Consider the following 53,647-nt stretch of genomic DNA (forward strand, 5'->3'; position numbering starts at 1 on the left):
TCTTCCCAGCGGCCTTCTTCGATCACGCTGCGGCGGATGGCGGAGATGGAGGGAAGGCCAAGGCCGGCGGCGGTTGCGGCAGCCTTCAGCTCGTCAAGCCGGCTGCTGGAGAGGTCACCGGGGCGGACCCAGCTGTCGGTGAGGTCGGCATTGGTGAAACCGGCGTCAGCCACCTCCTCGAAGACCTGCTGCCAGTCGCTGGCGGGGGCCTGCTGGGCGGTTGTCCCATCGGCCCGGGTCCCCGGGAACTGCAGCAGGGCAGCGGCGATGGGCCAGTTTTCGGCGGTGTACGGCATTGTCACTCCAGATCTAGAATCGCATTTCCTATAGGATCTACGTTGCTTGCGGCCCATGTCAAGGGGTTGAGGGTAATTCCTGCCCTGATAAATGGGCGAACGGAAGGGTTGCGCCAGGGCCGGCAGTGCCCTGGCGTGCTGGTGCTAGCTGCGCACTTCGCTGTCGTGCTGCGAGCGCTGCTTGACGCCCTCAATGTGGTCGATCATCTTCTGTCGCGCCAGCTCGGCGTCGCCGGACTCGAAGGCCCTGAGGATCTCGGTGTGCTCGGCGATGGCGTAGTCGGCATCAGTGACGCCCAGCCCGCCGAAGAAACGGAAACGCTGGACCTGTCCGCCCAGGGCGTTGTAGGCGGACAGCAGGAACTGGTTATCGGCTGATTCGGCGATGAGCCGGTGAAACCGTTCGTCGGCTTCCCAATAGGCGCGGAACTCGGCAAAGGACGGACCCCGTGGGGCGGCCTTCAGGTCCTCGATGGCCTGCTCCAGCTGACCGGTCAGTTGCTGGTCCGCGTGCTTGCAGGCCATGAATGCGTTGGCGGGCTCGATGACCAGCCGCGCGTCCATCAGGTCGGCCAGCTCGTCAGGGGTGAACAGCGGTGCCACCCGGTAACCGCGCAGGGCCATCCTCCGGACCATCCCGGTGGCTTCCAGCCGGGCGAGGGCCTCGCGGACGGGCGTCGGGGAGACGTCCAGTTCCCTGGCCATCCCGTCAATGCTGACGGGAGTGCCGGCCTCCAGCCTGCCGTCCATCAGGGCAACAAGCAGCGCCTCATAGACGTGGTCGGCGAGGACCTGCCTGCTCACGCCGCCGGAGGCCTGGTTCTTGGTTGCCATGTAGAAATCCTATAGCCGGTATACGCGCCGGAACGCGAGTGTGAAGCCCCTCCCGGGTGCCGTGCGGCCGGTGAGCCGCACGGCACCTTGGGCGTGGCGTCCGTCAGGAAACCTGCAGGCCGCCGTTGATGTCGTAGGTAGCGGCAGTGATGTAGCCGGCATCCTCGCCCAGCAGGAACGCGATCAGCGCCGCCACTTCCTCCCGGGTACCCACCCGGCCCATCATGATTCCCTCGGACATTTGGGCTTTGCGCTCGTCGGTCAGAGTTCCGCCCATAATGTCGGTGTCGATGGGGCCCGGGGCGATGGCGTTCACGGTGATGTTGTGTTCACCCACTTCGCGGGCCAGGGCACGGGTGAAGCCGAGGATGCCGGCCTTGGAGGCGCTGTAGGCCACCTTGGAGTAGGTGCCACCGCCACGCTGGGCCGAGATGGAGGAGATGCTGACGATCCTCCCGAGTTCATGCTCGATCATCCCCTTGAGGACACGCTGCGATACAACGAACGTGCCGCGCATGTTGATGGCGAAGACCTTGTCCCATTCCGCCACGGTGGTTTCCATGAAGGGTGTGGGCGAACTGATCCCCGCAAGGTTCACCAGTCCGACGATCGGCGGAAGCGACTGCTCGATCTCCGTGATGGCGCGGTCTACGGATGCCTCGTCCGAGACGTCCGCACCCACGCCAATTGCCTTAACCGCCCGGTTGGCGCCGATTTCTGCGGCAGCGGCTTTGGCGTCTTCCGCGTTGATATCGAGGATGGCGATGGACCAGCCTTCGCTGGCCAGGCGGTCGGCGGTGGCGCGGCCGATGCCGCGGGCCGAGGCCGCCCCGGTCAGGACCGCGGTGCGCTCTGCGGGGAAGGTGTGCTGTGTAGTCATTGCTTTGTCCTAGTGGGTTTCGGCGGCAGGAACGGTGGCTCCGGGTGCGGAGACGCCTTCGGGCCGCTTGCGTGCATAAAGGTAGGTTGCGGCTGCGGTGACCGCCAGGCAGGCGGCCAGGAAGACCAGGCCGGTCTGGCTGTTCCCCGTGGCGTCCTTGAGAATGCCCACAATGTAGGGCGCCACGAAGCCGCCCAGGTTGCCGAGGGAGTTGACCATGGCAAGGCCGGCTGCAGCTGCGGCACCGGTCAGGGCCGCGGAGGGCATGGCCAGGAAGGGCGCGATCGCGGAGTAGATTCCCATGGCCGCCAGGGTCAGGAAGACCATGGCGAGCACTGCGTTGACCGGGAGCAGGAAGCCGGCGCCCAGGAGGCCGACGGCGGCCAGCACCATGCTCATGCTGGCGTGCCAGACGCGGTTGCCGGTACGGTCGGAGCGCTTGCTCCAGAAGTAGACGAACACCGCAGCGATTGCGTATGGGATGAAGACGATGAACCCCACCTGGGTTGAGTCGAACTTTCCAAGCGCCTTGACGATGGTGGGCAGCCAGAGGCCGAGGCCGTAGATGCCGCACACGAGGCCGAAGTACAGCGCCGAGTAGGCGATCGTGCGGGGGTCCTTCAGGCCTGCGAGGAAGTTGTGGTTCCCGGCCTTCTGCTTGTGGGCCAACTCCTCGCTCATTGTGGTGGACAGCCATTCGCGCTCTTCCGGCGTGAGCCACTTGGCGTGCTCGGGCCGGTCCGTCATGACAAACGGGGTAATGATGCCCAGCACGATCGCCGGGATGCCCTCAAGGATGTACAGCCACTGCCATCCGTGCAGGCCGGCCACCCCCTCAAGATTCAGGAGCATGCCGGAGACGGGAGCACCCAGGGCGTTGGAGATGGGCTGGGCAAGGATGAAGATGCCCAGTACGGTGACGCGCTGCGCTGCCGGGAACCACAGGGTCAGGTAGAAGAGGATCGCAGGGAAGAAGCCGGCTTCTGCGGCGCCAAGGAGGAAGCGGATGACGTAGAAGGTGGCCTCGCCGTTCACCAGGAACATGGCCGTGGCAAAGATGCCCCAGCTGATCAGGATGCGGGCGATCCACTTGCGGGCACCAAAGCGGTACATGCCGCCGTTGCTGGGGATTTCCAGCAGTGCATAGCCCAGGAAGAAGATGCCTGCGCCCAGTCCGTAGGCGGCTTCTGTGATGCCGATGTCGCCCTGCATGCCGAGCTTGGCGAAACCGACATTGTTCCGGTCAAGGTAGGCGACGAAGTACAGCAGGACGATCAGGGGCATGAGCCTCCGGCGGACCTTGCGGAGGGTTGCCTCGCCGAGCTCGCTGAGGACGGGCGCGGCGGCACGGGAACTCATCGCGGGCCTCCGGCAGTGATGTGGGGACCCTCAAAAAGGGAATGCGCGCGCATGAAGACTCCTTTGGCTGGCGGCATTAGATGGGGATTCTGATATCAGATGTCTGATGTCTGACTGAGATTTTAGTCACAGCGCAGCGCGAGCGTCAACACAGGGGGTGGGGCGTCCCTCAGGAGGTCTGCCCTCGGAGCGCCGTGAGCCGACAGGGACGCGGCTCAGGCCGTTCAGCGGGCAGTGGTACCGGTACGGCTGGACATGGCAAGGAACTGCTCGTAGTCCTCGAAGGTCTGGGTGATATGGGCGTCCATGGCGGAGCGGGCCGTGGCAGGATCACCCGCGGCGATGGCCGCCAGGACCATTTTGTGGTGGTGGATGGCATGGCGCTGCACGTCCGGGAACGCGGAGGTCTCGCGCCGCATGGCATAAAGCAGGGTTGAGAGCTGGCCGAGCAGTGCGGGCACAAACGGGTTGCCGGAGGCGCGCAGCACCGTGTCGTGGAAGGCGATGTCGGCCACGGTCAGCGCATCGACGTCCCCGGCGTGGTGTGCCGCCTCCATTTGCTCGACACTCTCCTGCAGGGCGGTCAGGTCCGCCGGGCGATGACGCGAGGCGGCCAGTTCAGCTGCCCCGGTCTCCACCATGCGGCGGACCTCCAGCAACCGAAGGGCCACTTGGTCGGAAGCCACTCCCCTGGAGGCGGCGCGCATGATGGCATCCAGCCCGGTCCAGCGTTCAGGCGGATTGACGAACGTGCCCAGGCCGCGCTTCACGTACACAACGTCCTGGGCTTTCAGTACATTCATCGCCTCCCGGGCCGTCAGCCTGCTGACACCGGATTCCTTTGCGATGTCAGCCTCGGGCGGCAGGGCGTCGTCGGCCTTAATCTCGCCGCTCAGGATGTGCTCCAGCACCTTGTCCACGACGGCGTCGACCAGGGTGGGTCGCTTTGCTGCCATCGTCATTCCCCTGCCTGCGCGCCCACGGCGCCGTGATTTTCCTTCCCCAACATTACTCGACATGGTTGGGCCCACGCCGCCGGGCCGCCGTCGTGCTTTCAACGGTGGGTTAAACAACGAACGCGGGGCCACCCCGGCCCGTCCCATCGAATGGGCCGGAGGGGGTAACCCCGCGTTGCGCGGTCTCTCTCATAGCGCCGTTGCCAAAGGCGCGGTGTTGCTACAGGGCTGAGTAAACCTCACGGAGCAGCTTGGCGGTTTCAGACGGCGTCTTGCCAACCTTCACGCCGGCAGCCTCGAGGGCTTCCTTCTTGGCCTGGGCAGTACCGGCAGAGCCGGACACGATGGCGCCGGCGTGGCCCATGGTCTTGCCCTCGGGGGCGGTGAAGCCGGCCACGTAGCCGACGACCGGCTTGGTGACGTTGGCCTTGATGAAGTCGGCTGCGCGCTCTTCGGCGTCGCCGCCGATCTCGCCGATCATGACGATGGCCTTGGTCTCGGGGTCAGCCTCAAACGCGGCCAGGGCGTCAATGTGCGTGGTGCCGATGATGGGGTCGCCGCCGATGCCGATGGCGGTGGAGAACCCCAGGTCGCGCAGTTCGTACATCATCTGGTAGGTCAACGTGCCGGACTTGGAAACCAGACCAATGGGGCCCTTGCCGGTGATGTTGGCCGGCGTGATGCCGACCAGTGCCTCGCCTGGGGTGATGATGCCGGGGCAGTTCGGGCCGATGATGCGGGTGACCTGGTTGCCGTCGGCGTCCACCTTGGACTGGGCCAGGGCCCAGAATTCGGCGGAGTCCTGGACGGGAACGCCCTCGGTGATGACCACGACCAGGCCGATGCCGGCCTCGATGGCTTCGACAACGGCGTTCTTGGTGAATGCCGGCGGCACGAAAACGATGGAGACGTCGGCGCCGGTTTCAGCCATGGCTTCCTTGACGGTGCCGTAGACGTTGATTTCCTTATCGCCGTGCAGGACCGTGGTGCCGGCCTTGCGGGCGTTGACGCCGCCAACGATGTTGGTGCCAGCCTTGAGCATCAGGGCGGTGTGCTTGGTGCCTTCGCCGCCGGTGATGCCCTGGACGATGACCTTGGAGTCTTTGTTCAGATAAATAGACATGGTGCGTCCCTTTACTTCGCTGCGTTGGCGAGCTCGGCGGCCTTGTCGGCGCCCTCGTCCATGGTGGCGGCCAAGGTAACCAGCGGGTGGTTGGCCTCGTTGAGGATGCGGCGGCCTTCCTCGACGTTGTTGCCGTCGAGGCGGACTACCAGCGGCTTGTTGGCGGTGTGGCCCAGTTCGGCCAATGCGCCGACGATGCCCTTGGCGACGGCGTCGCACGCGGTGATGCCGCCGAAGACGTTGACGAACACGGACTTGACCTGCTCGTCGCCCAGGATGACGTCCAGGCCGGCGGCCATGACCTCGGCAGAGGCACCGCCGCCGATGTCCAGGAAGTTGGCGGGCTTGACGTTGCCGTGGTTTTCCCCAGCGTAGGCAACGACGTCCAGGGTGGACATGACCAGGCCTGCACCGTTGCCGATGATGCCCACTTCGCCGTCGAGCTTGACGTAGTTGAGGTCCTGCGCCTTTGCCTTGGCCTCAAGCGGGTCTGCAGCGTCCTTGTCCTCGAGCTGCGCGTGCTTGGCGTGGCGGAAGTCGGCGTTCTCGTCCAGGGAGACCTTGCCGTCCAGTGCCACGATGTCACCGGCGCCGGTCTTGACCAGCGGGTTGACCTCTACCAGGGTGGCGTCTTCCTTCTTGAAGACGTCCCAGAGCTTGAGGATCACGGCGGCGACCTTGCCGCGCAGTTCCTCGGCGAAGCCGGCAGCTGCGACGATTTCGTCGGCCTTGGCCTGGTCGATGCCCACGGCGGGGTCGATGGCGATCTTGGCCAGCGCTTCGGGGCGTTCGACGGCGAGCTGTTCGATTTCCATGCCGCCCTCAACCGAGCACATGGCCAGGTAGTTGCGGTTGGCCCGGTCCAGCAGGACGGAGAAGTAGTATTCCTCGGCGATGTCCGCACCCTGGGCAATCATCACCTTTTTGACGGTGTGGCCCTTGATGTCCATGCCCAGGATGTTGGAGGCGTGCTCAAACGCCTCATCGGCGGACTTTGCGACCTTGACGCCGCCGGCCTTGCCGCGGCCGCCTACCTTGACCTGCGCCTTGACAACGGTAACGCCGCCGATCTTCTCGGCAGCTGCCTTTGCTTCTTCTGGGGTGTACGCCACGATGCCGGCAAGCACGGGTACACCGTGCGCCTCGAACATATCGCGCGCCTGGTATTCAAACAGGTCCACGGTTTAGTGTCCTTCTACGTCGAAGTAGTTTCTGTACAGTCGGACACCATCTGGAAGACGATGACCGGGCTGCGGATTGCACGCACCGGCGGCCTGTTGGAAACGAGCCACGCGGCGTAATGCTCCATGGGGAACTCTAGTCCTTTGGAGGGACCGGCCCGTCCCAGAGTACCGCTTATGTGAGTAAGCACACTATTCTATGGATCGTAGAAAAACCGCGGATTTACGGGGTTTTTGGGGCCTCCGGCCGTGTATTCCGGCTGCTCCCTGCGGGGCCCTGGATCAGTTCGTAACGTTCGGGGGAAACAAAGAACCCCACGCCGGCGGAGACATTTCCGCACGCCACACCGCCGTTGTAGGCAGAACAGCGAAGGCCGTTGCGTTCCAGGTTCTGGCCGTCCTCGAGGACCGGCAACTGGGCCAGCGGGCCAGCATTGCCCCCCTTCGGTCCGTAGGCTGCCTCCATGCTTGTGACGCCCGAGCGGCATTCGCCGTAACGTGCAGCGTCCGGGGACAGCAGGGCCACGCCGCCCAGGTAGCCAAGGTGGGTTCCTGCGCAGTCGTCCTTGACGTCGCCGGGCTGGGGGGCCGGGTAGGTGGCCAGCTCACAGTGGGCCACCGGGACGATGGGCAATTTGTTGTTGGCGGCGTCGCTGTAGCGGTTCTGTTCATACGGCAGGTTCAGGTGTTCCCCCGGGACGAGGTGAGTGAGCAGGCGATGGTCCGGTCCGGGGTGATGAAGGACAGGACGTCGGTGCCGCTGGAAAAGGCCTTCGCGTCGGCAAGGGGCGCTTGTTCCAACTGCTGCATAGGCGGAAGGGGTGGAGGGGGAACGTAGGAAGGGTCCTTGGTGGTCACGCTGCACCCCGTGGCCGAGGCAAGGAAAAGGGCGGCGAGCATCCCCCATACAGTCCGTCGCATGGCCTCCATTATGCCCGGCTCCGGTCACCAAAAACGCCGTGGGCGGCGCAACCGCCGGTGGCCCCCGCGGGGGTGGGCCACCAGCCCCGCTCAGGCGTCGAGCTTGGTCAGTGGCGCGTAGCGCAGCAGCAGGCGCTTTTCCCCGACCTCGAACTTGACCTTGGCAACCGTCTTGTCCCCTGCCCCTTCAAGGGCCAGGACGGTGCCATTGCCAAAGCTCGTGTGGTTGACCTTGTCCCCCACGCTGACGGCGATGATTTCCTTTTGCGGCTGTACCCGGTTTTTCGCGATGAAGGCAGGGACGTCGGCGTTGAAGCCTGCGGAGGAATCCGCCGCAGCACCCCGTGAGGTGCCGGCACCCCAGAAGGAGCCGCTGTAGCGGCCTGATCCAATGGAGCCGCCGCCTCCCCACGACTGCCGGCTGGTCCCTTCCCGCTTCCATTCCAGGAGCTCGGCGGGAATTTCCTCCAGGAACTGGCTCGCGGGGTTGTACTGGCTCTGTCCCCACATGCTGCGCACCTCTGACCGGGTCACGTACAGCCGCTTCCGGGCACGGGTGAGGCCGACGTACGCGAGCCGGCGTTCCTCGGCCAGTTCCTTGGGGTCGGTGGCGGAACGCTGGTGCGGGAACAGCCCGTGCTCCATGCCGGTGAGGAAAACTACCGGGAATTCCAGGCCCTTTGCCGTGTGCAGGGTCATCAGGGTCACCACGCCCAGGCGCTTGGCTTCGGCTACTGCTTCATCGATGTCCGCACCGGGGGCGTCGGGGATTTGGTCAGCATCCGCCACCAGGGACACCTGTTCCAGGAACGCGGCCAGCGACCCTTCTGGGTTTTCCTGCTCGTACTCCCGCACCACGGCCACGAGCTCGGCCAGGTTCTCCACGCGGGACTCGTCCTGGGGATCGGTGCTGGAGCGCAGGGCAGCGAGATAGCCGGTCTGTTCCAGGACCGCCTCGAGTGCCGCGGCGGCACCCGACCCGGCGGCTACCTCGGCAAGGTCGTCCAGCATCTTCACGAAGCCCAGCACGGCGTTAACGGAACGGGTGGCCATTCCGGGGGCCTGGTCGGCGCGGCGTGCCGCGGCCATGAAGGACGTCCGCTCACGCTCAGCCAGGGCAGCAACGGCCCCCTCGGCGCGGTCGCCGATGCCTCGCTTTGGCTCATTCAGCACCCGGCGAAGGTTGACGTCGTCGTCAGGATTGACCAGCACGCGCAGGTACGCAAGGGCATCCTTGATTTCCTTGCGCTCGTAGAAGCGGGTGCCGCCAACAACCTTGTAAGGCAGGCCCACGCGAACCAGGACGTCCTCGATGGAGCGGGACTGGGCGTTGGTCCGGTAGAAGATGGCGACGTCGCCCGGACGCAGGTTCTCCTCGTCCTGGAGCCGGTCGATTTCCTTGGCAATGAACTGTGCTTCGTCGTGCTCGTTCTCGCCCACGTACCCGATGATCTTGTGGCCTTCGCCTTCGGCGGTCCACAGCCGTTTTTCGGGCCGGTTGGGGTTGCGCGAGATTACTGAGTTGGCAGCGCTCAGGATGTTCTGGGTGGAACGGTAGTTCTGCTCGAGCTTGATGGTGCGGGCTTCGGGGTAATCCTTTTCGAACTCCACGATGTTGCGGATGTCCGCGCCGCGGAAGGCGTAGATGGACTGGTCCGAGTCGCCAACCACGGTGAGCTCGGAGGCTCCGGGCCCTTCGCCCACGATTTCGCGGACCAGGGCGTACTGGGCGTGGTTGGTGTCCTGGTATTCGTCCACCAGGACGTGGCGGAAGCGGCGGCGGTAGGACTCAGCCAATGCCGGGAAGGCCCGGAACATGTAGACGGTCTCGGCGATGAGGTCGTCGAAGTCCATGGCGTTGGCCTGGCGAAGGCGCTGCGTGTAGCCCTTGTACACGTCTGCCACGGCGTGTTCGAAGGGGTCGTTGTAGTTGGCCGCCGAGGCAAAGGAGTCGGCGTCAATGAGTTCGTTCTTCAACGCGGAAATCTTGTGCTGGATGGCCTTGGGCGCGAACTTCTTGGGGTCCAGGTCCAGTGCCTTGGACACCTGGGTGACAAGGCGCAGGGAGTCCGCCGAGTCATAGATGGAGAAGTTGGACTTCAGCCCGACGTTCGCGGCTTCCTGGCGCAGGATCCGCACGCAGGAAGAGTGGAATGTTGAGATCCACATGATCTTGGCCCGCCCGCCCACCAGGGCTTCAATGCGCTCCCGCATCTCGGCAGCCGCTTTGTTGGTGAAGGTGATGGCCAGGATCTCGCCATGGTGGGCCCGGCCGGTGGCGATCAGGTACGCGATCCGGTTGCTGAGTACCCGCGTTTTGCCTGAACCGGCTCCGGCAACGATCAGCAGGGCAGAGCCGGCGTGTTTAACCGCTTCCTCCTGCTGGGGGTTCAATCCCTCCAGCAACTGGGCAGCATCAGGGCGGCGGTGCCCATGGTGGCCGCCGGCGTCGTGCTGGTTGCCGCCGTTCCGGTTGGACTCCTGCCAGCCGCCGGACTGGTGCTGACCATCAACGCCCGGAACCCGCATTCCGCCCGGGCCGGCCGTGGTGGCGACGCCCTCAGGCCCCGTCCTGGTGCGGGCGGTGGCGGCCGGAGCGGCCTTGAACGGTCCGTCAGAGTACGGGTCAAACAACATATCCATGGTGCCTACAAGTCTAGGCGGTGGGACCGACAACGCCTTCCAGCCTGTGGATTACTCCCGCTGCCCGGGCAGCTGGCTCAGCCCACCGAGCCGGACTGGAGGGCTGCCCGCAACTCGCGCACCGCCGTCGTTCCGCCGGCGATGAACCACTCCAGCCCGTTGACGCGCACGGTGTCCACAGCGCCCCCGGCCGCCCGGACGATGGCCTTGCCAGGCAGCCAGTCCCATTCCGGGCAGCTGTGCTGGAACCAACACCCCAGCTGCCCCTCCGCCACGCGGCCCAGGTCGCAGGAACCGGACCCCAGCATGCGAAGGGAGGCTGCGGACGTGGCCGCCGCGTGCCAGGGCATGGCGCACATGGGGTCCATCAGCCAGGTGGGGTGGATGTAGGTTGCCGCCCCCAGCTCGGAGACATTCGTGGCGTTGCGCCTGCCACCATCGTCGCTGAAGGACGTCAGCGCTTCACCGTTGAGGGTGGCTGCCCTGTCCCGTCCGCCCAGCCACAGTTTGTTTTCCTCGGGCTGGAAGACAGCGCCCAGCAGTACGTCCCCGTGGTCCTTGAGGGCTATGGCTGAACACCAGTATGTGGAGCCGTGCAGGAAGTTGTAGGTGCCGTCCACCGGGTCAATCACCCAGGTGCGGCCGCTGGTGCCCTGGACGGAGGCGCCCTCCTCGCCCAGGATGCCGTCCTCCGGCCGGCAGCGGCGCAGCTGCTCCAGCACGTAGGCCTCGGCGGCGTGGTCGGCCGCGGTCACCACATCGGAGACGGAGGTCTTTTGTTCCGATTCCAGGCCGGCCATGCGCATGAGCAGCGCCAACTGTCCGGCTTCGCGGACCAGCGCCGCCGCCAGTTCGTAGTCGTCCAATGAGGGGTCAAGAACAGCTGCGCTGTGTCGGCCAGTGGTCATGGGTTCAGTTTATGGGGCGGGATAATGGTGCCATGGCCAAAACCCCTGCCCAGCGGATCAAGAAGCACGGCGCCAATGCGGTTGTGCCGCAGCACCATCTGCCACCGGTGGTCAACCCCACCACGGCGCGCACGCCCGAGAAGGCGCAAGCCAACAGCAACCTGATCGTGATCGCCGGCGTGGTGGCGAGCCTGTTCCTGTTCTGGTACCTGCACCTGCTGACCCTGAACCAGATGACCCAGCTCTCCCAGGATATGGCCATGCCGGATTCGCTGGTGGGCGGTTTCGACACCGGTTACATCGGCCGGCTGCAGGGCGTCATGAACGCCGATGCCCTGGGCCAGCTGGGCTACGTCCACAAGACCGCCGGGACCCTTTTCCCGCTGATCTTCGGCTTTACGTGGCTGCTGCTCATCGGCACCAACGTGGCGCGGAAGGCACTGCGGTGGGCATTGTGGGCTGCGCCCATGCTGTTCGTGGTGGTCCGCCTGTGGGGCAACGTGGCCGTTGATGCCATGATGGGCACGCCAGGTCCCGACGCCGGGCAGGTCGCTTTGGCATCCGGCCTTACCGTTGCCGGCTGGGTACTTTTGGTGCTGAGCCTCGTGGCCGGCGCCGTGGCAGTGTTCCTCAACAGAAGGAACAGGAAACAGCACTAGCCGGCGGTTGCCCGTGCGGAGGCCACTGCCTCGCGCCGTTGCTTCCGGTGCCGGTGCACCCGCTGCGCAATGACCAGCCCGGCGGCGGCCATTCCCACCGTTACCGGATAACCCATCAGCCGTTCCAGCGTCCCTGGTTCCGGCACCCTCATGTGGGTCAGGCCTCCCGTGGTGAGCGCCGCCAGCGAGACGCCGCCGCACACCAGCAGGAACCAGGCCATCCCGGTCTTCCGCAGCCAGAGGATACCCAGGACCACCAATGCCGCCCCGCCGGCAGCGAAGTACATTACGGCGCCTGCGTAGTGCCACGGGGAGCCGGCGTCTTCCGGCACCAGTCCCACCACCACGGTTCCAACCCCGGCGGCTCCGGTGAGCAGGCGGACCGCGGCGGCCGCCAGCCACGGCTTCCTGCGGCTCCAGTCCACCCGGGTGCCGGGCCGGGCGGCCACGCGCAGCAGTCCCGAGGTCAGCAGTATCGCCCCCACCAGCAGGCCCAGGCCCTGGACCACGAATGAGGCGTTCATCAGCCAGTTCAACGGCGAGCAGACGTCCCGGCCCAAGTAGATCCCGCAACGGAGTGCACCCAGGTCACTGATGTATCCGGTACGCAGGTCGTAGGGGCGGGGGCCGGCCCATGCCATAGCCACCACAGCTTCCGCCAGGAAATACTGCAGGACGCTCAAAACTGCCCACGCACCGATGTAATGCCGGGTGGACGCAACGTTCGGGATGAAGGCAACGGCAGGAGCGGCACCAGGGGCTGGACTCATGCCTTGAGCGTAGTACGGCCCGGCACCTTGTATGCTTGTAACCGTGTCCGGACGGACCGGCCCAGCCGAACCACCGGATGCCCGCCCTCGTAGCTCAGTGGATAGAGCACGGCTCTCCTAAAGCCGGTGTCGTTGGTTCGATTCCAATCGAGGGCACTTGAACTCCAGTTCCCCGGAGCCCGGCCTCCGCGCCTACCTGCTGGGCAGCTACCGGACCACCGCCCCCGGCGCAGCGGGCCGCTGGCGGGTGGAACGGGACCTGCTGGACAGGTCGGACGGCACCCGCGGCACCTTTTCCGGCGTCGTGCTTTTCACTCCAATGGACGACGACGGCCTGTTCCTTCGCGAGGAAGGCACCATGCGCTGGCCTTCCTTCACCGGCCCCGCCACGCGTGAGTATGTCCTTGGGCCCACAGCGCGGTCCGACGCGCTGGACGTGTTCTTTCCCGACGGCAGGGCATTTCACTGCATGAGCTTCACCACCGAGGCGAGCAACGACACTCACTGGTGCGACCCCGACACCTACCGCGTGACCTACACGTACCAGTCACACGACCGGTTCAGCTACAGCTGGGATGTCACCGGTCCCCGCAAGGACCTGTTGCTGGTCTCGCACCTGGAAAGGATTTCCCCGTGAAGGACCGGATCGTGGTGTCCGCCGTCTGCGTGTTCGATGACGCCGGACGCCTCCTGACCGTGAGGAAACGCGGTACGGGCATGTTCATGCATCCCGGCGGCAAACCCGAACCCGGCGAGACGGCCATCCAGGCCGCCGCACGTGAGCTCGCCGAAGAAGTGGGCATCGTGGTCCAACCGGAGGATCTTGAACTCATGGGGGTCTGGATCGCGGACGCCGCCAACGAGGCCGCCACCGACATCGAAGCCACTGTGTTCCGCGCCCCGGGCACGTGGCGGGCCAGCCCGGCGGCCGAGATCGCCGAGATCCGCTGGCTGGACATCAGGCGTCATGGCGGCGGCCAGGCCCTCCCCCGGGACCTGGCGCCGCTGCTGACGGACCACATCCTGCCCCTGCTGGCGGCCGCCCCCATGGAACTGACGGACTAGAACCCCGGAATTAGAACTCCGGGACGGCTTCCTGCGCCACGGCCGTGGCCTCGGCAAACTGCGTCTGGTACAGCTCGGCGTAGCGGCCGCCGGCGGCCAGCAGTTCGGTGTGGGTGCCGCGTTCCACGATTTGGCCGCCCTCCACCACCAGGATGGCGTCTGCCGCGCGGACGGTGGACAGCCGGTGCGCAATCACGACGGCGGTACGCCCCTCGAGTGCGGCGCCCAGGGCTGCCTGCACGGCGGCTTCGTTCGTGGAGTCAAGCGCGGCAGTGGCCTCATCGAGAATGACCACCCGCGGCTGGGCAATGAGGAGCCGGGCGATGGTCAGGCGCTGGCGTTCGCCGCCGGAAAGCCGGTAGCCGCGCTCCCCCACCACTGTCTCCAGGCCGTCCGGCAGGGACCTGATCATGGTCTCCAGCCGGGCCTGGCGCAGGACGTCCCACATGTCGTCGTCCGTGGCGTCGGGCCGGGCCAGCCGAAGGTTGGAGGCGATGGTTTCGTGGAACAGGTGGCCGTCCTGGGTGACCATGCCCAGGGTGTCCCGCAGCGAGTCGAAGGTAGTGTCCCGGACGTCCAGCCCCGTCCCCGGCACAGTGCCGCCGAGCCGCACGGCGCCCGAGTCGACGTCGTAAAGCCTCGACAGCAGCTGGGCAATCGTCGACTTACCGGCGCCGGAGGAGCCCACCAGGGCCACCGTCTGTCCTGGTTCCACCCGGAAGCTGACGCCGTGCAGCACTTCCTCGCCGCCCCTGGTGTCAAGGGTCGAAACCTCTTCCAGGGATGCCAAGGAGACCTTGTCCGCGGAGGGGTAGGCGAACCGGACGTTGTCGAACTCCACGGACACGGGCCCGGCAGGAACGGGCACGGCGTCCGGCTTCTGCTGGATCAGCGGTTTCAGGTCCAGGATCTCAAAGACCCGTTCAAAACTGACCAGCGCGCTCATGACTTCAACGCGGGCGTTGGACAGGGCAGTGAGCGGGGCATAGAGCCGTGTCAGCAGCAGCGCCAGGACCACCACGTCCCCGGGCGCGAGCTGGCCGCCCAGGGCGAGCCAGCCGCCCAGTCCGTAGACCAGCGCGAGCGCGAGCGCGGACACCAGGGTCAGGGCGGTGACGAACGTGAACTGCAGCATGGCCATGCGGACGCCGATGTCGCGGACGCGGCCCGCGCGGGCAGCGAACTCGCGGGATTCCTCATCCGGGCGGCCGAACAGCTTCACCAGCGTGGCGCCGGGCGCGGAGAACCGCTCCGTCATCTGGGTGCCCATGGCGGCGTTGTGCGCAGCGGCTTCGCGGCGCAGGTCCGCCAGTTTGGAGCCCATGCGGCGGGCCGGGATCAGGAAGATCGGCAGCAGGACCATGGCGAGCACGGTGACCAGCCAGGACTTATTGAGCATCACGACCAGGGTCAGGGCCAGCGCCACGGAGTTGCTCACCACGCCGGAGAGCGTGCCGGCAAAGGCGGACTGCGCTCCGATGACGTCGTTGTTGAGGCGGCTGACCAAGGCTCCAGTCCGGGTGCGGGTGAAGAAGGCAATGGGCATTCGCTGCACGTGGTCGAACACCCGGGTGCGCAGGTCCACGATGACGCCTTCGCCGATGGTCGAGGACAGCCAGCGGGTCAACAGCCCCACTCCCGCTTCGCCCACCGCCACGATGGCGATCAGCACCGCCAGCCAGATCACGGTACCGGCATCTGTCTTGGCGATGATGGCGTCAACCACCTGGCCGGCAAGCACCGGGGTGGCGACGGCCAGGAAGGCCGCGGCGACGGAGGAAAGCACGAAGGCGATGAGCTTTCCCCGATGCGGGGCGGCAAAGGCGAGCACCCGTTTCAGGGTTTCTTTGGAAAACGGCTTGGAAGCGCTCTTTGCGGTGCTGATGTTGTAGAGCGAGCTCCAGGCCACGCGGTCCATGCTCATGGTTACTTCTCCTGGCTTGCAGTGTGGTGGAGTTCCTGGACGTTCCCGCTATCCAGGTGCCACCGGTAGTCGAGTCGGACGTTTTCCAGCAGCCGGCGGTCGTGGGTGACCAGCAGCAGGGCTCCGTCGTAGCTTTCAAGGGCCTCTTCCAGCTGCTCGATGGCGGGCAGGTCGAGGTGGTTGGTGGGTTCGTCCAGTACCAGCAGGTTCACGCCCCGTGCCTGGAGCAGCGCAAGGGCCGCCCGCGTCCGTTCCCCCGGCGACAGCGAGTCCACAGTCCTTGAAGTGTGGTCCGCCTTGAGGCCGAACTTGGCCAGGAGTGTGCGCACGTCGGCACTGTTCCAGTCCGGCAGCACCGCTTCGACGGCGTCGCCCAGCGGCAGCCCCCCGTCCAGCAGGCCGCGGGCCTGGTCAATCTCGCCGACGGCGACAGAGGCACCCATGGAGGCATCGCCGTCGTCCGGTGCCTGGGTTCCCAGCAGCAGGCGCAGGAGGGTGGATTTGCCGGCCCCGTTCGGGCCGGTGATGCCCACCCGCTCACCGCCGTTGAGCTGCAGGTTGACCGGCCCCAGCGTGAAACCGCCCTGGCGTGCCACCGCATTGCGCAAAGTGGCGACGACGGCACTGGAGCGGGGCGCCTGGCCGATGCTGAACTGGAGCTGCCATTCCTTCCGGGGCTCCTCCACTACGTCCAGCCGGGCGATGCGGGATTCCATTTGCCGGACCTTCTGCGCCTGCTTCTCCGAGGACTCCGTGCTGGCGGCGCGCCGGATCTTGTCGTTGTCCGGGTTCTTCTTCATGGCGTTCCTGACGCCCTGCGAGCTCCACTCCCGCTGGGTCCGCGCCCGGGACACCAGGTCTGCCTTGGTGGCCGCAAACTCCTCGTACTTCTCGCGGGCGTGCCTACGCGCCACGGCGCGTTCCTCCAGGAAGGCGTCGTAGCCGCCGTCGTAGACGGCCACGCTGTTCTGCGCAAGGTCCAGCTCGACCACCCGGGTCACGCAGCGGGCAAGGAACTCGCGGTCATGGCTGACCAGCACCACTCCGCCGCGCAGCCCCGTCACGAAGTTCTCCAGAGTGGCCAGGCCGGCCAGGTCGAGGTCGTTGGTGGGCTCATCCAGCAGGACGACGTCGAAGCGGCTCAGCAGAAGGGCGGCCAGTGCCACGCGGGCCGCCTGGCCGCCGGAAAGCCCTGTCATCAGCGCATCCGGGCCAGCGTCCAGGCCCAGCTCCGCGAGCACCGCCGGGATCCGGTCGTCCAGGTCGGCGGCACCGGAGGCCATCCAGCGGTCAAAGGCACGGGCGTAGGCGTCGTCAGCGCCCGGAGCCCCGGACCCCAAAGCCTCAGCGGTGGACTCCATCTCGCGGGTTGCTTCAATGCAGCCGGTCCGGCGGGAGATGTAGGCTGCTACGGTCTCCCCCGGGACACGCTCGTGCTCCTGGGGCAGCCAGCCGACAAAAGCGTCCGAGGGGGCGAGGCTGACCGACCCCTCGTGTGGCTGGTCCACGCCGGCAAGGAGGCGCAGCAGTGTGGACTTTCCGGCACCGTTCGCGCCGACAACGCCCACCACGTCGCCCGGGGCCACCGTCAGCGAGAGCCTGGAAAAAAGCGTGCGGTGGCCGTGGCCTCCGGAGATGTCCTTGGCAACAAGGGTTGCAGTCATCGAATTCGTCCTTTCGCCGCTGCCCGGGCAGCCTTTGACGGCCGGCAGAGGCGGCAAAAACCGGACCGCGGCGCCGCTTGGGCTGCAGGACATAGAAGAACCCGCTGGTCCGGACTTGGGGGGTGTACGGACCAGCGGGCTCGACCATCAACTATAGACGACTGCGGACTGTCAGCAAAATCCGTGGCACGGCGCGCACCCCCGGCCACGGTAAAATCAGTCACACCCCTCCCGTCCCGCAGAGAGTCCTCCATGACCCTTTCCGCCAAGGCGTTCCAGCGCTGGCTGCAAAGCATCGCCCCCGATGCCAGCACCGCCGATGTCTGCCGGATCTCCGGGATCAAACGGACCACGCTGGCCCAGCAGCTGGTCCGGGGCAAGGTGTCCGTGAGCACGGTGGTGAGCATCAGCCGCGCTTACAAAATCAATCCCGTCGCCGCGCTTGCCGGGTTTGACGCCTACAGGGTCCTTGCAGGGCCGGCTCGTCCCCCCACCAGGAATGAACTGGTAAGCCAGATCTCCACGGCGGACCTCCTGCGCGCGCTGCTTGTCCGGCCAGCCATGGAGGCGGTGCACTCAGCGGAGGCACCCGCGCTCACCCCTGCCCCCCACGCCACCTCGGTGAAGAACTGGGTGGACGCGATAGACGACGGCGAGGTGCGGCACAGGGTGTCGGCCGCCACGGGGGTAGCCCCGCAAAACTATTCCGCCCAGTTAACTGCCAACAGGCTCTCCCCCGAGCTTGCGGTGGCTACCGCGCTGGCGGCCGGGGTGGGCCCGGCGGGCGGCCTGGTGGCAACCGGGGTCATAACGGAGGAGGAGGCCGGGTGGCCTCCTGGAGCGAGGCAGGCAGCCCTCGACAGCCTCTCCGACGGAGAGCTCGTGGCACTTGCCGGGGAGAGGCTTCAATCATTGGGGAAAGTGCTGCGCCGCCAGGAGCAGGACCAAGCGCAGACTGAGAAGATTTGGGAGAACCTGGGATGATCGAGATACTTCAGTGGAGCACGCTGGCGATATGCGCCCTTGTCGCAGCTGCCCGCATTCCCAGCACCCTCCGGGGGGAGAACCGCTCCCTATTCGGCATTTTCTCCTTGATGACCCTTGCGATCCTGCTGAGCATCCAGGGGCCTTACGTGGTGATCGACCAGGCGATGGGCGGGATCAACCTGGCCAACCTGCTGCTCCGCTTCGTGATCTTTGGGGCCATCTTCTTCCTGGGCGTCCGCATTTCCAGGGGCTTCGGGGCTGACAGCGCCCACCGGCTCATCACCGGGAAGGCCGGGATGGTGGTCCTGGTCGCCGTCTCGGTTGTCATGGTGGCGCTGTTCTTCATGATGGACACTGCCGGGTCCTCCGCGGGACTGGTGGCCATCTCCGGGAAGGATGCCCGCCATTTCGCGCTCGTTGAGTACTACGGCGCCGCCGGCCGTGCCTACCCGGCCTACGTTGCCCTGGCCCTGCTGCCGTCCATGGTGCGGGCAGTCCGCGACAGGCTCCCCGTGCTCGTACGCATCGCCGCTGCCCTGCTGGCCCTGGGCGGAATTGCCGTGGCCCTTACGCTGCTGTTTCCGGTCATCCCACCCTCGCTTGGCTCGATTGAGTTCATCATCAACTACACGGCCATCCTGTGCTTTGTCATTGGACTGGCCCTGATCTGGGCCGCAAGGGTGGTCAACGGACGCAGTGCGGCCCGGCGCAGGACATCTACCGAAACGTAACCTTCTCCGGCTTTCACAAAATCATTAGAATGTGAAACAATCATGAATGTGTGAAGGCGGGGCTGCCCGGCGTTTTCGAACGGGGATAAATTCTGGAATGCCGTAGCCCCGGGGGCCTTTGCACACATTGGGGGGATGAGTGGTGGCGGATCGTTGGGGAACCGCCCCCACTCAGCCTGTTTAAGCCCCTTTTCAGTCTGAGCCAGCCCACCGACCCGCCGCCCCGGTTACGTCCTGGCGAACCGCAGGGTGACCAGCTGGAACGGGCGGAGCGTAAGCTCGGCGCTGTTGGCCGCGGTCACAACTCCGGGAGTTTCGGCAGGGCGCTCCAAAAGATCTGTGGCCACAACATCCTGAACCGGGAAGTTGGCCGTGATGGTTCCGGCGGAGCGCTGCCCCAAGGACTCGTAGAGGCGGACCACCACGTCATCTGAACCGTCCTGGGCCAGTTTCACTGCCTCGACCACTATGGCGGGGTTATCGACAGAGAACAGCGGTTGCACCGCCGAGGAGCCTTGGACCAGCCGGGGTTGAAGGTTGGTCCGGTACCCTTCCTGGACGGCACCGGCAATATCGGCACCCGGCCGGACGGCCACCGTCAGCTCATGGCGGCCGCGGTCGGCGTCCGGGTCGGGGTACTTTGGCGCCCGCAACAGGGACAGGCGCACCATGGTGGTGGTCCCGCCGTCGGCGTCCCTGGTGCTCCTGGCCACGTCGTGGCCGTACGTGGACGAATTGGACACCGCCACGCCGTAGCCGGCCTCGCCCACGTGGATCCACCGGTGGGCGCAGATTTCAAACTTCGCCGCCTCCCAGGAGGTATTGGTGTGCGTGGGCCGGAAGACGTGGCCGAACTGCGTTTCGGCAGCCGACCGGTCTGCCCGGACGTCCAGGGCGAAGCCAAGCTTCAGCAGCTTCTCGCGCTCCTGCCAGTCCACGGATGTGGTGATCTCCAGGGACGGGCTGCCGGGGGCCAGGGTGATGCGCTGGGTCAGCGGCGACGTGCCGGCCATCCGCTCCACCACCACTACGGCGCTCCCGCCGTCACCGGCGCTGCGGACAGACTCCGCGTGGACCAGCGGCGTGACGTTGCGCCGATAGAACTCATCGATGTCCCAGGCATCCCATTCATTGGGGGTGTCCCTGTGCAGTTCCAGGAGGTTGCCGCGCTGTCCCGGGGCGATTGCCTCGCGGCCGCTGGCGTAATCGCGCAGGGAGGAGATGAGCCCGTCAGCGTCCACAATGGCCCGGATGATCCCGTTATCCAGGATGTAGCCGCCGTCATGCGGGAGGGCCTCCGCCGGTTCCGCGTGCGGCTGGGGCTCCCCTGCCGCCAGCGCAGGGACACCGTCCCTGGCGTGCGGGGCGGCGTTGAGCAGGAACGTCCGGTCACCGGAGCCCAGCATGGCAGCCGCTGCCCGGCTGATCAGTGCCTCCAGGGCTGCCGCGATGGCCTGGTAGTTGCGCTCGGCGTCCTGGTGGACCCAGGCGATGGAGCTGCCCGGAAGGATGTCGTGGAACTGCTGCAGCAGCACCAACTGCCAAAGACGCCTGAGCTCCGCGTAGGGGTACTCGAAGGTGCCACCGGTTCGGACGGCTGCCGTGGCGCACCACAGCTCCGCTTCGCGCAGCAGGTGCTCGCTGCGCCGGTTGCCCTTCTTGGTGCGGGCCTGGCTGGTGTAGGTTCCGCGGTGCAGCTCCAGGTACATTTCGCCCACCCAGACCGGAAGGCCCGGATAGTCTTCCTCGGCCTGCAGGAAGAAACTCTCCGCTGAACCGATGCGGACCTTCGGGGATCCTTCAAGGTCGGCGGTGCGGGCGGCTGCCGCAAGCATTTCGCGGGTGGGGCCGCCGCCGCCGTCGCCGTAGCCGAACGGCACCAGTGACACGGTGCCGCGCCCGTGGTCCCGGTAGTTTCGTTCGGCATGGGCCAGGTCCCTGCCGCTGAGGTCGGAGTTGTAGGTGTCCACCGGAGGGAAGTGGGTGAACAGCCGGGTGCCGTCGATCCCCTCCCAGTTGAAGGTGTGGTGCGGCATCCTGTTGGTCTGGTTCCAGGAGATCTTCTGCGTGAGGAACCACCGGCTGCCAGCAGCCTTGACGATTTGGGGCAGCGCCGCACTGTAGCCGAATGAGTCCGGAAGCCACGCCTCCCTGCACTCGACGCCGAACTCGGCCAGGAAGAAGCCCTTGCCTTCCACGAACTGCCTGGCCATGGCTTCACCCCCGGGCATGTTGGTGTCCGACTCCACCCACATGCCGCCCACCGGAACGAACTGGCCCGTCCGCACCTTGTCCCGGATCCGGCTGAAGAGTTCCGGGTACAGCTCCTTGATCCAGGCCAACTGCTGGGCGGAGGAACAGGAGAAGACAAAGTCCGGGTCCTCGTCCATCAGCGCCACTACGTTGGAAAAAGTCCTGGCGCATTTGCGGACGGTTTCCCGCACCGGCCACAGCCAGGCGGAGTCAATGTGCGCATGCCCGGTGGCAACCAGTTGATGCGCCGATGCATATGCGGGCCTGGCGAGGACCCCGGCGAGCGCCTGGCGTCCTGCCGCGGCGGTCCCTGCGACGTCGTCGGGATCCATGACATCCATCATGCGTTCCAGGGCCCGGAGGATCTCATGGCGGCGGGGAAGTTCCAGCGGGAGTTGTTCCATGAGGCCGGCCAGCGTCCAGATGTCCTGCTGAAGTTCCCACACGCACTGGTTCAGCTCAGCAATGGCGATGGTTCCCAGCCGGTACTGCGGCGCTCCCCCGGCGGTCGCTTTGTCACCCAACGGGGTGGCGGCAAAAGTCCAGCCCTGCGCCATGTCAGGGTTTGCTGCCGCCTCGACGTAAAAGTCCACTGCCATGCCGCTGCCCAACAGTTTCAGCGGGATGTACTGGTTGCGGGGCGAGATTGCCTTGATGATGCTGCCGTCAGGCCGCCACGCTATCCCTTCGCACTGGAATCCGGGCGCCTCGGTGGTGAACCCCAGGTCCACCACCACTTCCACCGTGGTGTCCGGGCCGCCCCAGGACTCGGGTACCTCCCCTTGCAGCCGCAGCCAGGTGGTGCCCCAAGGCCGCCCCCAGGGGGCACCGTGCTCCTGCGGCCGGAACTCCTGCCGCATCGCTTCCAGTGCAGGAACCGGTTCGTCAGGGACTTCCCAACTGCTCAGGTCAAGCGGGACCGACCTGCTGTACACGGCGGGATCGATGCGCTCGCGCACAAACCTTGCCAGCCGGACTTCCGTGATCCTGCGGTCGTCATGCAATATTTGTCCTCTTTAACCTTGAGACTGGATCATCGCGTCCATTCGATGGACAAATCTACCCGCTGGAAGCACCGCAACCAACCCCCTGCCATCGGGCACGCAGTTGGCCCTAGGCACTTGGCACCACCGGCTGGGGCCGGAGGATCCGGGAATCCCCTGCGTAAACGTTGAAGCTCGTGCCGCGGCTAAAGCCTGCGACGGTCAACCCGTTCGCTTCTGCCAGTTCCACGGCGAGGCTGGACGGGGCACTGACGGCGGACAGGACGGGAATCCCGGCAAGGGCCGCTTTTTGCACCAGCTCAAAGGACGCCCTGCCGGACACCTGGAGAACCGTTCCGGTCAGCGGCAGGAGGCCTTCGCGCAACGCCCAGCCAACCACTTTGTCCACGGCGTTGTGACGACCAACGTCCTCGCGAAGGCACAAAAGGCGCGGAACGCCGTCGTCCCCTATTTTGAACAGGCCCGCTGCGTGCACGCCCCCGGTGTCGTCGAAGACGCGCTGGGACTTCCGCAGCAGCGCCGGAAGGGAGGCGAGTACTTGTGCATCTATTTCCAGCGGGTCTGCCTCGGGAGTGAAATGGGAAGACTTCCGGACCGCTTCGATGGAGTCCGTGCCGCAGATGCCGCAGGAGCTCGATGTGTAGACCTTCCGGCCGGTATCGGGCAGCGGAACGTCCGGCCGCAACTGGGCTTCCACCACGTTGAAGGTCTGGACGCCGTTCTCGTCCTCGCCGGCGCAGAACCGCAGGGAGACCAACTGCCCGGGTGTCCAGATGACGCCCTCGGACACCAGGAACCCGGCCACCAGGTCGAAGTCGTCGCCGGGGGTGCGCATCGTTACTGAGTAGGACAGCGTGCCCAGTCGGATTTCGAGCGGTTCCTCAACGGCGAGGACGTCTTCGCGGTGACGGACCGGGTATTCAAGCGCGCCCGGCGATCCGTCCAGGACATATTTGTGCACCTTGCGGCGCTGAATTACGCGTCCCATGTTCCACCCTGCCTGATCATTACTCCATCATGGCACCATCGGAGCGCGCCCCTGCGCAGGAGCCCAAGCGCTTCAGCCCAGGAGCGCGCTCCAGTCCACGGGTTCGTTTGCGGCCGGCTTGCCTTTGGTTTGTCCGGTCCGGGCATTGCTTCGCGGTTTCGGTTTCGCCGGCTTTTCCTGCGCCCCCTGAATCGGTGGCCCCCAAGGCAGGGCAAAGGCAGGCACCGCCTCACCCAGCTGCACACCGTGCGGCGGCACCACCAGGACACCGTCGGCAGCGGCCAGCCCGCGCATCATCCCGGGCCCTGTGTGCTGTGCCGGGGCGGCCATGCCGTACAGCAGGCGGAAGGGCATGAGCCTGGTACGGCCGGGGTCGGGTTCGATCATCGTCCCGCAGGGAACTTCCTCCACCGCGGGCATTGCACGGTGGCCCAGGGCGGCGAGCAGCGGGGCGCCTACGGTGGAGAGGGCCATCATGGCTGCCAGGGGGTTGCCGGGCAGCCCCAGGACAAAGCGCCCGTCCGGAAGTTCGGCGAGGACCGCGGGATGGCCCGGCCGCATGGCCACGCCGTCGATGACCAGCCGGCCGCCAAGTTCAGCCACTGCGCGCCGGAGGTGGTCCGTTCCCGAACGGCCAGTACCCCCGGTGGTGATGACGACGTCGGCAGGCAGGCCGGGTGCGTCCGGCAGCCCCGGCACCACGTCTTCGAGCGCTGCGAGCCATTCACCATACGAGTCGCCGATCCGCTGTTGTCCCGCAGGAATGCCTCCCAGCATGGAAACGACATCAGGCAATTGCGGGCCGAACGTGTCGCGCACCTGTCCGGGGGCAGGGGTACCGCGTTCCACCACCTCGGCCCCGGTCAGCACCAGGCGCACCACGGGCTTTCCCTGGACCTGCACTTCGTCGTAGCCGGCCAGGGCTGCCAATGCCAGATGGGCGGGGTTGAGTTCTACCCCTGCCTTGACCAGGATGTCCCCTTCAAGGGCTTCCTCCCCGGCCTTCCTGATGTGTTCGCCGGCGCGGGGCTCCCCTGGCCGCGCCTTGCCCCCGGTCATCAGGACAGGCAGGCCGTCATCGTCCCGGCCAAGGACGGCGCTCTCGGTCCGGAGGACTGCCTTGCCGCCGGGAGGGATCAGCCCTCCCGTGGCTATGGGACTCGCCTGGTGCGGCGCCAACCTGGTGCCAGGCTCCACCGGAATCCACGGGCCGCTTCCATTGACCACCCAGCCGTCCATCGCCGAAGAAGCGTAATGCGGCATGTCCTGACGTGCCACGATGTCCTGGTCCAGCCTGCGGCCCAAGGCCGCCCCCAATGCCACGGGCCCAGAAGGGATGGGAGTGGCGGCGTCGTATGCCGCTCGCCTTGCCTCTTCCCACGTGTGGGCAGCGTGATGGTGGGCAGTGTGATGGGGTTCAGCTTCGCCGTGGCCGGCATCCACTGACGCTGCCCCGTCGATGCTGGCTTCTGCAGGTCCGGATTCTCCGGCCGGGACTGACGCTTCCGTCCCCGGCGGAACCTGGGGACGGCTCAGGGGTCCTGCCGTCATTCGCCGGGAGTCCCGGCGGTGGCTTCCTTGCCGTAATCAGCTGCCAGGGAACGCGCTACGGCCAGCGCCGAATCCATGGAGGCGGAGTCCATTTCCCTGCCCGGGGCAGCGGCCAAGCCCGCGGCGAAGCCGGCAATGAAGGTGGTGAGCGGAGCTGCAGGCCGGACGACGGCATGGGCGGCGACGCCTGCAAGTGACAGCACCGCATTGACGTCCACCTGGACGTCCTCAAGCTTGTAGGCCTGGAGGAGCGCCCTGCACCACTCTTCCAGCGTTTCGTCCTGGCTTTTCACGTATTGCCTCCCACGTTAGCTCCGCCTGCGCGCCGGTCCTGGCTTCCGCGCTGGTTCCCGGCGGCGATCCCCAGCGCGGCAGCATCCTCCCAGGTATCCACATCGGAGGTGGACCCGGCGGGGACTGTGACTAGCTGCACGTCCAGACTAGCAAGGAGCGCACGGACGGACGCGTTGACCAAAGCTTTGCGTGCGGCCAACTCCCTGCACGCCCTGTTTAACTCTTCCGTGCTATAAAAAGCTGCCAAGGGCTGGACCCTGCCGCCCTCATCCCTGGCCATGACGCCCCGGCCGGCGGCTCCCCCGGCCAGTGCCCGGTCAGCGCAGTCGGCAAGTGCGTCGCGCAGCGCTGACACGGCCCCGGCCGCCAGCGGCATGTCGCAGGCCAGCACCAGGGTGTGCGGTGCCGGTCCCGCATTGTCCGCCAGGGTGGCCAGGCCGGCGGCGATGGCAGCTGCGGGGCCGGCAAATGGTGGTTCCTCCCGGCAGGTCAGCAGGCCGGACGCCCAGGACGGCGGAGCGAGTGGGGCTTCGGTAGAGTCGCTGGCCCGCAGAAAATCAATTCCGCCTACCACGACAGTTCGGCGGGCGCCCGCCGACGCAGCCACGGCGCGCTCCAGCAGCGTCTGGCCCCGGAAGACCAGCGACTGCTTGGGGACGCCACCCAACCGCGAAGAACGTCCACCAGCCAGGACCAGGGCATCAAAAACCAGCCTGTTCGCTTCCATTCACCCAGCCTAGCGACCAGACGCTCCGCTGGCCGCAGGAGGGGTCAGGCAGCGCGCTCGGGAAGCAGGAAGGGATCCCATGCCGGGGTTGGCTTCTCGAGTTCCTTGATCTGCCAAATCGTTCCCCGCGGCGGCTCGGGCACAAACCGCAGGGTCCAACCCATCTCAGCAGGGGTGTGGTCACCCTTGACGTTGTTGCAGCGCAGGCAGGCGGCCACCAGATTCTCCCACGAATCGGCCCCGCCACGTGACTTTGGGTGCACGTGGTCGATCGTGTGCGCCGCCTTACCGCAGTACGCACATTTGTGTCCATCGCGCCGGAGCACGCCCCTGCGGCTGACCGCCGTGGAGTGGTTATACCGGGGCCGGATGTATCTGTTGAGGAGGATCACGGACGGGCGCCCAAGGACGTCGGTTGGCCCCACGACGGGGTCGTCCCCTTCGGCCACAACGCTCGCCTTGCCCGTGAGCACAAGCACCAGCGCCCGGCGGAAGGTGATTACCGCCAGCGGTTCATATCCAGCATTCAGAACGAGAGTGCGCATGCACTTACCTCTTCACGGCCGCACCCGTCAGGGGCACGAGGGCCGGCTGCCCTCGGCATGTCCGGGCTATGGATCGACATCACAAGAGTAAACAAAGAAGTGCAAAATCAGGTAATCGCCCACTCGGCGGCCTCTCCGGCGACCTGGCGGCCGGGGCGGGAGGTCGAGTGAACGCGACCGGCCGGGAGATTTTAACGACAAAAGGACCCCTGCCTCATTGGCAGGGGTCCCCGCGGCGATCCTTTGGCCGGCGTCCGTTCAGGCCGGCAGCGGGAATGCCTAGCTGACGCGGATGAAGACGGGGCCGGAACCGACGTTGGCGCTGAACACCACGGTCTGGTTTCCGTTGAAGCCGCCGTGGACAGCCATGCCGTTACCGGCGTACACAGCGATGTGGGCCATTCCGGAGCCGCCGTTGGCGTAGTAGATGAGGTCGCCCGGCTGCGCCTCGGCTGCACTGACCGTGCGGCCCAGGGAGAGGTAACCGGCAGGCCAGTCGTGGAAGTGGATTCCGACGGCAGCCAGGGAGTTGGTGACCAGCATGGTGCAGTCCTGCACCACGCCCAACTGGGCGTAGGCCGCGGCCAGGATGGCAGCACCCTTGCCACTGGCGGAAGGGTGGGCGGCAGGAGCGGCCGGAGCAGAGGCAAGGGTGGCCGTGACCTTCGGAGCGGCAGCCGGCTGGGCTGCGGGGGCAGCTTCCTGCACCGCAACCTGGGGCTCGGGCTCGGCGACGGGAGCCGGCGTGGTGGTCACAGCCGGCTTCTCGAAGCTGATGGCGATGGTGGAAGCCGCAGAAATCGGCGCGTCGACAGCGGATTCAACTTCCATGGCGGACGCCGGCGCGGAATCACGCTTGGCGTTGGCATCAGCGGCATTTGCGGCGATGCCGCTGGTCAGGACCAGACCGGAAGCGGCGGCAATCACAGCGGCCTGACGGCCCATTCCGCCGGCGTTGTCGGTGACAGCCTTGGCGATAACAGCGATTGAGTTGGTTTTGGTGACCTCGGCGCGGTGCCGTGCGGTAGCACGAGTCGTCATCAGTTCTCTCTTTCGTTTTTCCTCAGGCGGCTGTGGCCGGGCAGAGGGAGTTGGACCCGCCGGCATCTTGGGGGCATGCCGGCGCGTCCCGAACGGGGGTTAGCTATTAGGAAACGCGGATGAAGACGGGGCCGGAACCGACGTTGGCGCTGAACACCACGGTCTGGTTTCCGTTGAAGCCGCCGTGGACAGCCATGCCGTTACCGGCGTACACAGCGATGTGGGCCATTCCGGAGCCGCCGTTGGCGTAGTAGATGAGGTCGCCCGGCTGCGCCTCGGCTGCACTGACCGTGCGGCCCAGGGAGAGGTAACCGGCAGGCCAGTCGTGGAAGTGGATTCCGACGGCGGCCAGGGAGTTAGTGACCAGCATGGTGCAGTCCTGCATCACGCCCAGCTGGGCGTAGGCCGCGGCCAGGATGGCAGCACCCTTGCCGCTGGCGGAAGGCTGTGCGGCAGGAGCAGAGCCGGTGGCAACGGCTGCCGTGACCTTTGCACCCGCAGCCGGCTGGGCTGCGGGGGCAGCTTCCTGCACGGCGACCTGGGGCTCGGGAGCCGGAGCAGCGGTGGTCTTGACGGTGGGCCGTTCAAAGGAAACCGTGGCGGTGGGGGCGGCGGTCACGGCGAGCGACGTCTGCGCCGAACCGGACTCGGTGGAAGCGGAGACACCGGCAGTGGTGTCAGCTGCAGTGGCCGGCAGGCCCATGCTCAGAACCAGGCCCGATGCGGCGGCCACAACGGCAGCCTGGCGCCCTACGGTTCCGGCGTTTGCAGTCATGGCCCTGGATACGGCATCCAAGGGGTTGGTGCGCACCGTTTGGGCACGGTGGCGCGCAGAATGATGGCGTGAAGACACGAAGGTAGCCTCTCCCAATGCCTGCGAGGTGAGCTGTCGGATTCGGATGGGAGTCACCCGGTCACAAGCTTCCTGGGAAGCTTGTGACTTAACCCCAAGGCCTTCTGGAGAGAAGGCCAAAAATTGGTTCCCCCGCCCCTGCCAGACGATGAAATGCGAACGGACCTTGAGCGGTGGCAGAGTTAGGCAATCCACTCAAGAGCGTCAACTTCGGAAAAGTTGACGCAAGTTAGACGGTACAGGAGTTCTGCTTGAATGTCACATTCAGGTCACGGCACGTTACCCGGATCTGAGAGTTGGCAATCATACGGTTACAGCCAACCCATCGGATCGACCACTTCGCCGTTCACCTGGACCTCAAAGTGCAGATGGCATCCCGTGGAGGCGCCTGTGGTACCACTCAGGGCCACAACGTCTCCCCTGGACACGGTCTGCCCCACCTTGACGTTGAATGACGACAGGTGGTTGTAGGTGGTCTCCAGCCCGTTGCCGTGGTCTATGACCACACGGTTTCCGCCGCCGAACTGGTGCCAGCCTGCGAAAGTCACGGTGCCCGTTGCTGCAGCCATAACAGGCGTCCCGCATTGGGCCACGAAGTCCTGCCCGCGGTGGAAGTCGCCGGCGCCTCCGGTAATTGGGCTGACCCGGTAACCGAAGGGGGAGGCGGTCACAAGCGAGGCGAGCGGTGCCGAGAGCGTGCCGGCGGAAGCCGCGCGGGTCACGGAGCCGGCCGACTGGGCGCTGAGGAGCTGCTTGAGCTTCCCGTCCGGGTCCGCCTGGGTCACCACTGCAGAGCGGCTGAAATCGATTTGAGCGCCAATATCCGCGGAAATCTGGGGTTGCGGACTGACCGACGATGCCGCCAGGGGGGTGGAGCCGGCCGCATCCGTCGCCATAACCGGACTCGTGGCGGGCATGGCGACTGTCAGGGCTAGACCGGTGGCGGCAAGGGCAATCCCGGCCTTCTGGCCTATGCCGCTGGCGGCGGCAAACTCCGTCATCTGCCGGAACGGACCCCGCCTGCGCCGGGCATCGCGGTGGAGGTCGCGGGGGCGCTCCGTTGCGGCACCTTCGACAATCCGGGCTGCCGAAGGGGGGCCGGCCGCGCGGCGGCGTCCCCTGGGGGTCTGCGTGGTCAAGAAGGGTTCCTCTCTGGAGAAGCCTGCGGAGTTAGCTGTCGGATTCGGGTCAGAGAGATCAAAGACCCGGCCCGCCACCGGCAAGCTTCGGCACAGGGGTATTCCCGGAAGAATCCTTCACTGGAGAGGCTTGCTGCTGACGGACTTCACCCCAAGGCAGTCCCCCGCTGCCGGTTGTGGTTCCCCCGCCTCTGCCAGTTACGACTCGTGCACCTGATCCGCTGGCAGAGCTCGGCTCCGGATCAGGTAACGCTTAAGTATCAACGATTGCTTCCACTATAGGGGCTAAAGACCCTAGGTAACAATTCCGTTATCTTTGCGTGGAAGGGCTGTCACGGGGTATGAACTGCCCCGGTCAGGACTGGCGGACGGCGACGAAAACATGGGCTGCGACCTCCGGCGGGAGTTCCAGTGCGCCTTCAATACCCGGCACCCGGACGGAGATGTAGTCGCCTACACGCTCAAGCGCCACGGCAGCGCCGGGCCGGATGCCACCTTCGTCCAGTTGTGCCAGCAGTTCCGGCTCCACCTGGATCGGTTCGGCCAGCCGGCTGATGGTTACCCCGGAGGCAGGGCCGTAGTTCTTCATCGCTTCCACGAGGCTGATGGCGCCATCGGCAAAGCCGGGTCCCGGTTGTCCTCCGAGGGCTGCGAGCCCCGGAATGGGATTGCCGTACGGAGACTCAGTGGGCCGGTCCAGCATCTCGTAGATCCGCCGCTCCACCCGCTCGCTCATGACGTGCTCCCAGCGGCAGGCCTCGTCGTGGACGTAGGCCCAGTCCAGACCAATGACGTCGGCAAGCAGGCGTTCGGCCAACCTGTGCTTCCGCATTACCTCGGTGGCCCGCTTGCGGCCCGTGTCCGTCAGTTCCAGGTGCCTGTCGCCGGAGACCACCACGAGTCCGTCACGTTCCATCCTGCCGATGGTCTGGGAAACCGTGGGCCCGGAGTGGCGCAGACGCTCGGCGATACGGGCCCGCAGGGCAACGATGTTCTCTTCCTCAAGCTCCAGGATGGTCCTGAGGTACATCTCCGTAGTGTCGATCAGATCCGTCATCCAGCTCAGCTCCTCGAGCGCAGTACCTTGCGTTGTCCCACCGTACCGCCTGTTCCCGCGAGGTAGTCCGGGGAAAAGCTTAGCCTATTTTGACTTACTCCGAATAGCCGAGGGTGTCCTGTCTCAGTGTCTGGACTTTGAAGCAGCCGGTTCCCGCGCGCCGCGACTGTTCAGGCAGAATGGGAGGGCCAACAGCGCAGCCGCCGCCGACGGCAACCCATCACCAGACCGTCCGGACCAAAGCCCCCGTCCCTGCCGAATTGGAGCACCTGTGAGCGACACCAGCATCACGATCCCTGCCAACCTCCTGCCTAAAGACGGGCGGTTTGGGGCCGGCCCGTCAAAGGTCCGGCAGGAACAGATCGATGCCCTGGCCGCAGCATCCAAGACCATTCTGGGCACCTCCCACCGCCAGGCACCGGTGAAGAACCTGGTGGGGTCCATCCGTGAAGGATTGAGCCAGTTCTTCCGCGCCCCGGAGGGCTACGAGGTGGTCCTCGGCGTTGGCGGCTCCACCGCGTTCTGGGATGTCGCGAGCTTCGGCCTCGTGGAGAAGAAAGCCCAGCACCTGTCCTTTGGCGAGTTCGGGTCGAAGTTCGCTGCAGCCACCAACAAGGCACCCTTCCTGGACGCATCGTCCATCATCAAGTCCGAACCGGGCACGCGGCCCGCAGCCCAGGCGGAGTCCGGCGTGGACCTCTACGCCTGGCCGCAGAATGAGACCTCAACGGGCGTTGCCGCCCCGGTCCGGCGAGTATCCGGAGCCGACGAGGGCTCGCTGGTCCTGATTGATGCCACCTCGGCTGCCGGCGGCCTGGACGTGGACGTTGCCCAAAGCGATGTCTACTACTTCGCGCCCCAGAAGAACTTCGCCTCAGACGGCGGCCTGTGGCTCGGCCTCTTCTCCCCCGCCGCCCTGGATCGCGCCGCCCGCATCAAAGCCGGCGGCCGCTGGATCCCGGACTTCCTGGACCTCCAGACGGCCATCGACAATTCCCGCCTGAACCAGACCTACAACACGCCTTCGCTGTCCACCCTGGTAACCCTGGACGCCCAGGTCCAGTGGCTGAACGCAAGCGGCGGCCTGGACTTTGCGGCGGCCCGCACCGCCGATTCGGCCGGCCGGATCTACAGCTGGGCGGAAGCGTCCGAATTTGCCGCCCCGTTCGTGGCCAAGCCCGAGGAACGCTCCAACGTCATTGCCACCATCGACTTCGACGAATCGGTGGATGCTGCCACCGTGGCCAAGGTCCTGCGCACCAACGGCATCGTGGACACCGAGCCCTACCGCAAGCTGGGCCGCAACCAGCTGCGCATCGCCACCTTCGTGGCCATCGAGCCCGACGACGTATCGGCCCTGCTGGCCAGCATCGACTATGTGGTGGGCGAACTGCGCAAGTAGCAGCCGGTTAACGTACGACGGCGCCGCCCGGGTTGGTCCCGGGCGGCGCCGTTTGCGTGTGGTCAGGAAGTCCTTGCCCCGTCCGAAGGCTCCGCGCCGTCGTCGGACCGCCCTTCGTCCGCAGACCCGTCTCCCACTGCGGAGGATTCTTCCTGCTGTCCGTCCTCGGGTTCCTGCTGCTGCTCGTCCTCGGGTCGGACGCGTTCAGCCCACGGCACCCACTCCGGCGCAAGGATGGAATCCTCGGACGGGAGCAGGCCCAGCTCGTTGACCGTGACCACCTTGGAGCGCGAGTTGCGGGTCAGTACCGCGTACCACTGCCAGCCAGCGTAACCGGGCAACCGGGACTCGAACAGGTGGGTGACCAGCCGGTCCCCTTCGCTCTTGGCAGCCAGGTGCGCTCCGACCGTGGCGGCGGGCGTGATGCTTTCCACCGCGGTCCGGGCAGCATCAACCGCAGCGGCCAGGAAGGCGTCCGGTTTGCCCGTACGCCAGACCGGCACGCCTGCCTTGCGCTTGGGCGGAGTCTTGGCACCCTGCTCCTGCACTGGCGTGCCCGGCTGGTCAGATTGGGGATTCATCGGCGCTTAGACGTCCAGCTCGTCGGCAACCTTGCGCAGGGCGGCCGCGATGGCCTTGCCCTTGTTGCCATCCGGGTACTTGCCCTTGGACAAGGTCCCGGAAAGGTTGTCCAGGACGGTCACCAGGTCCTGCACCAGCGGAGCGAGGTCCTTGGCGCTGGGGCGCTTGGCCTTGGCAATGGACGGGGTCTTGTCCAGCACCCGCAGGCCCAGCGCCTGGGCCCCCTTGCGGCCATCCGCCACGCCAAACTCCACCCGGGTTCCGGCCTTCAACTCCGTTACGCCCTCGGGCAGCGACGACTTCGGCAGGAATACCTCCTGGCCGTCTTCCCCCGCCAGGAACCCAAAGCCCTTATCCTTGTCATACCACTTGACCTTGCCGGTAGGCACGTAATCAACCTTCTTCGTTCTGTCATGAGACACGGCCGCCTGCCACCGCATCCGCATTGTTGTGCGGGTTCAAGGTATGGCACGCGCAAACCGTGTTGGTCTGTATCCTTCAAGGTTATCCTGCCGCGTGCCCAGTTCATGCTTCCGAAGGCATTGTTCCGCCCCAGGCGCAAGGCACGCAGCCCCCGCCCGCAGGCCCGGCTTCGCTGGCAGCCACCTGGCCGCTGTAGCGTTACGACCATGACCTCCTTGCGTTACCGGCGGCCGCTGATGGTCCTTGCCGCTGTTATTGCCGTGCTTTCCCTTGTGGCCGTGGGAACCGTCATGGCCCTTGCATTCGCCGGGTCCGCGGCCCCCACGTGGATCACCTATGCCGCCCTCTACGGACTGCCGGTGGCCTTCATCCTGATGCTCCTGCTGGTCCTGGACGGTGTGGCAGCCCGGCGCCGGTCCGGAAGGGCCGGGCAGCGGTAACGTTGGACTGATGTCCCTTATTCGTGCGCTCGGCAAGGACCTGGAGGCACGCACCGACGATTCGCTGCGTGCCCTCTTCGCCGCGCGGCCGGACCTGATTTCCCCCTCTGTTCCGGACTTCGCCGCCCTGGCCGCACGCGCCACTTCCCGGGTCAGCGTCCAGCGGGCGCTTGAGCGGCTCAACCGGCCACAGATGCAGGTCCTGGAAACCCTGCACTTGGGCACCAACACCGACACCGGGCACAGCGCCTCCGCGGAGGGCCTGCACCACCTGATCCGCGGTTCGTCCCTGGCCGTCATCGAGGAGATCCTGCGGACCCTGCAGGAGCTTGCCCTGGTGCATCCGGCCGCTCCCCCGCACGGCACCCCTTCCACTTCCGCCGGGCAGCGCTTCTACCTGCCCGTGGGCTCCCTCAAGGACGTGGTGGGCATCTACCCTGCCGGCTTGGGCCGCAGCTACACGGAACTGGTCCGCCTGCAGCCGGCGTTCGCGCAGCGGGCGGTGCAGCTGGTCTCGGAACTGCACCGCACCGGATTTGCCGTCCATAACGCCACCACCCCCATGGAAGCCGCGCTGTCGCTGCAGCACTGGACGTCCTCTCCGGCGGCACTGCAGGACATCCTCGCCCACGCTCCGGAGCGCACGACGGCGCTGCTTGCCAAGTTCCGGAACTGGGCCATGGGTGCGGTCCCCCAGGCGCAACGCAAGGCATCGGTCACGTCGGAAGGGGCCGACGTCGGGCCCATTGACTGGCTCCTTGCCCGCGGACTGCTGGTGCCGCTGGATGCGGCCCATGTGGAACTGCCGCACAGCGTGGGACTTGCCCTTCGCGGCGGCGCGATCATTGACGACTTCACCCTTGCACCGCCGGTTCCGGAGCTCGGCCGGACCACCGCGGCACTGCGCCGGAACGCGGCCCTGAGCGCAATCTCGGAAACCCTGCGGCTGGTGTCCGAACTGCTTCACGCCGTTGCAGGGCACCCGCTGCCGACGCTGCGCACCGGCGGCGTGGGTGTCCGTGAGTTGCGCCGGCTGGCGGACATTCTGCGGGTTGAGCAGGCAACGGTGGGCCGCCTGCTGGAACTGTGCGGCCTGGCCGGTCTGATCCACCTGGACGTCGACTCCTCGTCGTGGGTGCAGCCGCCGCAACTCGAGTGGCTGGTGCTTCCGCGGCAGGAACAATGGCTGTGGCTGGTGAACGCCTGGCTGGCGAGCGAACGCGTGCCATCGATGGTGGGCCAACCGGTAAACCCGGCACCCGGGGCCCCAGCCGGCAGGTCCGCCTCGGGCACGACCATCCCGGCGCTGTCCGCCGGCGCGCAGCGGCCCGACGCCCCCGTGGTCCGCAAGCGCATCCTTGAGATCCTGGACGAGCTGACCCGGGAAGCGGCTGAGGGGGACGGCGCCGCACCCGTCCTTGATGCCGCCGCCGTCCTGCAGCGCGCGGAATGGTCCCAGCCGCGGATGGCGCGGCGCTTCAGTTCCCTGATCCGCGGCGTCCTTTCCGAAGCCGAAATGCTGGGCCTGGTGGGGTCGGGCGCCCTGAGCCAGCTGGGCAGCGCCTTCGCCGCAGACGATCCCGACGCCGCCCTGGCCATTTTGGGCGAACACCTGCCCGCTGCCCTCAACCATGTGCTCCTGCAGGCAGACCTGACCGCGGTGGCCCCGGGCTACCTCTCCCCCGAACTGACGGAGAAGCTCCTGGTGATGGCCGATGCCGAAGGACAAGGCCCGGCCACCATCTACCGTTTCTCCGCCGAGTCGATCAAGCGGGCACTGGACCACGGCTACGATGCCGGCGGACTCCTGGCGTTCCTCCGCGAACACTCGGCCACCGCCGTTCCGCAGCCGCTGGAATACCTCGTGGAAGACACCGCGTCCCGGCACGGCAGGCTCCGTGTGGGACAGTCCGTCAGCTTCATCCAGAGTGAGGACGAGGCCGCGCTCCGGGACCTCGTGGCGGGGCCCAAAGCTGCCCAGCTTGGCCTGGCCATGCTCGCCCCGACGGTGGTCACGTCCACCGCCCAGCCCCGTGAACTTGCCGCCGCGCTCCGCAACTTGGGCCTGTCCCCCTCCGTCGATGGCGCTGGGACTCCCGGGCAGCTCCGCCACCAGTCGGCACCCCGGGAGAACCTCCGCCCGGTCTATACCGCACCGCGGATGGCGCCCCCGGCCGAGGATGTTGAAGCCCAGCTGGACGTCCTCCGCAGGGCGGGCGGCGCCGTAGGGCATTCCCCTGGCGCGGGGGCCGGCAGCGAGGCAGCCACCCAGCTGGGGCTTGAGGCCCTGCAGAGGGCCATCCGGCTCAAGCAGCGGATCCAGATGAACGTGGTGGACAACCTGGGGAATGCCAGCCTGGAGATCGTTGTTCCGTTATCTGTGAGCGGCGGCCGCGTCCGCGTGTTCGATCCTGCCCGGGACACCGAACGGGTCCTGTCCGTCCACCGCATCATCGATATCGAGGCTGCAGAGGAACTGCACCAGTAAAGGAATCCCCCGCGTGACCGACGGACCCCTGATCGTCCAGAGCGACAAGACCATCCTCCTCGAGGTGGACCACGAACTGGCCACCGAGGCGCGGCACGCCATCGCGCCGTTCGCGGAACTGGAGCGGGCCCCCGAGCACATGCACAGCTACCGCCTGACCCCGCTGGGCCTCTGGAATGCCAGGGCCGCCGGACTGGACGCGGAAAAGGTGCTGGACGCACTCCTGAAGTACTCCCGTTTTCCCGTGCCGCATTCGCTCCTGGTGGACGTGGCCGAAACCATGTCCCGGTACGGCCGGCTGCGCCTCGAAAAGGACCCGAGGCACGGCCTGGTCATGCGCACCGATGACTATCCCGTGCTGGAGGAAGTCATCGGGGCCAAGAAGATCGCGCCGCTGCTCGGACCAAGGATCGACGGCGAGACGGTGGTGGTCCACGCCTCACAGCGCGGGCAGCTCAAGCAGCTGCTGCTGAAACTGGGCTGGCCGGCGGAGGACCTGGCCGGCTACGTGGACGGCACCCCGCACCTGATATCCCTCAACGAGGACGGGTGGGCACTGCGCCCGTACCAGCGCCTTGCCAGCGAAAACTTCTGGGCCGGCGGCAGCGGGGTGGTGGTGCTCCCCTGCGGTGCAGGGAAGACCCTGGTGGGGGCCGCGGCCATGGCCACCGGCTCCACCACCACCCTGATCCTGGTCACCAACACGGTGGCGGCCCGGCAGTGGAAGGATGAACTGCTCCGCCGGACGTCCCTCACCGAAGACGAAGTTGGCGAGTACTCCGGTGCCCTGAAGGAGGTCCGCCCGGTGACGATCGCCACGTACCAGGTCCTCACCACCAAGCGCGGCGGGATCTACCCGCACCTTGAACTCGTGGACGGGCACGATTGGGGACTGATCATCTACGACGAGGTCCACCTCCTGCCGGCCCCCATTTTCCGGATGACTGCGGACCTGCAGGCGCGCCGGCGGCTCGGACTGACCGCCACCCTGGTCCGGGAGGACGGCCGGGAAGGCGAGGTCTTCAGCCTGATCGGACCCAAGCGGTATGACGCGCCCTGGAAGGACATCGAGTCCCAGGGCTACATCGCGCCGGCGGATTGCGTGGAGGTCCGCGTCGATCTGCCGCAGGATGAGCGGGTTGCCTATGCCATGGCCGACGACGCGGACAAATACAGGCTGTGCGCCACCTCGGAATCCAAGACCCAGGTGGTGGAGCAGCTGGTGGCCCGGCACGCCGGTGAGCAGTTGCTGGTGATCGGGCAATACATCGACCAGCTGGACGAACTCGGCGAGCGCCTGGACGCGCCGGTGATCAAGGGCGACACGTCCGTCAAGGTGCGGCAGAAGCTGTTTGACGCGTTCCGCGCGGGCGAGCTGCAGACACTCGTGGTGTCCAAGGTGGCCAACTTCTCCATCGACCTGCCTGAGGCCTCCGTGGCCATCCAGGTCTCAGGTTCCTTTGGGTCCAGGCAGGAAGAGGCGCAGAGATTGGGCCGGCTGCTGCGGCCCAAAAAGGACGGCCGCGCCGCTCGGTTCTACTCCCTGGTGGCACGGGACACCCTGGACCAGGACTTCGCTGCCAAGCGCCAAAGGTTCCTGGCCGAACAGGGGTATGCCTACAGGATCATGGACGCGAAGGACGTGCACGCCACCGATTAGGCGGCGTGCATTCCCTGGTGCGGAAAGCACGGCTCGGTCGCACACTGGAAGCATGACTATGAGAATCGTTCGGGCCGTCCCCGGGCCCGGCCAGGAGTCGGTCTGGGATTACCCGCGCCCGCCACGGATCGAACCCAGCAGCGAACGGATCCGGATCGTCCTGGGCGGCGAATTGATCCTTGACACCACGGATTCCCTGCGGGTCCTGGAGACCAGCCATCCTCCGGTCTACTACCTCCCGCTATCGGCTTTTGCGCCCGGCACACTGGAGCACGCCGCGGGCAGCAGCTTCTGCGAGTTCAAGGGCGCGGCAATGTACCTCACCGTGCGCGGCGGCGGGAAGGAGGCCGAGGGCGCCGCCTGGTCCTACCCCGAGCCCGCTGCCGGGTTCGAGGCGCTGGCCGGCAGGGTGGCCGTCTACCCGGCCAGGATGGACTACTGCGAGGTGGACGGAGAACGGGTCACCGCGCAGCCGGGACGTTTCTACGGCGGCTGGATCACCAGCCGCGTGGTGGGGCCCTTCAAGGGAGAGCCCGGAACGATGGACTGGTAAGTACAAGCGCACCATCATCATGCTCACAACGAATATCCAGACAACTCCCAGAGACTGGGAGCATGATGGGAGCATGAACAAGAACGGTCCAGAAGCCAGGCTGCTCGTCGTCGACGACGAACCCAACATCCGCGAGCTCCTCTCCACGTCGCTGCGGTTCGCAGGCTTTGAAGTGGTCTCAGCCGCGAACGGGCGTGACGCCCTTGCTGCCGCCGATACGCAGGCTCCTGACCTGGCCGTACTGGACGTCATGCTTCCCGACATGGACGGCTTCACCGTCACGCGCCGGCTGCGGGCCTCCGGAAAACACTTCCCCGTCCTGTTCCTCACGGCCAAGGACGACACAGAGGATAAAGTCACCGGCCTGACGGTGGGCGGCGACGATTACGTCACCAAACCCTTCAGCCTGGATGAAGTAGTGGCGCGCATCAGGGCGGTGCTCCGCCGGACGCAGCCCCTGCTGGATGACGACGCGATCATCCGCGTGGACGACCTCGAGCTCGACGACGATGCCCACGAGGTGCGGCGCGGCGGCACCGTCATCGAACTCTCCCCTACCGAGTTCAAGCTGCTTCGTTACCTCATGCTCAATCCCAACCGGGTGCTGTCCAAGTCGCAGATCCTGGACCACGTCTGGGAGTACAACTTCAACGGTGACGCGTCCATCGTGGAGTCCTACATCTCCTATCTGCGGCGCAAGGTCGATATCGACCCCGAGGCGCCGGCCCTGATCCAGACCAAGCGCGGCGTAGGCTACGTGCTGCGGACGGCTGAAAAGCGCTGACCTTGCTGAAGCGGTGGAAGTCGGCCTCGCTCAGGTCGCAGCTGGTGGCCATGATCATGGCGCTGCTGATCGTGGCCTTGACGGTCACCGGGGCGGTGACGTTGACGCTGCTCCACAGTTACCTCCAGGGCCAGGTGGACGACAAGCTGAATGCCGCGGTCGACTCTGCCCGGAAGCAGCGCTCGTTCACCCAACTGCAGGCACCCAGCTCGATTCCCACCGACTATTCCCTGATGCTCTTCGCCCCGGGCGAGCAGCCGTACACGTTCGGCGGCGATCCGGACGACCATCCGGACATCAGCGCCATCAGCGTGGACCAGGCCCAGGCGCGCGGACTTGCTCCCTTCCAGGTCCGCGGAACAGACGGCGAAAACTGGCGGGTTGTGGCGGTGACGGTCCAGAACGGCCAGTCCACCGCCGTCGTGGTCATCGGGCTGCCCCTGGAGAGCGTCGACGACGTCCTCAAGCATGCCACCCTGGTGGTTACCGGGGTAGGACTGCTGACGCTGCTGCTGGCCTCGCTCATTGCCAGCTGGACCGTCTCGCGGGCCTTCCGGCCGCTTGCCAGGGTGGAAAAGACTGCAGCGGCAATCGCCGCCGGGGACCTCTCCCGCCGCGTGGAGGTGGAGAACCCAACCACCGAACTGGGGCGGCTCAGCAGCTCCCTGAACGCCATGCTGGCGCATATCGAGACAGCTTTTGCGGCCAGGACCGCTTCCGAGGCAAGGATGCGCCGATTCGCCGCCGACGCATCGCACGAACTGCGCACTCCCCTGGTAACCATCCGTGGATTCTCCGAGCTTTACCGCCATGGCGCCCTGGCCACGGACGACGACGTGGCCACGGCGATGAACCGGATTGAAAGCGAAGCCAAGCGCATGGGCTCCATGGTTGAGGACCTGCTCCTGCTGGCCCGGCTTGACGAGCAGCGGCCGCTGCAGCAGAAACCGGTGGACCTCCAGCTCATAGCCCATGACGCCGTGGTGGACACCCAGGCCAGCGACCGTTCCAGGGTGATCACGCTGACCGGGCTCGACGGCGGAACGGCGGCACCGGCCCCCGTGCTGGGGGATGAGGCCAAACTGCGCCAGGTGGTGGGCAACCTGGTGGGCAACGCCTTGCGCTACACCCCCGAGGGCAGCCCGATCGAGCTTGCGGTCGGGGTGCGGGCGGACGACGGCGAGGAGCGCTCCGTCATCGAGGTACGGGACCACGGGCCCGGGATCTCGGAAGATGATGCGGCGAAGGTTTTTGAACGCTTTTACCGGGCTGACACGTCCCGCACCCGGGAGACGGGCGGCAGCGGCCTTGGCCTTGCCATCGTCGCCGCCATCGTTGGGTCCCACGGCGGCTCCGTCCGGGTGGAAAAGACCGACGGCGGGGGCGCCACCCTGGTGGTCAGCCTTCCGCGTCGGGAAGACACACCACGGCCCGGCGACGGGCAGGAGGACGGCGACGGGCAGGAAGAAGCGCACGGCAGTATTGCCCGGGCCAAGGGCAGCGACGGGTCGGTTATCCACATATAGCCTTCCCATCATGGAGGCGCGTGCGGATGCTCCGTAGGCTCGTCCCAGCAGTCCGGAACCGCCGGGCCCGGGGGCGGTACGCCTTGCCTACCCTCCCGCCGTAGTGAGCGTAGTGAAAGGCACAGCCATGAGCATCATTTCCGTCGATACCGAACTGCTTCAGGTGAAGTCCGCCAGCGTGCAGGCAACCGTGGACCGGATCAGCACCGACGTGCAGACCATGAAGCGGGGCCTCGATGAACTGCAGGGCTCATGGCGCGGATCGGCAGCCACCAACTTCCAGGCCCTGATCACCGAATGGACCATCACCCAGGGCCGTGTGGAGGCCTCCCTGGCGTCCATCAATGCGGCACTGGCCTCCGCGGCCGCTACCTATGCCCAGGCGGAGCAGGGAAATACGCAGCGCTTCAGCTGACGGTGTGCCCCTATTACGCCTCCGGCGTGCCTTGGTGGAAGCGCAGCCGCCACCGGCCGCCGTCCAGGACCCACAGCGAGCTGCGGAGCGTCGTGCCGGAGCGGGCAAAGCTTCGGTAGGTCAGCAGTACCGCGCCGGTGCCGATGCGCTCAGCACCGAGGATCTCGATGTCGGTACGTTCGCCGGGGTCTTCTTCCAATGCCATCATCATCGCGTCGCGGGTCCAGACCCTTCCCGAACTACCGATCTCCATGAAGTCCGGGTGGAGCAGGACAGCGGTGCGGCCGATGTCCCCGCGCACCAGCGGCCCCAGCAGCTCGCGTTCGAGCTCTTCCACCAGCGCCTCCGGCGGGATGGCACCTCCCTGCCCCCTTGCCTCAGCCACTTCAAGGGCCTCATCGTCCAGTTCGCTGAACAGGTCGAGTTCCTCGAAGGCAGAGACCGGGCCGGGAGTGGGCCGCCCCGTGCCGGCTGCAGGTGCGTTTCCACCGGACCGCGTGGATGGGGCGGCGGCCGGCTGGCCCGGAATATCCAGCGTGGCGGGCGGCAGGCCCACACCGGATGGTTGCTGCGCGTTCACAGTGCGCATCGAGGCTGCCTGCCGGCGGGGGTCCGCCTGCTGTGCGCCCGGGTGGTGCCCGCCGGGGAATCCAGGCCCCGACCTTGCCGCCACTCCCTGCTGGTATGCCGTGGCGGCAGCCCTGGCCCGTTCATCGGCGGCCTCGTTGAGGTCATGCCCGGCATGGCCCTTGACCCACTCAAAGGTATAGATGCGGCCGGCAAGCTCCCGGTCGAGTTCCTTCAGCAGTTCCACGTTCAGGACGGGCTTTCCGTCGGCCTTGCGCCAGCCCTTGCGTTTCCACCCTGGCATCCACTTGGTGATGGAGTTGATCACATACTGGCTATCGCACAGGATGCGCAGGTCTTCCCCGGGCAGGTGCGCGGTGGCGCGCAGGAGATCAAGGACAGCCATCAGCTCCCCCTGGTTGTTGGTCCCGTGCGGCCACCCTCCTGCCCGCCAGCAATCATCATTCACATACCAGGCCCAACCGGCCGGACCAGGGTTACCCAAGGCCGAACCGTCAGCCGCTGCAGTAATCGTCACCGGTCCATCCTGCCAGAAGCAGCTGACAACGGGCTGGCGCCGGGGCATCCCAGGACACGCCACGACGAAAAATGCGGCCCCCTCCGAGGAGGGGGCCGCATTTTCTGTAACTGGCGGGACAGGTCCCGGCGGGGAAGCTTAGAAGCCGCCCATGCCGCCCATGCCACCCATGTCGTCACCGCCGGCAGGGGCAGCAGCCTTCTCCGGCTTGTCAGCCACTACTGCTTCGGTGGTGAGGAACAGGCCGGCAATGGAAGCTGCGTTCTGCAGGGCAGAGCGGGTCACCTTTACGGGGTCGTTGACGCCGGCAGCCAGCAGGTCGGTGTATTCACCGGTTGCTGCGTTCAGGCCGTGACCTGCGGGCAGGCCGCGGACCTTGTCGACAACCACGCCGGGCTCGAGGCCGGCGTTGAAGGCAATCTGCTTCAGCGGGGCGTCGATGGCAACGCGGACGATGTTGGCGCCCGTTGCTTCGTCGCCGGACAGCTGCAGGTTGGCGAATGCCTTGGCACCGGCCTGGATCAGGGCCACGCCGCCACCGGCGACGATGCCTTCCTCAACTGCAGCCTTGGCGTTGCGGACTGCGTCCTCGATGCGGTGCTTGCGTTCCTTGAGCTCAACCTCGGTAGCCGCACCTGCCTTGATGACTGCAACGCCGCCGGCCAGCTTGGCCAGGCGTTCCTGCAGCTTCTCGCGGTCATAGTCGGAGTCGGAGTTCTCGATCTCGGCGCGGATCTGGGAAACGCGGCCTGCGATCTGGTCGGCGTCGCCAGCACCTTCGACGATGGTGGTCTCGTCCTTGGTGACAACAACCTTCCGGGCCTGGCCCAGGAGCTCCAGGCCGGCGTTCTCCAGCTTGAGGCCAACTTCCTCGGAGATGACCTGGCCACCGGTGAGGACAGCGATGTCAGCCAGCTGGGCCTTGCGGCGGTCGCCGAAGCCCGGAGCCTTGACGGCTACGGACTTGAAGGTGCCCCGGATCTTGTTGACGATCAGGGTGGCCAGGGCTTCGCCTTCGATGTCTTCGGCGATGATCAGCAGCGGCTTGTTGGACTGCATGACCTTTTCCAGGACAGCAACCAGTTCCTTGACGTTGGAGATCTTGGAGTTGACGATCAGGATGTAGGGATCCTCAAGGACCGTCTCCTGGCGCTCTGCGTCGGTGACGAAGTAGGCGGAGATGTAGCCCTTGTCGAAGCGCATGCCTTCGGTGAGCTCGAGCTCCAGGCCGAAGGTATTGGACTCCTCGACCGTGATGACGCCTTCCTTGCCCACCTTGTCCAGGGCTTCGGCGATGAGGGCACCGATCTCGTCGTCACCGGCGGAGATGGAGGCCGTGGCCGCGATCTCTTCCTTGGTTTCGATTTCCTTGGCGGAGTTCAGCAGTTCGGCGGTGACGGCCTCAACAGCCTTCTCGATGCCGCGCTTGAGGGACAGCGGGTCGGCGCCGGCTGCAACGTTGCGCAGGCCTTCCTTGACCAGTGCCTGTGCCAGGACCGTTGCCGTAGTGGTGCCGTCACCGGCAACGTCGTCAGTCTTCTTGGCAACTTCCTTGACCAGCTCTGCGCCGATCTTCTCGTAGGGGTCGTCCAGCTCGATCTCCTTGGCGATGGAAACACCATCGTTGGTGATCGTGGGGGCGCCCCACTTCTTTTCGAGGACGACGTTGCGTCCACGCGGGCCGAGGGTGACCTTAACGGCGTCGGCGAGGGTGTTCAGGCCACGCTCAAGGCCGCGGCGTGCCTCTTCATCAAATGCAATGATCTTGGCCATAACGGCAATAGTCCTTTCGGGACAGTCGTTAAGAATGAACCTTCGCTGCAGTGCCCGCGACGGACGATCCTTTGACGGCGGCCTCTGTATGCCCCCGGGGTGGGATCTCACTGAAGTAAGGTGTTTCTTTCGCTCCTCGACCGGTGCAGCGCGCCGCCGGCCGGGACCAGGCTTTGCTTAGCAGTCGGTACGTCAGAGTGCTAACTCAATAATTAGCACTCCCCAGGTGAGAGTGCAAGCGATAAGGCGCCTGGCGCACGCTCTGCAAGGGGCGCTTCGCCCAGGGCGATCAGCCGGCGCGTCCGGCCGTCTCCCGGCCCGCGGGGACGGGGTTGTTGTCCGCCCCGTATTTGAAGACGGAAAAAACGGCCGACGTGATGTCCCCATTGGAATCGAAGGCAACCGGGCCGGATTCGCCGTCGTAATTGATGTCCGGGCCAGCGGCAAGTCCGCCCAGGCACTCCTTGTAGCTGAGGCAGGGGGCCGACGGGGTTCCGGCTCCGGGAATTCCCGTTCCGCCGGACACGGGAATGAGGTTGGCTGCTATGGAGCGGCCCGCGTCGTCCTGGGCGCGGGCGGCTGCCAGGGCCGCCAGTGTTACGGCGTCGAAGGTTTCGGCGGCGTAGGAGACATCCTTGAGGGAAGGGTCCACCGCCAGGAGCTTTGCCTGGAAAGCGGCCGTGGGCAGCTGGCCCGGGATAATGGCGCGGGCGCCGTCAAGGACGCCGGACCCCAACCCGGATCCGTAACGGGCAAAACCGCCGTCGCTGAGGATGAGCTTCGAACCGGCAACGCCGGCGTTGTGCAGCGCAGCCAAAGCGCCCTGGGCGCCGTCACGGGCGACCAGGACAACAGCATCAGGGCTGGCTTTGGCCACCGACTGCGCGGCGTCGGCAACGTTCCCGGGCTTGAAGCCGACTGCCGGCAGGACCGTCAGCCCGGAGCCCCGGGCGGCTTCCGTGACCGCAGTGGAGACCTCCTTGCCGTAGGAGCCTTCCTGGTAGAGCACGCTGATGGTGGCGGCGCCGCCGTCCTTGGCGAGTTTGGCCAGCACGGGGCCCTGTGCGACGTCGGCCGCGGCCGTCCGGAAATAGTAGCCGCCGCTGGCCCTGGTGGAGAGCGCCGAAGCGGTATTGGCCGGTGAAATGACCGGCACGTGTGCACGGGAAAGGACGTCGGTGGCGGCCGCTGCGTGGCTCGAGTCGGTGGGCCCGATGGCTACGTCGGCTTTGGCGTCCACCAGGCCCTTGGCCTGGGCGGCGGTGTCCTGATCCGGATGCACGGGGAGCAGCTCCACCGGGCGCCCCTTGTGGCCACCTGCCGCATTGATCTCCTGGATGGCCACTTTGGCAGCGGCCAGCTGGGCTGCGTTGAGGAAGGCGTTGGCGCCGGTGTTATCCAGGAGCAGGCCCACGCGGAGGACGCCATCGCCGGAGGCCTCGGCCGATTGAACCCGGGCGTTTCCCCCGGCGGCGGCGCATGCCGTAACGGAAAGGACGGCTGCCAGCGAAACGGCAAGCGCGGTCCGGACGCGGGCGGCGGGGCGATGGACCGGCATCACTGGACGGGCCGGACGTTTTCGGCCTGGGGGCCCTTCTGGCCCTCTCCAATATCCAGTTGCACCCGCTGACCCTCCTCAAGGGCGCGGTAGCCCTCCCCCTGGATCGCCGACCAATGGACAAACACGTCGTCACTGGAGCCGTCAACGGTGATGAAGCCGTAGCCCTTTTCAGCGTTGAACCATTTGACGGTTCCCAGTGCCATGTTGAACAACTCTTTCCGTTGGGTGCCGGGAGGGACCGGACCAGCGTAACTGGAGGGCGTTTCGGCTACCGGTAACCGGGGCCGAGCACCACCACGAGCGGTACCTGGAATTGGGTGCTGTTCACCACGGTGGGAATGTTCAGCAGCGCAGCGAGTGCCTGCGCGCTTGCCAGTTGCTGGGGGCCGGCGTAGAAGATCACGGAGGATTTCTGAGGAGCGCCGGACCAGTTGCCCACCGGGCCGAGCCGCCACCCGTCGGCCTGGACGGCAACGCCCACCCGGCTGGCCAGGCCAGCGGTACCTGCCGCGTTGTAGACGGCTACTGGCTGGGTCTTATCGACGACGGCCTGCTGGGTTGCGGACGCCGAGGGCTCAGGCGCGGCTACGTCGCTTTGGCTGGGCACGGAAGAGGGAGACTGCGTGGCAGACGGTGTGGTCGGTGCAGGCGAAGCGGTGGATCCTGTGCCTGCCAGCGGGGCCGACTCCACGCTGGCCGATGCCTGGCTGGCGGTGGTGTTGAATCCGAGCTTGGGAAGGATCAGGAAGGACACCAGGCCGATGGCCAGGGCCGCCGCTCCCACGGCCAGGATTGGCCACAGCCGCACGCGGGACGGGGCCGAGGCCGTCCGGTGGACACCTTGTCGCGACGCGGCCTCCGGGACCTTGTCGAATTCATCGCGGGCGTATCTGGTCATGGTGGAAGGACATCCTTGTTGATTGCGGCTGGTGTCCCGGACTGGGGCGTCTTAAGCGTCGGATCCCAGGCGCCGGGCGGTGCGCGCACGGTGGCGCGACGTACGTAGTCTACGCAATCTCTTGACCAGCATGGGATCGTGGGCCAGTGCGTCCTCGCGGTCAATGAGGGCGTTGAGGAGCTGGTAGTAATGGGTCGCCGAGAGGTCGAACAGTTCGCGGATGGCCTGTTCCTTGGCTCCCGCGTATTTCCACCACTGCCGTTCCAGGGCCAGCATCTGCTGTTCGCGCTCCGAGAGGGAGGACTCGCGGAGGTTGAAATCCGCCAGGAGGGACTTCCGTGGTTCCTGCTCCGGCAGGTGTTCCCGGGCCGGTTCCGCCACGGCACGCTCCTTCGCTGGTTACGGTAAATGTCTTACCCCCATGCTAGCCGCCGAATAACATCAGTGTCATTTGGGTGCCTGCCACAATGGAACGATGTTTGAATCGGATGCGCTGTTCGAGCTCCAGCAGTCCCCCGCGGACGACGTCAGCTTCGCCGACCTTGCCCGGCTGCCGCTGGCCGGGCTCATGGCCCCGGACTGGGCCGACGCGCTCCACAGCGTGGAGGCCCAACTCCGGAAGGTGCTGTCCTTCCTTGCAGCGGAAGAAGCCGCCGGGCACCAGGTCCTGCCGGCGCCGTCGAACGTCCTGCGCGCCTTCCGCCAGCCCCTCAAGGACGTGAAGGTCCTCATCGTGGGGCAGGATCCCTACCCCACGCCGGGACATGCCGTCGGGCTGTCGTTTTCCGTCGAGCCGCACGTGCGGCCCATACCCCGCAGCCTGGTGAACATCTACAAAGAGCTGGAATCGGACCTGGGGATTCCGCCGCGGGTCCACGGCGACCTGTCGGCATGGTCGGAGCAGGGCGTGCTGCTCCTGAACCGGGTGCTCACCGTCCGGGCCGGGGCCGCGGGTTCACACCGGGGCAAGGGCTGGGAGGAGATCACGACGGCGGCAGTCACGGCGTTGGCGGCCCGCAAGGCACCGGACGGGTCAAGGGCGCCGCTGGTGGCGGTACTGTGGGGCAAGGAAGCCGAGTCCGTCCGCCCGCTTCTGGCCGGGGCGCCCGCCGTTGCCAGCGCCCATCCCAGCCCGCTGTCCGCCTCGCGCGGATTTTTTGGCTCGAGGCCGTTCAGCCGCGTGAACAAACTGCTGCGGGAGCAAGGTGCGCCGGACGTAACCTGGGAGCTCCCGCCGTCGCCCTAGCTTAGGCTTGCCTTATGAGCACTGTCCCTGCCGCCACCAGCGCAACCAAGAAGAGCCGACCCCAGGTCAACCTGACCGTGCTGCGCAAAGAGCAGCTAACCCCGCACATGGTGCGGATCGTGGCGGGCGGAGACGGCTTCAGTGATTTCACCAACAACGGTTTCGTGGACCGGTATGTGAAAATCGTCTTCCCCCAGCCGGGCGTTGACTACCCTTCCCCCCTTGATCTCTGGGAGGTCCGGGAAACCATGCCGCGCGAACAGTGGCCGTACACCCGCACCTATACCCTGCGCTGGGTGGACCCGGAAGCCCGCGAGCTGGCCATCGACTTCGTGGTCCACGGCGACGAGGGGCTGGCGGGTCCGTGGGCGGCCAATGCCCGGCCCGGGGACACGCTCACCTTCACCGGCCCGGGCGGCGCCTACAACCCCAACCCGGATGCTGACTGGTACCTGTTTGCCGGCGACGAAGCGGCACTGCCCGCCATGGCGGCATGCATCGAGTCGCTGCCGGCGGACGCAACCGGGCTCGCTTTCCTGGAGGTCGGTTCCGAAGCGGACATCCAGTCCATTGCCGCCCCCGCCGGGCTGGACGTGAGGTGGCTGCCGCGCAACGGCGCTCCCGCCGGTTCCAGCGATGTACTGGTCAAGTCGGTGGCGGACGCCCAGTGGCCCGCCGGCACGGTGGACGTTTTTGCGCACGGCGAACGTGGTTACATGAAGGCGCTGCGCGAGGTCTTCTTCAAGCAGCGCGGCCTGGAGCGCCGGCAGGTATCGCTCTCCGGTTACTGGGCACAGGGCCGGGTGGAGGATGTGTTCCAGGCGGAGAAGAAACTGCCCGTCGGACAGATCTAGGCCGGCCTCGCGTCCGAATGCTAGCGGCGGCGTGCCCGGCGCCGCTCGTTGCTCGCCAGGCTGCGGGTCAGTGGACGGGCCAGGACGTCACCCAGGACGATTCCGCCGGCCGTTCCCAGCACGATGGCGCCGGCGCTGAGCATTCCACCGGCACCGGCCAGGATTTCGGTTTCCTCAACGGTGAGCACGTACATGGACCGGAAGATTGTCAGGCCCGGCAGCAGGATCAGCGCGGCGGGGACTGCCACCACCAGCTGCGGCGCCCCCATCCGCAGGGCCACCACCCTGGCCAGGAGGCCAATGACGACGGCGGCAATGGCCGGCGAGAACCGGTCGCCGATTCCCAGCTGGCCGCAGCCCAGCAGCACCAGGTAGCCTGCCACCCCTACGGCGGCCGTGGGCAGCAGGAGCTGCCAGGTGGTCTGCTCCGTAATGCCGATGGCCATGACGGCCGCGGCTACGAAGAGGATCAGGACCCAGAGGTCGTAGGCGGGCGGGAAGGTCTGCGTGACGTCGATGCGCTGCAGGCCGGTCAGCTCCCCCACGACGAACGCGACGGCGATGCCCGCCACGATGGCGCCGAAGGTCAGCAGCGTGGACAGGAAGCGTCCCGCGGCCGTCACCGGGAAGCCGTTGATGGCGTCCTGCACCGAGGACACCAGGCGCCCGGTGGGCAGGAGCAGCAGGATGCCGCCCACCACCACGATCGAGGGTGACGTGGTGAGCCCCAGCTGCCAGAGCAGGAGCGCCAGCATGGTGACCACGAACGAGCAACTGGCGGTGATGAAGAAGTCCGGCACCCGCCACCGTCCCAGCTGGCGGGCCAGCAGGCTGATGCCGATATTGGCAACGAACGCGATCAACGACGACACCGGTCCGCCGCCCAGCACGCCCACGAACACGGCCGCGAAAACACCGAAGGCGCCCGTGACCATCCAGCGGGGATACGGCTTGGGGCTGGTGATGGCCTCGTTGAGCCTGCGGATCGCTTCATCACGGCCCACGCCGCCGGCAACGATGTCCGTTACCAGCTGGTGGACCTTGGCAAGGCCCGCATAGTTGTTGGTCCAGGACCGGACCACGCGCAGCAGGGCAATCGGTGTCTGGTCCTTGGGGGCGTAGTTGATCCCCACGGACTGGTTGGTGATGTCCACTTCGATGTTCTTCAAACCCAGCGCGGCGGTGACGGCGATGATGCTGGTCTCCACTTCCAGGGCGCCTGCACCGTAGCGGAACATGGTCTCGGCAAGATGCAGGGCGAAGTCCAGGGTTTTGCGCGCGGACGTGTCCACGCCGCCCACCTGGATGGTGGGGTTTGCGTAGGGACTTCCGGCCAGCCGGTCCACGATGCTCAGGGGCGCCGTGGGCGGATTTTCGCCCTGCACCAGGCGGCGCAGCATCCTCTTGGCGGCCGCATCCTGCCGGAGCTGCGCAGGGGTCAGCGGTTCAGTTTTGGGCAGGCCGTCAGTCTTCGGCCTGGACCCTGGCCGTTCGGGCCGGTTGCTCATGCCCGTTCCTCCCTGTGCGCGGTTGGTGGATGGTCAGGCTGCGCGCTTGAGCGGCAAGTTCCCCAGCAGTGTGCGGGCAGCGGCGGCAGCGGACCTGGCCAGCCGGTTGGCGTGGAAGACGGCGGGACGGACGGGCAGGACAAAGTCCCCCACCAGCTGGACCACTTCCCCGCCGAACCCCTTCTTGAACTCGTAGCCGCCGTGGCCTTCCTCGTCCTGTCCGGAGATGCCGAAGGTGCCGTAGAAGTTGTACCGCGGGTACCCCTTTTCCAGCGCATGCAGCATCATGCCCCAGTACAGCGACGTTGCGCCGTTGAAGTAGATGTAGTCCTGGACGGTGCCGCCGATCACGCAGACCACCTCGTCGCCATAGCAAACGAAGTGGATGGCAGCCACGGTGGCGGTACCCACGGAGTCGGGGAACCGTTCAATGTCCTTCAGGCTCCGCTCGTAGCTGTCCACCAGGTCCTGGACCACCTTGAGCCGGTTGGCTTTCTTCTTACTGCCGGTTTCCTCCACCTCGCGCCGCAGATCGTCAGCCGTGGCGGACTCCGCGGCCAGGCGTTCAGTGATGGACTTCCGGTAGGCCGGAATGTCGATCTTGGCCATCATGAGCTTGGTGAATTCCGGCGACGTGGTGCGGAGGAGGTGCTCGTAGTACCCGCGTTCGCGGTAGACGAATCCCTTTTCGTCCCCGGCCCGGCTCAGGGCTCCGTAAAACTCGTCCAGGGTTTCCAGGGTGGCCTGCTCCAGGAAGACGCCGTTCTTCTCCGCCTTGCGGATGGCCTTCCGGGTGCGGTAACTGGTGCCCATGATCAGTTCTTCGGCGTCCTGGATGCCCACCAGGTTCTTGATGAACATCCAGTTGACGTTGACGAAGTTCATGTCCAGGCCCTGGTGCTGGAATCCGAGCCCTTCCAGGTCCGCCACCAGCGGCCGGTTGTCCTCGACGTCGGGGTGCTCGGCGCCGTCCTCGTCCCGGGCTATGTACCGGATGTTGGGTGAGATCCTCAGTTCAGCGGCTTTGCGGCCTGCAGCATGCTTCCGGAGAAGTTCGACGACGCCGCCCACCAGTTCGCGGTCCGTGTAGTCCATGAGGGGTCCCTTGGCGCATTCACAGACCGTGTAGCCCAGCCGGGTGGTGGTGTAGTTGAGCTTTCCCGCTGCCACGAGTTCGCCGTCGCGCCGGACGCCGAAGAGCTCCACCTGCTGGCCGCGGGCGCGCTGGAAGCGGGCAAAGTCGATGGACTGCAGGAAGCTGTTCTGCGGGTGCTTCAGGGCGAAGGCCTCAAAGTCGGCGTCGCTGAGGTTGGCGTATTCAAGCCCGGTAGCGGCGGAAACTGGATTCAAGGGGTGACCTCTTCTGATTCTTCGCGGCCTGGGGCCAGGCGCTGGACGGACGGTGTTCGTGCGGGCCCTGCGGGTGAAAGCGGGCCCTACGGGAGGGCTCGGTGGTTTTGCTGCCGGAGCCGGTCAGTAGAACTGCTGGCCGGTGCGGGCGGTCTCGATCCGGCGGAACACCTTTTCTCCGCCGCTGACCCAAAGCCGGTGACGGAGCGGGGACAGGACGTAGTCATGGCAGCCCACAAAGTCCGTGACAGTTTTGGTGAAGCTGGTCTTGAACATGCCCATTCCGTAAAGGTTGTGGGTTTTGTCCTTGATGCGGGCGGCCGGCGGGGTACCGCAGAAGTCGTATTCGGTACAGCCGAGTTCCTGCATGCGCCGGATGGCAGTCCACTGCACCAGGTGCGAATCCCCGTACTGCTTGCGGTTCTGGGTGGAACCGCCGTCCTTATAGGTCGCTTTGGCACCGTAGTTGATGACGAATGCCCCCACGCTGGGTTTCCCGTCCTCGTAGGTGAAGAAGAAGTTGCCCTGGCCGCGGTTGCAGAACTCGTCCCAGAACCGGGCGTAGTAGTCGTAGCTGCGCAGGGGCATGGAACCCTTGGCCTTGACGGTGTCGGCCATCAGTTCGTAGAGCGCACGGTAGGTCTCAGGGCCCGGTTCCTGCCGTACCACCTGGCAGCCCTCGCGTTCTGCGCGCCGGACGGCGTTCCTGGCGCGGGAGGAAATGGCTTTGAACACTTCCTCCTCCGTCCCGGAGATATCCAGCAGGGCGGTGGAGTCATTGGACTGGATGTTGGGCGCTTTGACCAGGGTGGCGGCCCGAAGTTCTTCCTGTGCAGCCTCGGAGTCGACGATGTCCGGCTCCACCTTGATGGTGAAGACGTTCAGTTTGCGGCTGCGGACGAAAGCCGCGCACGCTTCGAGGGCTGGTTTCAGGTCTGCGGGGTCCGCCACGTCGGGGCCCTTGATCAGATACCAAAGCCGCCCCAGGACGGGGAACCGCTTTTCCAGCACCAGGTTGTAGCTGGAGCTTCCGCCGCTTTCCAGCACCAGGAACAGGACCTTCCAGCCACTTCCGTTCTTGACGGAGGCGTACGCGGCGGACTGCAGCATGTTGCCGCCGTTCGGGTTGGCCGTGACGTGCTTGTCCCAGTTCTCAATTTCCTCGGCTGTGGCAAAACGTGCGGTGAATTCTCGCAAGGGGGCCGTGTCCAATCGGGTTTGTGCGCGGTTTCGGTACTTCTGGATGCGTGCGGACATGCAGCCTCAAGTCTAAAGCCTCAGCGATGCCAGCCTTTTCTCCGGGCCTGCCTGGCATGGCGCCGATGCAGGCCGAATGCCACCTTGACGCGGCTCATGGCATTCAACAAGTGTGGGGGTATGAGGCCGGACCAGGGACAGAGCGGTACAGACGTGAAGAGAGGGCGGCCCTACAGTGCAGGTGTCCAGGCGGCGGCCCTTGCCGGGTTCCTGGTGGCGTCCCTGCTGGTGGCAGGCCTCGGCGGCCTGGCGTCTGCAGCGAATGTCAACGGCTGGTACGCCACCGCGGACAAAGCGCCGTGGACCCCGCCCAACGGTGTATTCGGCCCGGTTTGGGCCGTCCTGTACACGGCCATGGCCGTGGCCGCCTGGCTCGTGTGGCGCAAGCGCAGCACCGGAACCCGCAGGGCCATGACGGCATATGCCGTCCAACTGGTTCTGAACCTCGCCTGGACGCCGGCGTTCTTTGCGCTCTACCCGCTCCTGGGCACGACGGCATTGTGGTTGGGGCTGGCCATCATTATCACCCTGATCGGCGCCGTCGCAGTGACCGTGATGTACTTCGGTCCCATCAGCCGGGCGGCAGGACTGCTCCTGCTGCCATACGTCTCATGGCTGGTGTTCGCAGCCAGCCTCAACTGGTGGGCGGCAGCGCACAACTAGCTCAGCCCTGTCCCGCCATTCCCGCGCTGCCGCCGGGAACCGTCAGCATTCGACGACGTTGACGGCGAGGCCGCCCATGGCGGTTTCCTTGTATTTGGAGGACATGTCTTTGCCGGTTTCGCGCATGGTGATGATGACTTCGTCGAGGGAGACGCGGTGGGTTCCGTCGCCCCAGAGCGCCATTTTCGCGGCGTTGATCGCTTTCGCGGCGGCGATAGCGTTCCGTTCGATGCAGGGGACCTGGACCAGGCCGCCGATCGGGTCGCAGGTCAGGCCGAGGTTGTGTTCCATCGCGATCTCCGCGGCGTTCTCCACCTGTGCCGGGGGACCCGCCCATGACCTCGGCCAGGCCCGCGGCGGCCATCGAGGACGCGGACCCCACCTCGCCCTGGCAGCCGACTTCAGCGCCGGAGATCGAGGCCTGTTCCTTGTAGAGGACCCCTACCGCGCCGGCGGCGAGCAGGAACCGCACCACCACGCCGTCGCGGTCTTCCTGTGTGGCGGTGTCCATGCCGGGGGCGAAGTGCAGGGCGTAGAACAGCACCGCGGGGATGATCCCGGCCGCGCCGTTGGTCGGGGCGGTGACCACCCGGCCGCCGGAGGCGTTCTCCTCGTTCACCGCCAACGCCACCAAGTTAACCCACTCCTGCCAATACGCGGGCTCAAACGGGCCCGCGTCCCAGGCCGCGTCCGGGTCCTGATCACGCCCGCCGGCGCATTCCTTTTTCAGCCGGCCGTACCAGTCCGGGGCGCGGCGGCGGACCTTCAACCCGCCCGGCAGCACCCCGTCCCGTTTCAGCGACGCG

General features: G+C 66.4%; 49 protein-coding genes, 1 tRNA gene, 2 pseudogenes and 2 riboswitches (1 of these 54 only partly in view). Of the genes and pseudogenes, 17 read left to right on the top strand and 35 right to left on the bottom strand.

What is annotated here, in order from left to right; translation table 11 throughout:
• The 10 genes and pseudogenes from J2X98_RS16175 to J2X98_RS16220 form a co-directional block, all read right to left on the bottom strand.
• On the bottom strand, nucleotides 1-296 hold the 5' end (the start) of the coding sequence (locus J2X98_RS16175; protein WP_307310180.1) for a sugar phosphate isomerase/epimerase family protein. The gene continues 703 nt to the left of window position 1, outside the view; the window shows 296 of its 999 coding nt (coding positions 1-296); it begins with the start codon at nucleotides 294-296; the stop codon falls past the left edge of the window.
• A gap of 144 nt (nucleotides 297-440) precedes the next feature.
• Entirely contained in the window at nucleotides 441-1,130 is a 690-nt protein-coding gene (locus J2X98_RS16180; protein WP_141943451.1) for a GntR family transcriptional regulator, read from the bottom strand.
• Between the two features lie 103 nt (nucleotides 1,131-1,233).
• Nucleotides 1,234-2,010, bottom strand: coding sequence for an SDR family NAD(P)-dependent oxidoreductase (locus J2X98_RS16185; protein ID WP_307310183.1), 777 nt, complete (start codon nucleotides 2,008-2,010; stop codon nucleotides 1,234-1,236).
• 9 nt (nucleotides 2,011-2,019) lie between these two features.
• Nucleotides 2,020-3,369 (bottom strand): MFS transporter, encoded by a 1,350-nt coding sequence (locus tag J2X98_RS16190; RefSeq protein ID WP_307310186.1) that lies wholly within the window; start codon nucleotides 3,367-3,369, stop codon nucleotides 2,020-2,022.
• A 224-nt stretch (nucleotides 3,370-3,593) separates the two neighbouring features.
• Entirely contained in the window at nucleotides 3,594-4,325 is a 732-nt protein-coding gene (locus J2X98_RS16195) for a FadR/GntR family transcriptional regulator (protein ID WP_141946541.1), read from the bottom strand.
• A 220-nt stretch (nucleotides 4,326-4,545) separates the two neighbouring features.
• Nucleotides 4,546-5,448, bottom strand: a complete 903-nt coding sequence (gene sucD / locus J2X98_RS16200; protein ID WP_236801197.1) for a succinate--CoA ligase subunit alpha — start codon at nucleotides 5,446-5,448, stop codon at nucleotides 4,546-4,548.
• Nucleotides 5,449-5,459: 11 nt separating this feature from the next.
• Complete coding sequence (sucC, locus tag J2X98_RS16205) at nucleotides 5,460-6,629, bottom strand: ADP-forming succinate--CoA ligase subunit beta (RefSeq protein ID WP_141943460.1); 1,170 nt, start codon at nucleotides 6,627-6,629, stop codon at nucleotides 5,460-5,462.
• A 223-nt stretch (nucleotides 6,630-6,852) separates the two neighbouring features.
• Nucleotides 6,853-7,529, bottom strand: a pseudogene (locus J2X98_RS16210) (hypothetical protein).
• A 111-nt stretch (nucleotides 7,530-7,640) separates the two neighbouring features.
• On the bottom strand, nucleotides 7,641-10,187 hold the full coding sequence (pcrA, locus tag J2X98_RS16215) for a DNA helicase PcrA (protein WP_373460911.1): 2,547 nt from the start codon (nucleotides 10,185-10,187) through the stop codon (nucleotides 7,641-7,643).
• A gap of 83 nt (nucleotides 10,188-10,270) precedes the next feature.
• Nucleotides 10,271-11,101 (bottom strand): inositol monophosphatase family protein, encoded by an 831-nt coding sequence (locus J2X98_RS16220; RefSeq protein ID WP_141943465.1) that lies wholly within the window; start codon nucleotides 11,099-11,101, stop codon nucleotides 10,271-10,273.
• A gap of 32 nt (nucleotides 11,102-11,133) precedes the next feature.
• On the opposite strand from J2X98_RS16220, the gene J2X98_RS16225 reads away from it, so the two are divergent.
• A complete protein-coding gene (locus J2X98_RS16225) occupies nucleotides 11,134-11,760 on the top strand; it encodes a hypothetical protein (protein ID WP_307310194.1) in 627 nt (208 codons plus the stop codon).
• On the opposite strand, the gene J2X98_RS16230 is transcribed toward J2X98_RS16225, so the two are convergent.
• Nucleotides 11,757-12,530, bottom strand: a complete 774-nt coding sequence (locus tag J2X98_RS16230; RefSeq protein ID WP_307310197.1) for a DUF998 domain-containing protein — start codon at nucleotides 12,528-12,530, stop codon at nucleotides 11,757-11,759. The two genes, J2X98_RS16225 and J2X98_RS16230, sit on opposite strands and share 4 nt — an antisense overlap.
• Before the next feature lie 83 nt (nucleotides 12,531-12,613).
• Here J2X98_RS16230 and J2X98_RS16235 point away from each other — a divergent pair.
• The 3 genes from J2X98_RS16235 (at nucleotide 12,614) to J2X98_RS16245 (ending at nucleotide 13,595) form a co-directional block, all read left to right on the top strand.
• Nucleotides 12,614-12,686 (top strand) — tRNA-Arg (locus J2X98_RS16235).
• Nucleotide 12,687: 1 nt separating this feature from the next.
• Nucleotides 12,688-13,167 carry a DUF6314 family protein gene (locus J2X98_RS16240; RefSeq protein WP_307310200.1) on the top strand — a complete coding sequence of 160 codons (480 nt, stop codon included), beginning with the start codon at nucleotides 12,688-12,690 and terminating at the stop codon, nucleotides 13,165-13,167.
• Nucleotides 13,164-13,595, top strand: coding sequence for an NUDIX hydrolase (locus J2X98_RS16245; protein WP_141943470.1), 432 nt, complete (start codon nucleotides 13,164-13,166; stop codon nucleotides 13,593-13,595). The genes J2X98_RS16240 and J2X98_RS16245 overlap by 4 nt, the downstream gene beginning before the upstream one ends.
• A 10-nt stretch (nucleotides 13,596-13,605) precedes the next feature.
• Here J2X98_RS16245 and J2X98_RS16250 read toward each other — a convergent pair whose 3' ends face one another.
• The gene (locus J2X98_RS16250; RefSeq protein ID WP_141943472.1) at nucleotides 13,606-15,519 is read right to left on the bottom strand and encodes an ABC transporter ATP-binding protein; all 1,914 of its coding nucleotides are present in this window, start codon (nucleotides 15,517-15,519) and stop codon (nucleotides 13,606-13,608) included.
• A gap of 2 nt (nucleotides 15,520-15,521) precedes the next feature.
• Nucleotides 15,522-17,183: an ABC-F family ATP-binding cassette domain-containing protein gene (locus tag J2X98_RS16255; protein ID WP_141943474.1), complete on the bottom strand. Its 1,662-nt coding sequence runs from the start codon at nucleotides 17,181-17,183 to the stop codon at nucleotides 15,522-15,524.
• A gap of 252 nt (nucleotides 17,184-17,435) precedes the next feature.
• Between J2X98_RS16255 and J2X98_RS16260 the strand changes: the two genes are divergently transcribed.
• The gene (locus J2X98_RS16260) at nucleotides 17,436-18,167 is read left to right on the top strand and encodes a hypothetical protein (RefSeq protein ID WP_141943475.1); all 732 of its coding nucleotides are present in this window, start codon (nucleotides 17,436-17,438) and stop codon (nucleotides 18,165-18,167) included.
• Nucleotides 18,164-18,901: a hypothetical protein gene (locus J2X98_RS16265; RefSeq protein WP_141943478.1), complete on the top strand. Its 738-nt coding sequence runs from the start codon at nucleotides 18,164-18,166 to the stop codon at nucleotides 18,899-18,901. Before J2X98_RS16260 ends, J2X98_RS16265 begins: the two co-directional genes overlap by 4 nt.
• Before the next feature lie 227 nt (nucleotides 18,902-19,128).
• On the opposite strand, the gene J2X98_RS16270 is transcribed toward J2X98_RS16265, so the two are convergent.
• From J2X98_RS16270 to J2X98_RS16315, 10 genes are all read right to left on the bottom strand, one after another.
• Nucleotides 19,129-22,158 carry an alpha-mannosidase gene (locus J2X98_RS16270; protein ID WP_141943480.1) on the bottom strand — a complete coding sequence of 1,010 codons (3,030 nt, stop codon included), beginning with the start codon at nucleotides 22,156-22,158 and terminating at the stop codon, nucleotides 19,129-19,131.
• 109 nt (nucleotides 22,159-22,267) lie between these two features.
• Entirely contained in the window at nucleotides 22,268-23,146 is an 879-nt protein-coding gene (gene fdhD, locus J2X98_RS16275; protein ID WP_141943482.1) for a formate dehydrogenase accessory sulfurtransferase FdhD, read from the bottom strand.
• A 72-nt stretch (nucleotides 23,147-23,218) separates the two neighbouring features.
• Complete coding sequence (locus tag J2X98_RS16280; RefSeq protein WP_307310211.1) at nucleotides 23,219-24,697, bottom strand: molybdopterin molybdotransferase MoeA; 1,479 nt, start codon at nucleotides 24,695-24,697, stop codon at nucleotides 23,219-23,221.
• On the bottom strand, nucleotides 24,694-24,990 hold the full coding sequence (locus J2X98_RS16285; RefSeq protein ID WP_174237538.1) for a DUF6457 domain-containing protein: 297 nt from the start codon (nucleotides 24,988-24,990) through the stop codon (nucleotides 24,694-24,696). The genes J2X98_RS16280 and J2X98_RS16285 overlap by 4 nt, the downstream gene beginning before the upstream one ends.
• Nucleotides 24,987-25,718: a molybdenum cofactor guanylyltransferase gene (gene mobA / locus J2X98_RS16290; RefSeq protein WP_307310215.1), complete on the bottom strand. Its 732-nt coding sequence runs from the start codon at nucleotides 25,716-25,718 to the stop codon at nucleotides 24,987-24,989. The genes J2X98_RS16285 and mobA overlap by 4 nt, the downstream gene beginning before the upstream one ends.
• Nucleotides 25,719-25,762: 44 nt before the next feature.
• Nucleotides 25,763-26,263: an HNH endonuclease gene (locus J2X98_RS16295; protein ID WP_141943486.1), complete on the bottom strand. Its 501-nt coding sequence runs from the start codon at nucleotides 26,261-26,263 to the stop codon at nucleotides 25,763-25,765.
• Between the two features lie 279 nt (nucleotides 26,264-26,542).
• Nucleotides 26,543-27,304 carry an NlpC/P60 family protein gene (locus J2X98_RS16300; protein ID WP_141943488.1) on the bottom strand — a complete coding sequence of 254 codons (762 nt, stop codon included), beginning with the start codon at nucleotides 27,302-27,304 and terminating at the stop codon, nucleotides 26,543-26,545.
• A gap of 106 nt (nucleotides 27,305-27,410) precedes the next feature.
• Nucleotides 27,411-28,079, bottom strand: a complete 669-nt coding sequence (locus tag J2X98_RS16305; protein ID WP_141943491.1) for an NlpC/P60 family protein — start codon at nucleotides 28,077-28,079, stop codon at nucleotides 27,411-27,413.
• Between the two features lie 82 nt (nucleotides 28,080-28,161).
• A riboswitch (cyclic di-AMP (ydaO/yuaA leader) is annotated at nucleotides 28,162-28,340 on the bottom strand.
• Between the two features lie 128 nt (nucleotides 28,341-28,468).
• On the bottom strand, nucleotides 28,469-29,296 hold the full coding sequence (locus J2X98_RS16310; RefSeq protein WP_307310224.1) for a M23 family metallopeptidase: 828 nt from the start codon (nucleotides 29,294-29,296) through the stop codon (nucleotides 28,469-28,471).
• A gap of 4 nt (nucleotides 29,297-29,300) precedes the next feature.
• Nucleotides 29,301-29,512, bottom strand: a riboswitch (cyclic di-AMP (ydaO/yuaA leader).
• 139 nt (nucleotides 29,513-29,651) lie between these two features.
• Nucleotides 29,652-30,353, bottom strand: coding sequence for a metal-dependent transcriptional regulator (locus J2X98_RS16315; RefSeq protein ID WP_307310226.1), 702 nt, complete (start codon nucleotides 30,351-30,353; stop codon nucleotides 29,652-29,654).
• A gap of 271 nt (nucleotides 30,354-30,624) precedes the next feature.
• On the opposite strand from J2X98_RS16315, the gene serC reads away from it, so the two are divergent.
• A complete protein-coding gene (gene serC, locus J2X98_RS16320) occupies nucleotides 30,625-31,755 on the top strand; it encodes a phosphoserine transaminase (protein WP_307310227.1) in 1,131 nt (376 codons plus the stop codon).
• 62 nt (nucleotides 31,756-31,817) lie between these two features.
• Here serC and J2X98_RS16325 read toward each other — a convergent pair whose 3' ends face one another.
• Together J2X98_RS16325 and J2X98_RS16330 are read right to left on the bottom strand one after the other, a co-directional pair.
• Nucleotides 31,818-32,336 (bottom strand): DUF3027 domain-containing protein, encoded by a 519-nt coding sequence (locus J2X98_RS16325; protein WP_141943499.1) that lies wholly within the window; start codon nucleotides 32,334-32,336, stop codon nucleotides 31,818-31,820.
• A gap of 6 nt (nucleotides 32,337-32,342) precedes the next feature.
• Nucleotides 32,343-32,726 (bottom strand): cold-shock protein, encoded by a 384-nt coding sequence (locus J2X98_RS16330; RefSeq protein ID WP_018762148.1) that lies wholly within the window; start codon nucleotides 32,724-32,726, stop codon nucleotides 32,343-32,345.
• 240 nt (nucleotides 32,727-32,966) lie between these two features.
• Here J2X98_RS16330 and J2X98_RS16335 point away from each other — a divergent pair, with 240 nt between their 5' ends.
• The 7 genes from J2X98_RS16335 to J2X98_RS16365 all read left to right on the top strand — a co-directional run bounded on the left by J2X98_RS16335 (nucleotide 32,967) and on the right by J2X98_RS16365 (nucleotide 40,626).
• Nucleotides 32,967-33,200: a hypothetical protein gene (locus tag J2X98_RS16335; protein WP_141943501.1), complete on the top strand. Its 234-nt coding sequence runs from the start codon at nucleotides 32,967-32,969 to the stop codon at nucleotides 33,198-33,200.
• A 10-nt stretch (nucleotides 33,201-33,210) separates the two neighbouring features.
• Nucleotides 33,211-35,688, top strand: coding sequence for a helicase-associated domain-containing protein (locus tag J2X98_RS16340; protein WP_307310231.1), 2,478 nt, complete (start codon nucleotides 33,211-33,213; stop codon nucleotides 35,686-35,688).
• A gap of 13 nt (nucleotides 35,689-35,701) precedes the next feature.
• Nucleotides 35,702-37,348, top strand: coding sequence for a DNA repair helicase XPB (locus J2X98_RS16345; protein ID WP_307310234.1), 1,647 nt, complete (start codon nucleotides 35,702-35,704; stop codon nucleotides 37,346-37,348).
• Between the two features lie 52 nt (nucleotides 37,349-37,400).
• Nucleotides 37,401-37,901 (top strand): DUF427 domain-containing protein, encoded by a 501-nt coding sequence (locus J2X98_RS16350; RefSeq protein ID WP_141943507.1) that lies wholly within the window; start codon nucleotides 37,401-37,403, stop codon nucleotides 37,899-37,901.
• Nucleotides 37,902-37,974: 73 nt separating this feature from the next.
• On the top strand, nucleotides 37,975-38,685 hold the full coding sequence (locus J2X98_RS16355) for a response regulator transcription factor (RefSeq protein WP_141943509.1): 711 nt from the start codon (nucleotides 37,975-37,977) through the stop codon (nucleotides 38,683-38,685).
• A gap of 2 nt (nucleotides 38,686-38,687) precedes the next feature.
• Nucleotides 38,688-40,211, top strand: a complete 1,524-nt coding sequence (locus J2X98_RS16360) for a sensor histidine kinase (protein ID WP_307310240.1) — start codon at nucleotides 38,688-38,690, stop codon at nucleotides 40,209-40,211.
• Nucleotides 40,212-40,338: 127 nt separating this feature from the next.
• Nucleotides 40,339-40,626, top strand: a complete 288-nt coding sequence (locus J2X98_RS16365) for a WXG100 family type VII secretion target (protein WP_141943513.1) — start codon at nucleotides 40,339-40,341, stop codon at nucleotides 40,624-40,626.
• Nucleotides 40,627-40,639: 13 nt separating this feature from the next.
• Here the strand turns inward: J2X98_RS16365 and J2X98_RS16370 are convergent, their stop codons facing one another.
• The 6 genes from J2X98_RS16370 to J2X98_RS16395 form a co-directional block, all read right to left on the bottom strand.
• Complete coding sequence (locus J2X98_RS16370; protein WP_307310242.1) at nucleotides 40,640-41,731, bottom strand: ribonuclease HI family protein; 1,092 nt, start codon at nucleotides 41,729-41,731, stop codon at nucleotides 40,640-40,642.
• A 138-nt stretch (nucleotides 41,732-41,869) separates the two neighbouring features.
• On the bottom strand, nucleotides 41,870-43,504 hold the full coding sequence (gene groL / locus J2X98_RS16375) for a chaperonin GroEL (protein WP_110543978.1): 1,635 nt from the start codon (nucleotides 43,502-43,504) through the stop codon (nucleotides 41,870-41,872).
• A gap of 289 nt (nucleotides 43,505-43,793) precedes the next feature.
• Nucleotides 43,794-45,062, bottom strand: a complete 1,269-nt coding sequence (locus J2X98_RS16380) for an ABC transporter substrate-binding protein (RefSeq protein ID WP_307310246.1) — start codon at nucleotides 45,060-45,062, stop codon at nucleotides 43,794-43,796.
• Nucleotides 45,062-45,268 (bottom strand): cold-shock protein, encoded by a 207-nt coding sequence (locus tag J2X98_RS16385; RefSeq protein WP_141943519.1) that lies wholly within the window; start codon nucleotides 45,266-45,268, stop codon nucleotides 45,062-45,064. Before J2X98_RS16385 ends, J2X98_RS16380 begins: the two co-directional genes overlap by 1 nt.
• Nucleotides 45,269-45,333: 65 nt before the next feature.
• Nucleotides 45,334-45,963: a LytR C-terminal domain-containing protein gene (locus J2X98_RS16390; protein WP_307310249.1), complete on the bottom strand. Its 630-nt coding sequence runs from the start codon at nucleotides 45,961-45,963 to the stop codon at nucleotides 45,334-45,336.
• Nucleotides 45,964-46,014: 51 nt separating this feature from the next.
• Nucleotides 46,015-46,344, bottom strand: a complete 330-nt coding sequence (locus tag J2X98_RS16395) for a DUF3263 domain-containing protein (RefSeq protein WP_373460910.1) — start codon at nucleotides 46,342-46,344, stop codon at nucleotides 46,015-46,017.
• A 94-nt stretch (nucleotides 46,345-46,438) separates the two neighbouring features.
• Here J2X98_RS16395 and J2X98_RS16400 point away from each other — a divergent pair, with 94 nt between their 5' ends.
• Together J2X98_RS16400 and J2X98_RS16405 are read left to right on the top strand one after the other, a co-directional pair.
• Nucleotides 46,439-47,209, top strand: coding sequence for a uracil-DNA glycosylase (locus tag J2X98_RS16400; protein WP_307310251.1), 771 nt, complete (start codon nucleotides 46,439-46,441; stop codon nucleotides 47,207-47,209).
• A gap of 14 nt (nucleotides 47,210-47,223) precedes the next feature.
• Nucleotides 47,224-48,063 (top strand): siderophore-interacting protein, encoded by an 840-nt coding sequence (locus J2X98_RS16405; protein ID WP_307310254.1) that lies wholly within the window; start codon nucleotides 47,224-47,226, stop codon nucleotides 48,061-48,063.
• Between the two features lie 20 nt (nucleotides 48,064-48,083).
• Here J2X98_RS16405 and J2X98_RS16410 read toward each other — a convergent pair whose 3' ends face one another.
• The 3 genes from J2X98_RS16410 to J2X98_RS16420 form a co-directional block, all read right to left on the bottom strand.
• Nucleotides 48,084-49,571, bottom strand: a complete 1,488-nt coding sequence (locus J2X98_RS16410; RefSeq protein ID WP_307310257.1) for a threonine/serine exporter family protein — start codon at nucleotides 49,569-49,571, stop codon at nucleotides 48,084-48,086.
• 33 nt (nucleotides 49,572-49,604) lie between these two features.
• Nucleotides 49,605-50,921, bottom strand: a complete 1,317-nt coding sequence (locus J2X98_RS16415; protein ID WP_307310259.1) for a peptidoglycan bridge formation glycyltransferase FemA/FemB family protein — start codon at nucleotides 50,919-50,921, stop codon at nucleotides 49,605-49,607.
• Nucleotides 50,922-51,044: 123 nt separating this feature from the next.
• Nucleotides 51,045-52,178: a lipid II:glycine glycyltransferase FemX gene (locus J2X98_RS16420; RefSeq protein WP_307310262.1), complete on the bottom strand. Its 1,134-nt coding sequence runs from the start codon at nucleotides 52,176-52,178 to the stop codon at nucleotides 51,045-51,047.
• Nucleotides 52,179-52,298: 120 nt separating this feature from the next.
• On the opposite strand from J2X98_RS16420, the gene J2X98_RS16425 reads away from it, so the two are divergent.
• Nucleotides 52,299-52,841, top strand: coding sequence for a TspO/MBR family protein (locus J2X98_RS16425; protein ID WP_307310265.1), 543 nt, complete (start codon nucleotides 52,299-52,301; stop codon nucleotides 52,839-52,841).
• Nucleotides 52,842-52,883: 42 nt separating this feature from the next.
• On the opposite strand, the pseudogene J2X98_RS16430 reads toward J2X98_RS16425, so the two are convergent.
• Nucleotides 52,884-53,647: pseudogene (locus J2X98_RS16430) on the bottom strand (L-serine ammonia-lyase); the annotation flags it as partial.

It is taken from the genome of Pseudarthrobacter enclensis (assembly GCF_030811655.1).
In the GTDB taxonomy this organism is placed as follows: domain Bacteria; phylum Actinomycetota; class Actinomycetes; order Actinomycetales; family Micrococcaceae; genus Arthrobacter; species Arthrobacter enclensis_A.

Excerpts from the sequence above, each read along its gene's own strand:
- J2X98_RS16190 (WP_307310186.1), bottom strand. The coding sequence starts at position 3,369 with ATGAGTTCCCGTGCCGCCGCGCCCGTCCTCAGCGAGCTCGGCGAGGCA.
- groL (WP_110543978.1), bottom strand. The coding sequence starts at position 43,504 with ATGGCCAAGATCATTGCATTTGATGAAGAGGCACGCCGCGGCCTTGAG.
- J2X98_RS16325 (WP_141943499.1), bottom strand. The coding sequence starts at position 32,336 with ATGAATCCCCAATCTGACCAGCCGGGCACGCCAGTGCAGGAGCAGGGT.
- J2X98_RS16255 (WP_141943474.1), bottom strand. The coding sequence starts at position 17,183 with ATGACTGCAACCCTTGTTGCCAAGGACATCTCCGGAGGCCACGGCCAC.
- J2X98_RS16410 (WP_307310257.1), bottom strand. The coding sequence starts at position 49,571 with ATGAGCAACCGGCCCGAACGGCCAGGGTCCAGGCCGAAGACTGACGGC.
- J2X98_RS16265 (WP_141943478.1), top strand. The coding sequence starts at position 18,164 with ATGATCGAGATACTTCAGTGGAGCACGCTGGCGATATGCGCCCTTGTC.
- J2X98_RS16390 (WP_307310249.1), bottom strand. The coding sequence starts at position 45,963 with ATGACCAGATACGCCCGCGATGAATTCGACAAGGTCCCGGAGGCCGCG.
- J2X98_RS16305 (WP_141943491.1), bottom strand. The coding sequence starts at position 28,079 with ATGACTGCAAACGCCGGAACCGTAGGGCGCCAGGCTGCCGTTGTGGCC.
- J2X98_RS16260 (WP_141943475.1), top strand. The coding sequence starts at position 17,436 with ATGACCCTTTCCGCCAAGGCGTTCCAGCGCTGGCTGCAAAGCATCGCC.
- J2X98_RS16220 (WP_141943465.1), bottom strand. The coding sequence starts at position 11,101 with ATGACCACTGGCCGACACAGCGCAGCTGTTCTTGACCCCTCATTGGAC.
- J2X98_RS16250 (WP_141943472.1), bottom strand. The coding sequence starts at position 15,519 with ATGAGCATGGACCGCGTGGCCTGGAGCTCGCTCTACAACATCAGCACC.
- J2X98_RS16350 (WP_141943507.1), top strand. The coding sequence starts at position 37,401 with ATGACTATGAGAATCGTTCGGGCCGTCCCCGGGCCCGGCCAGGAGTCG.
- J2X98_RS16295 (WP_141943486.1), bottom strand. The coding sequence starts at position 26,263 with ATGCGCACTCTCGTTCTGAATGCTGGATATGAACCGCTGGCGGTAATC.
- J2X98_RS16280 (WP_307310211.1), bottom strand. The coding sequence starts at position 24,697 with ATGACGGCAGGACCCCTGAGCCGTCCCCAGGTTCCGCCGGGGACGGAA.
- J2X98_RS16340 (WP_307310231.1), top strand. The coding sequence starts at position 33,211 with ATGTCCCTTATTCGTGCGCTCGGCAAGGACCTGGAGGCACGCACCGAC.
- J2X98_RS16400 (WP_307310251.1), top strand. The coding sequence starts at position 46,439 with ATGTTTGAATCGGATGCGCTGTTCGAGCTCCAGCAGTCCCCCGCGGAC.
- J2X98_RS16380 (WP_307310246.1), bottom strand. The coding sequence starts at position 45,062 with ATGCCGGTCCATCGCCCCGCCGCCCGCGTCCGGACCGCGCTTGCCGTT.
- J2X98_RS16195 (WP_141946541.1), bottom strand. The coding sequence starts at position 4,325 with ATGGCAGCAAAGCGACCCACCCTGGTCGACGCCGTCGTGGACAAGGTG.
- J2X98_RS16420 (WP_307310262.1), bottom strand. The coding sequence starts at position 52,178 with ATGTCCGCACGCATCCAGAAGTACCGAAACCGCGCACAAACCCGATTG.
- J2X98_RS16355 (WP_141943509.1), top strand. The coding sequence starts at position 37,975 with ATGAACAAGAACGGTCCAGAAGCCAGGCTGCTCGTCGTCGACGACGAA.
- J2X98_RS16335 (WP_141943501.1), top strand. The coding sequence starts at position 32,967 with ATGACCTCCTTGCGTTACCGGCGGCCGCTGATGGTCCTTGCCGCTGTT.
- J2X98_RS16180 (WP_141943451.1), bottom strand. The coding sequence starts at position 1,130 with ATGGCAACCAAGAACCAGGCCTCCGGCGGCGTGAGCAGGCAGGTCCTC.
- J2X98_RS16300 (WP_141943488.1), bottom strand. The coding sequence starts at position 27,304 with ATGACGACTCGTGCTACCGCACGGCACCGCGCCGAGGTCACCAAAACC.
- sucD (WP_236801197.1), bottom strand. The coding sequence starts at position 5,448 with ATGTCTATTTATCTGAACAAAGACTCCAAGGTCATCGTCCAGGGCATC.
- fdhD (WP_141943482.1), bottom strand. The coding sequence starts at position 23,146 with ATGGGACGCGTAATTCAGCGCCGCAAGGTGCACAAATATGTCCTGGAC.
- J2X98_RS16230 (WP_307310197.1), bottom strand. The coding sequence starts at position 12,530 with ATGAGTCCAGCCCCTGGTGCCGCTCCTGCCGTTGCCTTCATCCCGAAC.
- J2X98_RS16315 (WP_307310226.1), bottom strand. The coding sequence starts at position 30,353 with ATGACGGATCTGATCGACACTACGGAGATGTACCTCAGGACCATCCTG.
- pcrA (WP_373460911.1), bottom strand. The coding sequence starts at position 10,187 with ATGTTGTTTGACCCGTACTCTGACGGACCGTTCAAGGCCGCTCCGGCC.
- J2X98_RS16425 (WP_307310265.1), top strand. The coding sequence starts at position 52,299 with ATGAGGCCGGACCAGGGACAGAGCGGTACAGACGTGAAGAGAGGGCGG.
- J2X98_RS16385 (WP_141943519.1), bottom strand. The coding sequence starts at position 45,268 with ATGGCACTGGGAACCGTCAAATGGTTCAACGCTGAAAAGGGCTACGGC.
- mobA (WP_307310215.1), bottom strand. The coding sequence starts at position 25,718 with ATGGAAGCGAACAGGCTGGTTTTTGATGCCCTGGTCCTGGCTGGTGGA.
- J2X98_RS16365 (WP_141943513.1), top strand. The coding sequence starts at position 40,339 with ATGAGCATCATTTCCGTCGATACCGAACTGCTTCAGGTGAAGTCCGCC.
- J2X98_RS16225 (WP_307310194.1), top strand. The coding sequence starts at position 11,134 with ATGGCCAAAACCCCTGCCCAGCGGATCAAGAAGCACGGCGCCAATGCG.
- J2X98_RS16185 (WP_307310183.1), bottom strand. The coding sequence starts at position 2,010 with ATGACTACACAGCACACCTTCCCCGCAGAGCGCACCGCGGTCCTGACC.
- J2X98_RS16405 (WP_307310254.1), top strand. The coding sequence starts at position 47,224 with ATGAGCACTGTCCCTGCCGCCACCAGCGCAACCAAGAAGAGCCGACCC.